The sequence below is a fragment of the Clostridium sp. CM041 genome, from assembly GCF_055081035.1.
The window spans coordinates 1,326,441-1,384,111 of sequence record NZ_CM143648.1; the positions used below are offsets into that span (position 1 = coordinate 1,326,441).

Sequence of the window (57,671 nt, forward strand, 5' to 3'; positions counted from 1 at the left end):
TCTACACTATGATTAATTACATGCATTATAAACTATTTTTAATGTTTCTTCCATAAGCTTAGGTAAATCTCTATAAGCTTGTGAATTTATTTTATTGTACATCTTATGATTGTCCTCATTTGGAATAAATTCATTTTTTTGTTTTACCATATTATTAACTGCTTCATCAAAACCCTTATATAAACCAGTAGCCACAGCAACGCAAATTGCTGATCCTAAGGCTGCTGCACCATTCACTTTATTTCTAACAGTCTTTACACCGTATATATCTGCAAAAATTTGCATATAAAGATCACTATTTGAGCCACCACCAGATATAATAATCTTTTCAGGTTGAATACCTAGTTCACATGTCATAGCATCGTAATGATTCTTTAATGTTAATGCAATTCCCTCTAGTAATGAGCGGTAGATATGTCCTCTTGTATGACGTCCATCAAATCCAAGAATAACCCCTTTTTTATATAATTTGTCTGCTGGTGCAAGCCAATCAGGAATTGTTAACAATCCATCACAACCTGCTGGTACATTTACAGCTTCTTTTTCTAAATAATCTTCCACAGAATATCCTTCATTTTTTGCTTTAGCAGCATATTCTTCACCAATAATGCTCTTATACCAAGAAATTAACCACATTCCACGCCTGACACCAGTACTTTCATACAAATACTCATTTGGAATACATGATAAATTTGTAAAAAAATTAGAAGGAGCAGGTTCATTTTTACTACCACAAACCATAGAAGCTATATATGTGCCCAGAGAAATAAGTCCTACATTAGGCTCTATAAGCCCACAACCAAGAGCCTCCACTGCTTTATCATTTGCAGTAGCAACAACTGGAAGTCCAGCTAGAAGTCCCGTTTCTTTTGCCACTTCCTCAGTTATATATCCAAGTATTGTTCCTGGCATCTTAAGCTCTAATAATTTTTCTTTAGGAATATTAAGACTCTTGAAATGTTCTTCATCTTTAGACCAATCCCATGTATCCATATCTACAGGAAATTGCCATTGGAAAGCGTTTGCAGACGTATCCTTAAATTCTCCTGTCAACCGATGTGTTAAATATCCAGAAGTTGGACATGTATATCCAATTTCTGAATCATCTTCAAATTTTGCATACGAACGCACATCCATCCAACTCATAACTGGTGCTGCTAATGTACCATCTTTCTTCATAAATACTCTGCAACAACGAATAGAACAAAGTCCAAGGCCTACAATATCTTTAATATCGCCTTTAAATTCCTTCATTACTTTTGGGAATACAGTCTTAAGACTATCCCATAAATCATCATCTGGATGTTCAACATAACCAGCTTTTCTTGTAATCATTGGGTTAAGCCCTTGGCTCACACTACAAATAACTTCACCCTTTTGGTTAAAAATAAAAACTTTTGTACTTTGGGAACCACTATCTACTCCAATTACATATTTATCGCTCACTTGTTTTCCCCCTAAAAATTTTTGTAGTAAACTAAGGTTTTTATTAAAACAAAAACCTTAGTTTTGTGTGCATTTGTTATTTTATTATCTCAATAAGTAACCACCATCAACTGCTAAAACATGACCATTTACAAATTGAGAAGCCTTACTTGCTAAGAATACTGTTGATCCCATTAAATCATGAACATCTCCCCATCTTCCCTCTGGTGTATGATCCATAATCCTTTTGTTTCTTTCTGGATCATTCATTGAAAATTCTGCAGCTTTAGTTTTAAAATATCCTGGTGCAATACCATTAACTTGGATATTATATTGTGCTAATTCATCAGCATATGTTCTTGTTAAACCTGCAATACCAGCCTTTGAAGCAGTATAAGCTGGTGACCATTGTCCGCCGAGGAAAGAGAACATTGAACAGATGTTAATAATCTTACCGCTCTTTTGTGGAATCATATATTGTATAGCTTCATGAGTCATTTCAAATGCTGCTGTAAGATTAATAGCTATCATCGGATCCCATTCTTTCCTACCAAACTCTAGTACTGGTTTAATTAAACAGATCCCTGCACAGTTTACTAAAATATCCACTGAGCCTAATGTTTCAACACATTTATCAATTATTGCCTTTGGAACACCTGGTTTTGTTATGTCACCTTCCATATATATCGCTTTTACGCCTTCTTCTTCGATTAATTTATTAAATTCTGCGTCATCTGGCATAAAACTTGGCATAAATATATTTGCTCCTGCTTTTGCCAGTGATAAAGAAAACGCTTGACCCAAGCCAGTGTTACCACCAGTTACAATTGCATTTTTACCTTTCAATGAAAAATAATCCATTTTAAAATCTGTAATATTCATTTTTATTCCCCCTAAATTCTACTTTTATTTATTTTTTCTACTAACTTATCAATAAACTCTATGGCATCTCCTTCAACAACAATATCTGCCAAACTACAAATAGGCGCATCCTTATTTATATTTACAGAAATTATATTTTCAACATTTTTTAATCCTTCAATATGTTGAAGTGATCCATAAATGCCTAATGCAATGTATAATTTGGGACTCACAGTTTTTCCTGATTGCCCTACTTGAATACTTCGAGAAGCAATACCACTATCAACGATGCTTCTACTCGCAGACACCATTCCATTCAATTCATGGGCTAAGAAATATAGATGTGCAAAATCTTCTATTACACCCCCTCCACCAGAAACCAAAACTTCACTTTCTCTTATATCTTTTACATTTTCTTTTTCTATTGTTGTAAGTAGTCTAATTTTGCTTGGTTCCACGGTAGTTGGTTTAAAGTTAATTTTTTCTGTTTTCTTCAAAGTATCTGTGGTATAGACAAATACATTTGGTCTTACACTCATCATAATGGTCTTACAATTCCTGTTAACAATACCAGCCAAAATTTTACCACTAAATGCCGGTCTTACCATCTCTACTTTACCATTATCATGCTCAATGGCTGTAACATCTGCAACCAAGCCAACCTTAAGTCTCATTGATAGTCTTGGAGCAAGCATTCTACCTAAGTAGGTGGCCGGAATTAGTATGCTATCAAAATCATAAATATGATGTAATTCTTCTATGCAATTTGTTATGTTTTGAACATCATAATTCTTTATCTCTTGATTTTGAATGGTAATTAGATAATCAAATTTACCATCAATTACTCCATCATTATGATTAAAACAAATAGCATAAGTTTCATATTCACTATCTTTATAAATCTGATTTACTACTTCTAATAAATCTATGGAATTTTGAAAATCTTCTTCATCGAAGTAAATTAAACTTCTATTCATAATCAAACAAATCCTTTATCTTTTAAAAATTTATACACCATTTCAATTCCTTCATCATCATTATGCACAACCACTTTTTCTTTCTTTTGAAACTTCCTCACAAAGGTTCTATTTACTTTCGTTAATGACCCTTCAATACCAACTTCATCTTGAAGAAACTCCAATTCTTCATTTGTAATCACTGATATCCTATCTCGTACATAAAGCTCTAAATCCTTATATTTTACAAAAGGCAATTTATATTTGCTCTCTTTTCCTATACTTAGAACACTTGGAAGTGCCATCTCATATTTTGAGAAGGTTTTTTCACAATCAACCAGTACTATCACACTATCATTTTCTAAACTCTCCTCATAAACCTTGACAATATTAGATAGCTGACTAATTTGTAACATTTCAGCAATTTGTGAAGGGATATGCGCGGTATCCCCATCCAAGGAATGACTTCCAGTAAGAATGAAATCATATTCCTCTTCCCTTAAATGCTTAGCTATAATTTTACTGGTTACATAGGTATCACTGCCCACATAGTGTTTATCAGATATAAGTGTTGCTTTATCCACATTGAGTCTCAGCAAATCCTCTATGAGAGGAATAGTGCTTTTTGGAGCCATACTAACTATTTCAACAAAAGTCTCTGGATTTTTTTCTTTTATTTTCAAAGCAAAGGCTAAGGCACAGGCATCCTCTGGATTAAGGATTAACTTTACACTTTCTCTAACTAATACATTTTTTTCATAATCATACGTAAAGTTATCCACATCTGGAACGAACTTAACTAGACAAATAATTTTCAACTTTAGCTTTCTCCTTTTTATTAAGAGTAGTAAACACAGTTACTAATACTATACCAACAACGCCCATTGCTGCACTTGCTATGAAGTATGCATTATATCCACCTTTATCTCCGAAGGTCTTAAATAGAGAACTATTAAATATCGGTAATATAATATCTGGCAGGTATCCAAATAAAGATATTAATCCTATTGCTGCTCCCATTATCTTGTCGTCAATCTTTGCGTCACCAAGCAATGACCAATAAGTACCACGAATGGCATATAAGAATATTCCTCCTAATACAATTAACACATAGAACGTGTTCTTACTTAAGCTAGTTGGTAAAAGCGCTATTAGGAGAAGACATACTACCGCACCTAAAAGTGCACAACTAAGAGTTTTTTCTTTCCCAAATTTGTCTGCTAAAAATCCTCCAACTATTCCACCTATAGGTCTCATCCAAAGTACAACTACCATAATAGTTGCTACGCTTACAGCATCTACTCCAGCGTTAGATTGTAAGAACCCTCCAAGGTAATAAACTGTCCAATATACTGCATAGGACATGAATATAATTCCACCCATTATAAACACATATTTATTCTTGAATACCCCCGCAAAATCTGATAACTTAACCTTTTGTTTAGTAGATGCACTAGCGCCATTTTGATATCCAGCCTTCTTATCATCTTCAACGAAGATTGTAACAAGTATACCAACCACAAATACCACTATTGAGTACATATATATAATTGATGCTATAGCTGACTTCTTATCTGCTAAACCTGTACTGCCTCCTATTACCTTAGTGAAAATATAAAGTGCAAGACTTGCCAGTAAAGCTTCTACTACACCACGTCCACCATCAAGTATTCCGAAAAATCGTCCTTCTTCTTCTTTCTTGGCAAGTAATTTAACAATCTTCATATGAGCACTCCAGAATGTAAATACGGAGAATATACCCCATATACCGTAAATAACAACTACATTGTTGTAACTAGGAATTTGAGCAAACCAGAAGCCAGCTGATGCTGTTCCAATAAGTGAAATAGATAATAACCACTTGGCAGAAAATTTATCACTTAATAACCCACTCGGAAAATAACCAACTACCCATACAATTCCCAGTACTGAATAAATAGAATTCAATTGAGGTAATGTCATATTGAAAACCTGTAAAAGAGTTTCCTGATAATTAGTCTTCAAATAAATGATAGGGAATATTGCTCCTGCTGCTAAAACGATTAGCATAAGTTGAAAATACCTTTTGAAATTTTTATTATTCATACATTTCCCCCCCTCAATAATTAATTTTTATTTTAAAGGTTTTTTAGACACACTTTAAGTCTTGTAATCCTTTTCTTGATGTGTATTACATCGGCTTAAGAATTTACTCTTAAGCCGATGTAAGTAGTTTATTTTTGATATTTAATGCCTTCTTCTTGTGGGTAAATAGTTCCAAAGTTCATAATGCCATTTGGATCAAAAGCTTCTTTTAATTTTTCTAACATATAATATGCTGAACCATGTTCTTCTTTTGTCCATTCATTACGGAACTTGCCAATTCCGTGGTGGTGACACATAGATCCTCCAAGTTTTATTGTTTCCTCTACAATAATTGTTTGTATTGGATGGTGGTATATTCTCATTTCATCTTCTGGTGCACAATTGATATTATAATTATAAACAAAGTACATATTAGCTCCGTTTATGTAACTATGAGATGAATGCCCACCGAGCATTGTCAAGTCGTTTGCACGCTTAAATTCATTTTTAATCCTGTTAAGAACAGCATCATATATTTTAGGAAGCATTTCCCAGTTAGCTGAAATTTCAGTTGTATATCCATCATGCTTATCATTATCAATCATTCCTTGGAACTCATCATCAATATCTTGCTGTGACCAGTTCAAATGATTAAACCAATCTTCTATAAGTTTGCTATCAACTTTTTCAATAATGCTATCATTGAATTTTTCAGTTGCATCTTCAATCCCTTCACAAATAGCATTTACCATTCCTTTATTTCCTTCAGCCATAAATATCAATACACATTTACCTTTGTAAAAGTGATAGAAATGTTGTCTTGCATCTTCCTCCGAATATGTTCGAGCAACAGATGGGCGATACCCATTAACCATAACTTCTCTTAATACTTTGATTCCAGATTCAACATCTTTTACAAGGTAACCATAAAACTTATTGTTCTCTGGGAAAAATTTGAATATTTTAACCGTAACTTCTGTAATATAACATAGTGTTCCTTCATTGCCGATAACAATGTGCCTTATATCCGGACCTCCTGCACGACGTGAAACATTCTTAATTCTTGAAATATGTCCATCTGGGAAAACACATTCTAATCCTACTACCATATCTTCAATTCCACCATATAAAGTTGAGAATTGTCCAATACTTCTTGTTGCTACCAGTCCACCATATTGAGCAACTGGTTTAGATTGTGGAGAATGTCCTGTTGTAAATCCTAGCTTTCTAAGTTCATCTTCAATTAATTGTAGAGGAACTCCTGCTTGTACTGTTGCTTGCATGTTATATTCATCAATTTCAATAATCTTATCAAGGTGCTTACCATCAATTACAAGTGTTAGTTCCTTCCAGTTTTCTAGGCCACCTTCTGTTGCAGTCTTACCACTTCTTGGAATTACATTAACATTATTTTTATTGCAATACATTAAAAGGGATTTGACCTCATCCACAGACTTTGGGAACACAATTGCTGTAGGTAATGGAACATCTAGTACTTTTTTAGCTTTTGCATATTTTTTATAGCGATCTGCCGATGCATCATACAAATCATCATAATTCGTATTAATTTGTTCTTCTAATAAAATGCACTTCAAATCTTCTAGTATTTTTTCCTTATTCATATACATTGCCTCCTTAACCTCTAATTCATTCGGTCTACAATGATAGAATACTATAGTCAGAATTGTATGTCAACGTTTTTTAGGAAAATTATTCGCTTTCATCTTTATTGTTCTTTCTAAACGGAAAACTTTCCACGCTTTATTGAATATCCTTATTTAATGACTTTACTAACACTTTCACTAGTGTTACAATCAAAATACAAGTAATTGTTAAATTACTTAATAAAATAAGGAGTAAATTTAGATTGTCTATAGAGATTATCTAATAGTGATTATGATAAATATTGACTTTAACAAATTGAATCCTTTAGAAAAAATGATTAATGAAACTCTTATTACTTTATCAAAAACTGCTACCCATATTACAATAACAAAAGCAGCTGAAACCTGTGATTGTTCTGTGTCTAAGATTTCTAAATTTGCGAAAAAGCTTGGATTCAATAATTATAAACAATATATTGATTTTTTATATGGTAAGAACCTTCCAGAAAACAGATCTTCAATAGAACTTGAACGAATTAAAAATTTTATAGATGATTTTGATATATCTTTAGTTGATGAATTTATTGAATTGTTAAATTCTTATAAAAAAATTATTCTTTTTGGTTATGGCCCTTCGTTTATTGCTACCCAATATTTTGAATACAAACTAAGAATCAACACAAATAAGTTTGTTATTGCTGTCCCTGATGAAATTTCTGTGGAGAGTTTACTTGATGACAAAAGTCTACTTGTTATTTTTTCTACAACAGGTAAATTCAAGTCTTTCGAACGAATTAACAACCTTGCAAAAGAGAAAAATTGTCAAGTTTTATTGATTGTTGAAGAATACAATGAATCCTTACTAACTAATTATAGTAAGATCTTTTGGATGTCAAAATTCCTTCAACCAGATATTTTAAAACCTTATGAAAAATCAAGAATCGTTTTTTTTATTTTCATAGAGGAAGTTATTCAACGTATTATTTTTAATAATCGTCAGGATAATCTTGAACAAAAACAAATAAATACTGAGCAAGAGGATATATAGTATTTACGTAAGTTATATCATAGTTATTATCCTACGATCGGAGGTACTTGCAATGTCCGTTTTTAGTGGCCCTGATCATTATTTGATTAGCCGACCTCTCTCACCACCCTGCATACCGTTCGGTACAAGGCTGTTCTATAATAACTAACAAGTTCTAAGATAATATTTTGTTATACTGATTAGACCTAGACTTTCTAGGTCTTTATCTTTATCTTTATATGCAATTTTCATAATTGGACTCTTGGATATTCTCCAATAACTTCTTCGTGTATTTGCATATTCCCAAGCCTTTTGTTTTGATAGCCCTTTCTTTTTAAGTTCCTTGAATCTCGTTCTGCCCCTTTTCCATTGTTTCCATATACAGAGGCGTATCCTTCTTCGTAATTCTATGTTATCTTGGATTTCCAACCCTACCTCTATACTTAATAACATCTTAGAAGAACAGTTACATGAAGCATTAAAGCAAAGGATCATAATAAATTATGATTTTGAAGGGCTTTCAGAGACTGAGGCTATAGAATACATTCATTCTAGACTCTCATTGGCAGGTGCTTCTTCTGAAATAATTGATCATAATACCATACCATAATTGTACCCTGCTTACTTATTTCCATGTACACCTCTCTAATTTTAGCGAACTTTCGTTCTCTTTCCAACATAAAACTCTTTACTTATATATACGTACGTAATATACTATTTAAGAGTACTTATACGTACGTAGGAGTAATATTATGAGAACGAATTTTTTTTATACATTCCCTGCAATCAAAGGAATTCAAGCAACTAGGGACTTTTTTGTTATAATGTGTCCCCTTTCAATTTTATCTAAGCTATTTATATTTAACGAGAATGAATTGCCACCAGAGCATCGAGCTCAGAGAGTTCTTAATAAGACTAGAATTCCTGAAATGGCATCATATATTGTTAATAATCCAAAGGATTATGTTTTCTCGTCTGTAACGGCTTCAATAGATGGTGATTTTGAATTTTCTCCTCTAAATAAAGACTTTGATGAAAAAATAGGTACCCTTAAGGTTTCTATGGATAGTAGACTTCTTATAAATGACGGTCAGCATAGAAGGGCAGCCATAGAGGAATCTTTAAAAATTGCACCTGAAATTGGTGATGAAACAATATCTGTTGTTTTATTTATTGATGAGGGTTTAAAAAGAAGTCAACAAATATTTGCCGACTTAAATAAACATGCTATTAACGTATCTAAATCGATTGGTATATTGTACGATTCAAAAGATCCAATAGCTATGATTACTAAGTCTCTTCTTGAAGAAAATAAGTATTTAAAGCATTTTACAGATAAAGAAAATCCATCTTTGTCCAAGTTTTCTCCTAAACTTTTTACTCTTAGCAGCATAAATGAGACTAATAAAAAATTGGTGAGCAAACTAAACATAAAAGATTCTAAAACATTTACTTTCGTAAAAGAATTTTGGGATGAATTGTGTGAACATATGAGGGAATGGCAATTTGTATTCAATAAAGATATCAATCCTCATCTTTTTAGGGCTGATTATATTAGTTCTAATGGTGTTGTTCTCGAGGCTTTAGGCTTAGTTGGAAATTATCTATATAAAAACAACCCTAATGATTGGAAAGAAATACTTTATAACATTAAAACCATAGATTGGCACAGATCTAATTTAGATGATTGGAAAGATCGAGTAATTGGTCCTACTGGTAGAATCGTTAAGAGTGCTTCTTATGTAAGACTAACTAACAATCTGATAAAAACTAAGTTAAATCTTCCTCTCACTAAGGAAGAGCGAAAACTAGAAAAAGATTGCAAAAAGGATGATTAATTATGAATATAGAATTACAAAAAACAGTAAATGACATACTCGAAGAGATGAAAAGAGTATACAAAAATGATAAAAGACCTTGGGTTATAGGTTATAGTGGCGGTAAAGATAGTACTGCTGTAGTTCAATTAACGTTTATGATGCTACAAAGTCTATCACCTGAAGACAGATTTAAGGATATATATGTTGTATCCTCCGATACTTTAATTGAAAACCCAATAATTCTTGGCTATTTAAAAGAAAACTCTAAGTTAATAAATAATAGTGCGAAAGATCAAGGACTACCATTATATACGCATATGGTTCATCCAGATTATACTAATACTTATTGGACTAATATAATTGGCAAGGGCTTACCTACCCCTACTTCTGTAAGATTTAGATGGTGCACTGAGCGTCTTAAGATTAAACCCTCTAACAAATTCATTCAAGAAAAGGTTAAAGAAAATGGTGAGGTTGTCGTTCTTCTTGGCGTAAGAAAATCTGAAAGCATAGTAAGAGGTATAAGAATAAGAAATAGAGAAATTAATGGTTACCTTTTAACCCCTCATGTTTCCCTTAAAAATACTTATGTGTATAATCCAATTGTAGAATTAACTACTGATAACGTTTGGGATATTTTACTTAACAATAATGGAGAGACTCCTTGGAGAACAAGCAACAACGACTTATTTAAACTATATAGGGGTGCAGATGCTGGAGAATGCCCATTTACTGTTACTAATGATAATGAAAACCCTTCATGTGGAAATTCCAGGTTTGGATGTTGGCTCTGTACCGTTGTAAGTGAAGATAAATCCCTTACTGGTTTTATTGAAAATGGAGAAGATTGGCTTCAACCACTACTAGATTTCAGGTCTTGGATTTTAAGTATTCGTAACCGACATGAATATAGAATGCAATATAGAAGAGATGGAAATCATTATTATAAAAAAGCTTATTTAGAAAAGCTTCCTTTTTTAGATGATTACACTATAAATGATGACCATATTTTTACTAATGATTATGGTGAACCTTATATTGATTTGAAGATTTCTCATACTTCTATAGAAAAAGGCAAAGATATCATTTCTACTGATAAAGATAAAATTTATTTAGAACTACTACCACTAATAGACAATACAGTGAATGTAATAATAGATAAATCTAAAATACAAACTGATGATAAAGGTGATTTCATTAACGTCGTTGGATACGGTCCTTTTAACTTTAAAGCAAGAAAATTAATATTAAAAAAACTATTAGAAACTCAAGAACTTATAAATGAAGAATTTGAAATTGAACTTATAACAACGGAAGAACTTGAATCAATAGATAGAATATGGGACGAAGAAGAAGATTTAACTTGTAGAACATTAGTGGACTTATATCATGATGTTACAAGAGAAAGACTCCCTTGGGATGATTATAAAAAGGCTATTTTTGATAATCATACATTAGCAGAAATATCTACTCTATGTGAAAAGCATAATATTTCAGATGATTTGATTAATAAGCTTTTAATAGAAACCAATAAATACAAATGCTTTACTAACCGAAATATTTTAGATAAATCAATTAATAAAATCCTTAATCAAAGGTATTTGCACAAAAGTATAGTTGAGGAGATAGAAAATGATAATTAACAGCATTACACTTAAAAATTTCAGATCATATGAAGATGAAACTACATTCTCATTTACTCCTCAAAGTAACAAAAACATTGTTTTAATTGGTGGAGAAAATGGCTCTGGCAAATCAGCATTATTCGAAGCAATAAAATTATGTATATATGGACCTACAACTTATGGTTACTTAGGTCAAAATCATAATTACTTAACTAAGATTAAAAACAATATAAATGACAATGCATTTAAAAATGAAGAGATAGAATGTATAATAGCTCTAAGTATTTCTTTTAATGAAGGAACTGAAATAAAAGAATATTATTTAAAACGTTCATGGGCTTATTCTAATCAAAAGCTATATGAGTCATTTAAAGTGTTTTTAAATGGCAAAGAATTAAATGAAGAAGATAAATTGTATTTTGATAAATATTTAAAATCTGTACTTCCGCCATCATTATTTGATTTTTTCTTCTTTGATGGTGAAGAATTAAGTGATTTCTTTACTGGTAAAAATGCTAGTACCAACCTAAAGGAATCAGTGCTTGAACTATTTAATTATGATACTTTTGAAGTATTAAAGAAACAATTGCTTACTCATCAAAGAACTCAATCAAAATTTAGTGCTCAGTTAGAAGAATCTCAAAATAAATTTGATGAACTATCTACTACTACGAAATCTATAAAAGATGAGATATTAAAATTAAAGAAAACTATAATTTTAAATGAAGAACATCTTGACAACCTAATAATTAACAGATTTAAAATTGAAGATAATTTTAAAAATAGTGGTGGACTTTTAGAGGGTGAAAGAACTGCTTTAAATTCAGAAATTACAAGACTTGAAAATGAACGTAGCGATATACATCAATCTATTAAGGATTTTTGTAACGATACTCTTCCATTTTTATTATTAACTGATCTTTTAAAAGATACAAAGACTCAAATACATAAAGAGGATTCATTAAATTCATATAACAGTATAAAAGATAAGCTGTCTGGTAGAATTATAAAACAATCATTTTTAGAGCATCATATCAATACAAGTAAATCTGATGATATTTACAATGAAATAGCGTCAACTCTCCTTGCTAATATGTATGATTATGAAGAAATAAAAAATGTATCTAATATTTTAGAATTATCAAATGAACAGAAAAATTCAATAAATTTCACTATAGATAATATATTATCAAAAGGATCTCATGTCAGTAAAAATATCAATGATAATTTTGCTAGGACTGCAAAAATAGGTTCTATATTAAAAGATTTAAGGAAAAAGTTAAATCTAACAATTTCTGAAGATATATTGAATAGCTATTTAGAATCAATCCATTCAATAAATGAAGAAATCACAGAAATTCAAAGTATTTTAGCTGTAAAAAAAGCAACTATTGAATCGAAGTACGAAGATTTAAAAAACAAAGAATACCATCTTACTAGAGCAAAGAATGATTACACTACCCTGTTACAAAACATTAATATTCTGGATATTTCTAACAGCCTTATCTCATATTTAGATGAATTACTTACTACTTTAACTAGAGATAAGATTTCTTTAATACAGGATGAGTTTATAGCTATATTTAGCACTATTATTAGAAAAGACAACTATGTAAACAGCATTATTATTGACGATAACTTTAACTCTACTCTTTACATAAACAAGGATTATGTTCCTACCGATATAGTAAATATAATAAAAAATATTGGATTTGATGGTTTATCTAAAAAGTATGGTCCAAACTTCTTAAAAGATTTATTTAAGCACTATAATGCCGAAACTAATAAAGCACTTGAGGATAAAATTTTAAACGACTTTTCAATTAATTATATTAACCTAAGTACAAAAGTCAATATAAATGATTTTTCAAATGGGGAAAAACAGATTTATATACTTTGCTTAATTTGGGCTATTATAAAAAGTTCTGGTGTAGAAATACCATTTATAATTGATACTCCTTATGCTCGTATAGATGAAACTCATAGAAACTCTTTAAGTACTAAGTATCTACCAAAATTAAGTAAACAGGTAATTATTCTTTCTACTAATAAAGAAATTGATTCTGAATTGTATAATGTTATTAAACCCTATGTATGTGACGAGTATTTACTTTTATACAATACTGATTTAAGAAAAACCGAAGTCGAAAATAGATATTTTGAGGTGTAATTATGGGATTTAGGTTAAGAACATCAACAAGAACAAAAGAAATATTTGAAGAATTAAGCAAAAGCTCAAACCTTAAACCATTTACTTTGAGTAAAATGGCCGTTTCTATGTCATTGAATGAATCAACTTCTATAGACGAATACAAAAATGCAGACATTACTGGCCTTGACCTTCAAAGAGCCACCGTTACTGGTGATTTTGATTCAATATATAAAGCACTTATAGAAGTTAAACTTGGAAGACATATAACTGATGATGAATATTACCCACATTATATGAAACTTCATATGGATAGAGGTGCTGAACTTCTATCGAAAATATATAAGTATTCAGGTGGTAATTTAGAAAAACTTTTAACTAACTTACTACAAAAAGGAGATTCTAATATATGATCTATTTAGATAATAGCGCTACTACTCCAATTGATCCTGAAGTACTAGAAGCAATGTTACCATATTTAAAAGAGGAGTATGGTAACCCATCTAGTAGATATTATACATTGGCTATGAATGCAGATAAAGCCGTAGAAAAAGCTCGGCATCAAATCGCAGCTTTAATAAATTCAGAACCAAAAGAAATAATCTTTACAGGAGGCGCTTCTGAAAGTAATAATTTTATAATTAAAGGAGTAGCTGACTATAAAAAATACTATGAAGAAAAAGGAAATCACATAATCACTTCTACCGTTGAACATAAATCAATTCTCCAAACCTGCAAATTCTTAAATGGAGATGTATTTTGGAATAAATCTGAAAGCACAGTCGCTAGCCAATTTCTAAAGAAAAAGAGTTTGGCTAAGAAAATAGATCGTGGTTATGAAGTATCCTTTCTTCCTGTAAATGGATATGCTCAAGTACAAGAAGAACAATTTAAAAATGCAATAAAAGAAACCACCATACTTGCTTCTTTTATGTGGGGAAACAATGAAATTGGGTCACTAAACGATATTGAAAGGTTATGTGCTATAGCAAAAGAAAGAGGTCTACTGTTCCACACAGATGCCACTCAAGTATTAGGTAAAATAAATATAGATGTTAAAAAGGTTCCTGTAGACTTTCTTTCCGCGTCAGCTCATAAAATATATGGACCAAAAGGCGTTGGTGCAGCATTTATAAGACAGAACAGTCTCTCAGATTTTAAAATGACATCACTAATTCATGGTGGATTACAAGAAAGAGGGTATAGAGCTGGAACTTCTGCTGTTCATAACATTGTAGGCTTTGGTAAAGCTTGTGAAATCGCTAAAAGAGATATGAATGAATATATTAAGAAAATTTCTCAATTAGAAATTGAAACTAAGAAAATGCTTGCTGAGAGACATCCTGGTGTTGAATTTTTAGGAGACCCAGAACATCATATCCCTGGAGTTATCGGAGTCTTAATTCCTAGTATTGTTAATGATATTATGATTAAGGATATGGCAGATAAGGTTGCTATTTCCTCTGGGTCTGCTTGTGGAATTGGAGAACCTTCTTATGTTATTAAAGAAATTAATCTTAAAAATAAAAGTAGTAGCTTTATTCGAATTACCCTGGGGAAAAATAGTAACATTGAAAACATAATAAAAGCTAAAATTTAATCTATATTTAATTAAAAAATACAGCCTAGTTGCTTAGGCTGTATTTTTATATATACATTTTATTTTTCTTTCATAAATTCCCAAAATGCCTTATCTCTAAGATAAATAGGTCTATCTGCATTACCAAACTTAACTAAACTATGATGTTTTTCTAGTGATTTTATCTTACCATATACATTGTCTTCTTCCGCTTTATTTTTAGTGTTAAATATAAATTTAACATCCTTATTATTTAAATCAGATACATTGTGAACTATCCAAGATAAAATATAGTTTGCATACTCATTATCCCCTGTAGAGAAATGGCTTAATAACTGAGTAGAAAGTATTGTCCCTACTCCGAACATTCTTCCTTCTTTTAGTATTTTCTTTAAGCTCTCAAAGTTTTTACTTAAGAAATTGTCGGCTTCATCTACTAATATTAAGTTTGTTAACTGCCTGTACTGACCTTCTGTTTTACTTTCACCCAACACAAGCATTTGAATGTAGAATATATCTAGTGTTATTGCTACTATTAAGTTTTGTATACCTGTATCATAACTTGCTAAATTAATTACAGTTACTCCATCTATTAGTTCAAACAAAGATTTGGTTTTTTTCATATCTGGTTCAAAAATTTCAAATTCATATATATCCATAAGTGCCGCATAAAGACTGTCTTCTTTAACATCCTCATTTTCTAGATATAATTTACACACATCGTTTAACGTAGGTGCTGGATTACTCCAAGTGTCTTTATTGGCTTTACTTATCCCTCTTCTCTCGTATGCCTCCATTATTTTATCTCTGAGCAATGTTTCTTGTTTAACACCCAATCCAAATGCTTTAGAAATAGTTTCTTTTAGCGTATTCGCAGTATGAAGTGGCAAAAGCGGCTTTGGATTTCCTGTTAATACTAATGATAAAGGATTATATGGCAAATGAAAAATATTATACACCTTAGCATTAGTGGATTTCACAAAATCACTATCTATATAGTCGCCCTTATAGTCAAATATTAATAGGCCTAGTTTTTTACCACCTACATTATATTTTTCATTAGCATGAAGCTGATATATTAAGGACTTTGTAAACTGAGTTTTTCCCGTACCCATTGTTCCAATTATACCAGTATTAGTATGGAAGGTTTTATTTGTGTCTGTTGGATACCATTTTATTTCTTTATTAGTTAATGCTTCATATCCAAATAAAATTTCCATAGGTATGTCTTTTGGAAAATAAATAGTTTCGTTTTTCCCAGTAACTGTTTTGTCAGTAAGAGATACCCCCTCTGGAACTCCATACATATTGCATAATAGTTCTTCTTTTACAAAATCAGTGTCTCCATTAACGATTCTTTCTCTTAATTCATATATATTAGATATAATATGCCTATACCCTTCTTCTTCAGAAAGATTTATGACTTTAAATCTTTGCTCTTTAAATTGTTCAAATTTTGAGGCTGTGCTGTATATCACCCCTTCTTTAAATGACATTACCGCACCACGACCTATATATTTATCTAATTCATTGCTTATAATATAATCATCATTTAGAAGTTTAGTTCTAACCTCTGATTCAATTATGTCATCCCAATGCTGTTCACCCAAGATGTTGTATAATTTCATTTTCTCTGCACTTACTATAACTAGTTGCATGATGAAGTTTCTATAGATTTTCTTGCTTGCTTTTCTCTTTTCATCTTCTTCATCTATAAGGTTTATTTCAAAAAATTCTCTGGTTTTGTATGCTTGTTCTAATGCTTTTTCTATAACACCTGGTTGATTTTTTCCGATTTTTACTTCTATTGGATAGAAATGAAGCTTTAGTTTTTCACCAGTATTTTCTATTCCTACAAGTAGTAGATCATCTGAGTATTTTCCTTTTCCACCTAGATTTTTGACTGAGAATAATCCATCAGCTTTGTTTAATCCCGCCCCACCAGATACTCTTAGAATTTCTTCTAAAGAAATTGGTACCCATATTATATTAGGGTTGTAGAAATATGCAAGGCTTAATTTTATAGCTGAAATTATACTTAGTTTTTCTCTAGGGAATTGGGAATTACTTGATATTAATCTTAGTAACCAATCTCCATTTACAGCATTAAAGCAATTTATAACATCTATTGCTGCACCGGGTTTACAGTCCATGTTTTTTTCATGTAAGAACTCATTTATTATCGCTTCATACTGTTTAGATTTACGTGTAACAGTAATTGCATCATATCCACTTGCTGAAGTATATTGATCACTATAGTGAATTATTAATAAGTCTTTTGCTTCTTCATCATTCCTAAAGAAATTTAAATCAACTTTAGGATCTATGAATGTTACCCAATGTGAAGAATCATAAATTTTATCTAATAGCTTTTTATTTTCTTCTGATATTGAAGTTGTTCTGCAAGTGTTTTCTTCATAAGGTGAATTTGTTTTTATAACCTTAACTAAAGAATTTAATTTTATAGCCAGTTTTAATAAACTGTTACTCTCATGTTGTTTCATATACTTGATTCCAAACCCAGTTCTATAAGAGCTTCCTAGAAACTTAGAAGGTACCCCTGATATTAACCCTTCGAAGGAGACTCCTGTCTTTATATCATTCATAATACTGTCTTCTTCTTCAGCATATTGATCCATCTCATAAAAAGATACATGACAATATTCATAATTACTACTTTCACTATTCTTCTTATAAAAATGCACCTTGTCTCTATAAATACTTAATACATCCTCCTTTGAGTAATCATTACTACTATCGTTAAATTTAAAGTCTACCCCTAAGTTTTCTTCTGTTTCTGCTGGTGTATTGTAAAATGACATTTCTTCAAATACATTTAAAGTATCTTTATCAGAGTATATATTTATATCTATAGGTAGCAAGTACTCTGGTTTTACTTTCTTCAAAAGCTTAGAAGTGTAAAATTCAATTATACCTTGTAATATTTCCTTACAATCTCCTGTATTTATAAGATTAATTTTAATAGCCGCCTTTGGCGTAAGTTCAAACATATAAGAGAAGTGCTCAATGAATTCATCAATCTTTTCTCTAACTAACTTTGAAACAAAGTTTCTTGAGCCTTTATACCTTGGTAATTTATAATCAACATAATACTTCCATTCTGGTGAATGTTGTTGTTCCACTGGCCTATAAAGGTTACCTTCTCTTGGGCAAAGATATGGAAGTAAATATATTGAATCTAATTTTTTAGTTAGTTCATAAGGAATTTCTTCACTTCCTACTACCTCATTTAATCTAATTTGATAAGCAACATTTAAAGGATGTAGCGGTGTTAATATTATTTCCCGATCTCCGTCTTCTTTGTTTATTGTACCTATCTTTAATAAATTTTTTTCCTCTTCACTTTTTATGTAATCACCGTTTTTAATGTTGTCTGCCACTTCTAAGTACTTGTTTACATAATTTTTACTTAGTTGAATTAATTCCTCATTATAATAAGCTATACTTGGTATTAGTTCATTAACTTTATAATACTCAATTAACTGCATATAAGATACTTTTAATTCTCCATCTAAATCAATATCCTCTAAGGTTAATTCATCGTCTTTTTCAGTGAAATACAATCCGCCACTTATAATTATTTCTTTTTCTTTTATTATGTTTTCCCTAAACTCATCTCTTGCATAATAATCTCTAGTACCCTGTATTAATTTATTATTAATATATTGGAAACTACTTTTCTTTTCTCTTTTTAAACACCATACGCTTTGACCAGTTATCACTACCGCTTTGCTACCCTCATCCTTAATTGCTAATGGTATAATCATCTCATCAATATTCAAATTAAACTTAATAATACCAGTAGTTTCATCAGCTCCTAAGTCATTGTATATCACCACTCTTTCATCTAATGAAGAAATTATAATCTCTCCATTTGTTTCAGATAATGCTACTTTAACAATAGATGCTGCTGTTGGATTTAAAACTATTTCTTTATCTTCTACATTAAGAAGTAAGAGATTTTCCTTTCCCTTCATACAGACATTGTAATTTGTTTTTATAACTTCATTTCCAAAGATGCTGCTATCAAAGTCAAGAACTAATATCTTAAATTCAAATTTAACCTTACTGCTGTCTTTATCTTCATATTTTATGCTATTAAAATGTATTCCATCTATTTCATGTTCTATTTCAACTATTAACTTTTTTCCAGAAGCTTTAGCTGTTGCTTCTTGGTTTTTGCCTAAAGTTATATTTTTTTGTCTCATTGTATCATCAAAAATATACTCTATTTTGATCTTCTTTAATTTGTTCTTATTAAAAATTAATATATTTCTAATTCTCTGTTTGGCCACTCCTGAGCCTTCTTCTTTATCCCAATATTCACTTTCATCAATGTCATATAATTTACATTCTTCATATTCCAATTTCTTCTTATCTTTTTTTGTGTCCATAGAGTGTTTAACATCTTTATACTTAATATCTTCCCAATTAAGATTTTTTAGTTTATCCACACCCTCATCATCAAAACTCTTCTCTAATTGTTGCTCTGGATCACCATATTTATGTATATTATCTACCTTTGTAAATATATCCGCGTTGTCTTTTAATCTGTTAAATGCATCCTTTTCGCTGATAATTTCATCATTTAATTTTCGATCATAAAACAAACCAAAATTTCTATATTCCGCTTCTTTTATTCCATCACTATTTAATACCTTTAATACATCCTCATACTGAAATAAAGATGTGTTGTCCTCATGAACTTGATTTGTTCTTTTATCTAAGTCAAACTTAACTATAAGTTTATCTACCCTTTCAAGATTACTCTCTTTTATTTCTTTTGTTATGTCTTCAACTATAGACTTTATATGAAAAGGCATTCCTTCTCTTTGAAAGCTTACAGTACCACCAACAATACTATCGAGAGTAGAATTATGAATAAATAATATTGCCGTATTTTTAAATAAATATTCTTCGTTACTTCCTGCTTTATTACGTAATAATGTTAAAAAGTCTGGTTTAATATTATTAATAGTTGCCGCAACAATAACTTTGACTCCATTAACATTAAAACTAAACGTTCTGTACTCATCAATACTTGCTGTATATTTAAATTCCTCTGCCGTACAAGCATTTTCTAACTCGTCATATAAGCCTTTTACCTGAGCTTCTTTTTCAAATTGTATATTAAATTTATCACCATTTTTAACGTTTACTTCATTCAAATAACTGATAATTTTTTTTGATAAATAATTATAAAATAGATTTAACATATTGTGCATCCCCACTATCACTCTTTTTTTCTAATATATTTAATTTTTCAAATAATTGAACTATCTTGTTTTGAGAATCTCTATCAAAAAAAATACCACGTCTTTCATACTCTTTAAATAAGTCTTTTAATTTTAATTTCTCCTTGTTTTTTGTACATAACTTAGTTATGAAAATTAAATTGTCTTCTGTTAAATTTAAGGTGTATCCTGATTGTCCTCTTCTTCTTAGAAAGTTTACTTTGCAAAACTCTGTAAACCAAGCGCTATAATCAAGTTGTCTACCTTTTCTTCCAGAATTCACAAATTGATAGTTTATTAATTTATACAACTCATATACCTGTTGAAACGCTTCATCATTCTCATAGTGAACTGCAAGATTACAAGAATCAAAATCAACATCATCTATATGGTCCTTATAAATTTTAATTAACATTTTAATATTTGAATTGAATTCATTTAGTTCTTCACTATCCATGTCCCCTATAATATTCTTTAAATCTAAGTATGTGAAGTTCGATTCCTTATCACTATGATTCAAGAGTTCCAAACAGTTAGCATGCGAAAATAATGTAGTTGTAGAATTTTCAATAATCTTCCAACCATTGGAATAGCTTATCCTAGATTTAGAAATATTCCTCTCCCAATCCAAATTGAAATATATTTCAATAGGTTTAGTTATATCTGCTTCAAACATCCTATTTAAATTGATTGATAATTGTGAAACATAAAAGAAGTAATAATACATCAATAATTTTTCTATACTGTTAGTGTAAAAGGTCGGTTTATCTAACATATATTTAAGGTCTTCCATAAATAAGTCTGATATATATGGCATAAAATTTCTGTATGTAGTTTTACTCGCCTTATTTATTTCTCCTAATTCAGGCAAATATCCTACAACAAGCTTCAAAAGAATATTCTCTGGCTTATCAATATATGCAGTCTTTATGATATCTATAACTTCTTCATCCTTATTTACAAGTACATCGAATAAGAACTGTCCAAGTTTTTTATTTGTTATATCCTCACTAGTTATGTAGTTTAAAACCTTCGGATGAAAAATTTCAATTTTCTCGTATTTGTCGAAGAATAATTCTTTAATTATACCCTTGAATGCACTTTTGTTTTCTTCTTCCATTTTAACTTTATTCATAACATTTTTTATTAAGTCTGCGTTTATGTCTTCCTTATATTCTGATCTGTTAGTGAGCCTTCGTGAGAATTCCCCTATGCATGAAGAAAAATTTATGATTTTTGTTTTAAATATCTCTTTATATTGGGTTGTATAAGGTAAAATAGTTATTTTCTTACCTGCATTGTGTTGTAATGATTTTTTTTCTTCACTAAACTTATAATCGCATTTAATTTCATCAAAATTTATTGTATATCTCATAATTATCTCTCCATAAAACTATATTCGCCATAGTCATCAAATTCTAATTTGTACTTTTTAATTACCCCTGCAATATTATATTCAAATGATAGCTCTTCATTTTGTGAACCTAATGGCATGATTTTATTCATGAACTCAACAAAATTAATGTAGTTATTTTTGTCTTTTTTATTAGGTCTGTATCCATCTTTAATATTCATAAGTAATTTATATAAATGATAATCAATTGCAATTTTTTCAATTTTACTGTTGTTTTTATTTTTAAATTCTAAGATCATTTCTGGTATAAACTTAAATAATTCTTCATCATTCTCTTCAATATAATTTTCAATATCACCTATAACATTTAATTTCTGGCTTACTTTATATTTACCTTGATTTTTACCAATGACTATATTAATTCTTTCTTTTTCATTATTGTCACCGTTCCATTTGTATATTGCGTCTTTTACATCTAAGAGTATCTTTTTGAGTTCCCTTTTGTCTCCATTATTCCAGTAGTATAAATCCTTTATAAAGTCATAATACAAATCATCTCTAAACGAAATATCTTCACCTATGTATTTAAATGAATACAATCTTAAGAAATACTTAATTAGATTTGTTCTTAATGCCTCTTTGTCTTTAATGGTATCAAGTTTTTCTTCTTTTAAAGATTTATTGTTCAAAGCTAATATTAAATAATTGTTATCTTTAATATCAATATTTTCAGTGAATATACTAAATAAATTATTAGAATTGTTGAATTTTATAATAATTGAATCCATTTCTTCATCTCTTAAATTTATAGGGTCAATTTTTTCTAATGCCTCTAATATTTTAGATAAATCTTTATGATCAAAAATAATATTCGGCATCATACATTCTAAATACTCTTTAAAATTTATCTTTTTTAATTTGTTTTTAATTTTTAATAATGTTATATTATCAAAACGATTATCTACAATAATGTCATACATAAAATTTAAAAAGGCTCTTGTAGAAATAATTATTTTTTCTTTAATTATTACTTCTATTAATAGGTCTATAATTTTATTCTTAATTTGTTCATCCATTAATAATTCAAAATTATATTTAATTGGACATCTTTCACTGCACTCACAGCTGTCACAACATTTTTCTTTGTAAGCGGTATAAAACGGATTTTTTTCATCTTTTCCAGTAATTGTATTTATTATATCTTTTATGTATTGAGACCTTCCCCCTTCCTCAGTTAGAGTATACATATGATAATCACTAAAGTTTATAAACTGAAATGATCTATCATCATCAAAACAATTTTCAGCTAAGTTAGTTTCTAATATTTTTTTATCAGCTACATACTGTTTTAATTCATTAAAATTGCATCCATATTTTGAATCGATAAAGTTATTTAATGTTCCTAAATTTATAGCTAATATGCATTTTTTGATTACACCATTATTTAATTTATCATCCGAGAAATTTTGTAATACATCATTTAAAGTATCAATTGAAGTCTTTTCTGGATCTAAACTTTCAGTGCCATCATTATGTAGAACAAATCCATCCATTAAGCTTGTATATTTATTTTTAAAATATGATATCAAGTGAGATTTCCCATCACCAACTCCACCACAAACCAATATTAATTGAGATTTTGGTGATTTTGATGATTTTTCTATTAAGTCATATAATTCATCTTGAACTTTTCTTTTTACATGCATGTACTCTTTAAACTCACTTAAAGAATCTAGGGTTTCTACTGCTTCCTTTGATGACTCTTTCAATTTTTTTAACTCTTCTATTAAGCATTCTTTTACATGGCTCACTATATTCCCTCCTTCTAGGAAGTTTATACCACTATTATCCTGTACTTGACTATTTTGGTTCATACTCACTATCTATAACTTCTAAACTCTTTTCATCATCACATTTAATTTATATATTAATTTACATTCCTATTTTACCATATTTTTAACAAAAGTAGTAATCTCCTCTATAAGTGACAAAAAAAATAATGAATAAGCACTAATTGCCTATCCATCATACAAAGCTAAAATTTCAATGGGAATCCAACTATTTATTTATCATTTTTTTTAGATTTACGAAAGAATGGAACTATAAACGCCGCATTTCATCATCAATAATTATAGAATGATTTAAAAATAAGTCCTCAAAAACATTTTTAAGATGTGTAAAATCTTCTGGGTTTTTATTCTTATTTAATCTATAATTCCATTCAATGCCACTAGTTAATGCAGAACTCGACATATTGGAAGATCCTATAAAAACATCTCCATCCTCTTCATATTCAAATATGTATGATTTAGGATGAAATGATTTATTATGAATATTATAAAACCTTAAATCTACTTTATCACCTAGAGCATCCTTTACTAAATATAAAGCTTGAGGCTGAGTGATATTAAGATAATTTCCTGTTAAGATTCTAATTCTAACTCCTTTATCTGCTACCTGTTTTAAATCGTTAATCAGCAATCTAACACCTGATTCCATTAAAAATCCTACTATAATATCTATGCTCTTTGCCCTTTTTAATGAAGCTTGTAATTTAGGAAGTAAATAATCATTTTCTCCCGTAGAACAGTTTGAATCATAATCTTGAGTTGCCTCTTTAAATGCAATAGAATCACTGGTTATTATACCTTTATTAATTACATCTACTTCAACCATCATACTCAACCAAAGCCTCTTTCAAATTCCTTACTCCACCCCTTGGATTAGCTACATCACCTATATACCTAGGAATCAAGTGAACATGTAAATGGTTTATGGTTTGTCCAGCATAAGTCCCTACATTTATACCTATATTATATCCAGCTGGTTCATATTGAATATCAAACATTTCTTTTACCTCGTGCATTAATTTATATATTGATTTAACCTCTTCCTCAGTTCCCTCAAAGAAGTTTGCAAAATGCCTCTTTGGTATTATTAAACAATGACCATTATTTACTGGGAAATGATCTAATATAGCAAAGGCCAATTTATTCTCTACTATTATTTCTGATTCATCGTAGTCGCAAAATATACATTCTGACATTATTATCGCCGCCTTTATTTTGTATTAAGGTATGAATCTATACTGATTTTTTTAATGTTAAAATCTATTATTAAATTTAGTTAAATTTAACTAAATTAAAAACTATACTTAACTCCATAGAATCAATGGTTTCAGCATGTTATTAGATAATGCAGTTAAGTGTTGAATTAAATTCTTGTTAAATTAACAAGATTCTAATTAAATCATAACAATACAATACCTCTAAAATTATCCGTTGGTCAAGCATATCTAAACTATTTATATATATCTGAAAACTCAACTTTTATTCTGAGTGCAAAATCGTTTATACTATTATCATAACTATAACAACTAAAAATAAAGGCAAGGATTATCCCTGCCTTATCATAATATAATCTTAAGAAAATGGGTGCCTAATTTTCAGTGCTAGCTGAAGCACGTAAAATTTTATTGAACTTCTCAAATCTAGTGCTTAAAATACATAAATATATTTCAATCTCATTGAAAATAGGAGCTATATTATCCATCATAAACCGCTGAAATTTTAAATCTTTTTGATATTGAGGCGTTTTTTCGTATTCTACAATTTTTGCTTTGACCTCATTTTTTACTTCCTCACTGACTTCCACATCTCGCTTTAATATTTTGTTTGTTACACTTTTCGATTTTTCATTTAATTCCATCAGATCTTTGCCGCTATACTTTCCAAACATTTCATCAATTAGTTCTTTTATATTATCTGCATATTGAACCTCTTCCTTAGCATCTAATAAATTTATAAGGTTCATCCAAGCCTTCTCTTTTTCTTTAGTATCTAGCGGTTCGTCCAAAAACTGTCCGTAATGAATCGCAAACATTTTCCCCATATTACCTGGTAGTATCCTATGAAGTTCCTTTTGCATATATCCAGCAATATTTTTAGATTTGGCTTCTAAACATTGAATTGACACCCTTAAATTATCAATATTTGAATCTATTCCTTGTTCAATCAAATTTTCTAACACTCCTTTACTGCTATCGAGCAGTTTAATTTTTTCATTGATGATGTCTAACTGTTTTTTTATAACTTGTGCAACATCCTGTTTTTCTAATAATATAAGTTGAATATCCTTAATAGAGAAATCCAATTTTCTTAAAGCATTAATAGTAATTAGTCTATTAATATCATCCATAGTATAAATTCTATAATTGCTTTCTTCCTCTTTTTGAGGTCTAATAAGTCCCACCTCTTCATAATAATAAATTGCCTTTTTAGTTAGTCCCGTTTCTTTCATCACTTCATTAATTTTCATTATCATCGCCTCCTAAAATTGAGTTTAAACTATACTCTAAGGGAACTGTCAACAGGCAATTGACAAAAAAATAGTGGATAAGCACTAAATGCCTATCCATTATACTCAATTAAAGCTTCTTTTAAATTCCTTACCCCACCCCTTGGATCAGTCACCTCACCTATACATCCGGGAACCAAGTGCACATGATGATGGTTTATAGTTTGTCCAGCATAAGTTCCTACATTTATAATTCTTTAAATTGAATTGTATCGTCATCATCATAATGAGTATTATTATGATGATTAACTGGCAAAACAACACAACATATTATATAAAATAATATACCTATACCATATATTAGCGTTAAAAGTACCCATGCTAATCTGATAACTGTAGCATCTATATCAAAATACTCAGCAATACCACCGCAAACGCCGTCTATTTGTTTATCTGTGGTAGACTTATATAATTTTTTTTGCATAATTATTCCTCCAATTTTTAATTTTTAGAAGGTCCCTATATTAACTTTTTTAATAATTTTATACTATATAAATAATTTAATTATACTACTATCAAAAATATCACCCATACTATAATATGTACCAATTATATCATAAATGTTTGTTATATAATTTTCAAAACTATAAAAACCACCAAAAATGATTTCTAAAGAGAATGTTTAAGCACACAGTACAATATATATAAGCCCTAATCAATGAAATTTATATTGTCCACTGATTAGGACTTTAACTTAAATTACTTTATTAACAGTTGATAATTTAGAGTAAATGCTAGTAAGCTCCTAAAATTGTATGTAACATACTTAATCTCCCTATAATATTATATATAAGTAACCTCTAATGAATTTCTATCAACTAATTTCTTATAACTATATTTAGGATATCCGACCATAACGGCAGCTGTTATCGTCTTTCCTTCTGGAATATTAAATAATTTAAGCATTGGTGAACCCTTAATGGATGCACAATACTCAAAAAATCCAGCCCAACAAGTTCCAAGTCCTAGTGAAGGAGCAAATAATTCTAGATAAGTCAGACAAGAAATAGAATTAGCCCTCCCGTTTGAAAAGCCTTTGTCCGCAGTGGTTATAATTAAGTTTGGAGCACCTCGCAGAATTGAATCAATCCCGTCTTCCCTATAAGTACTGATTAATCCTTTTAATGCATCCTTTAGTGGAGATTTTTCTATCATTCGAATAGTAAGTTCAGCAGCTTTTTTAACTAATTGCTTGTCCTCAACTACAACAAATGATATACCTTGACTATTACTTCCAGTAGGTGCTAGCCTTGCAATATCAACTAATTTTGTTAATTTTTCTCTTGATACAGATTTGTCTTGATAATTTCTTATAGAACGACGTGACCTTAGAAAATGCTCCGCCTGTGCTGCATTTAACTTTGCAAAATCTTTTGCATCAACTTGTTGTGCGAGTGGTGTTTTTTTATTATCTATAGCTTCCCTCGGGCATATAGCAACACAATGTCCACAGGCAATGCAAGTGGTATTTGCTACTTCTTCTGGTCCCTTTTCTCCCATCGTTAGAACATATGCTGGACATTCCACAATGCATTGCTGGCATTTAATACATTTTTTTTCATTTACAGTTATAAAATCCATCTTGTTCATCCCCTTTTTAAAATTTCACATTTTATTATCTAAACCTTCATTCGACCCATTCTACCATATAATCTTTGCTAAATTAGGGTAATACATCACATTACATATTGAAAATGATGTAACCCTATCGATAAAAAAAATAATGGATAGACGCTAAATACCTATCCATTATACTTAATAGAAATTAGATTATTGACACATCATTTATATTATTTATATTATCAATTCTAATTATCCTTATTTTACGTTGATCTTTTTTTGCAAATTGATTTACCTTCATCCATTCACCATCCACATTTATAACTTCACAATCTATTAGTTCCCCTAAACTTCCACTCACTGTAAGCGTACATCTTTTACCTTCAAGTTCTTTTAGTATTTCAGACATTTTGACTTCCCCCTTCATTGAATTCTTCATTTTTTTAACATCTTCTTTTAGTTTTTTAACTTTATCACTTAATCCCATATTTGAAATAGCTAAAAAGAATGCTAACATTCCTATATATTCCATATATTATCCTCTCCCCAATATCTAAATGCTCTCAATCACATTCTTGATGAATATATTATAGTATAAATTTGTCTATTAATCAAAATTGGCTATTAGTAAGTATTGTAATAGTTCTTGATTTTTCTAAACATTTTAGAATATTTTTAGAAATGATATAGTAATTTAATATAATGTTATATTAAACATTGTAGTGTGGGGGGCAATATGAGAAAATCTTTTAATAAAAGGAATCCAGTAAGACTTTGGTTAATAATGTTAATTGTTTTAGTAGTAACAATAGTATATATGATTTTTGTTATTTTTTCGAATTTTGAAACTCCATTAAACAAAGCTAAATATATTAAAAATGGACAACAATATGAATCATTAATAACTGGTAATGATTTAGTGTCATATTCAAATACGTTTTTAGGAATGAAATACTTATTTGGTGGTACAACTCCCGCAATATTAGATGCTACAGGTAAATATGTAAAAGGTGGATTTGATTGTTCTGGGTTTATTCAGTATGCTTATAAACATTTTGGTATAAATTTACCCAGAACAACTATGGACCAAATAAATAAAGGTGTTTCTATTAATATAAATAATCTTGAAAATGGGGATTTAGTCTTTTTTATGACAAACCCAGCTCTTCCATCTCAAGTATCCCATGTAGGAATTTATATCGGAAACAGCAAATTTATACATTCCCCTAAAACTGGTGATGTTATAAAAACATCTGAGTTAACTGGATATTATAAAGAAAAATTTGTAATAGGTAAAAGGATAATAAAATAACTGTACAAATTTAAAACGGAAGTCAAAAATCGACTCCCTTTAATTTGCATTATTAAGATCTAAATATTACACTTTCCTTATTAAACATATGTTTTGCTAGCATAACAGCAACTATCGTATAAACTATGGACCATACTATTGTTATTCCTATATGACCATAATTATAAATTCCACTTGTAAGTTCCTTAACCACTGAGCTTACACTAAGCAATGGTATATTAAAATAAAGAAAAGGTATGTTTTTTGAATCCATAAACATAGTTCCATAAGCGGCAAATATCGGAATTATTGAAAATGGTACCAAATAGGTTTGGGCTTCCTTGAATGAACGAGCATATATACTTACCGCTAGTTCAAGAGCACCAAAAAACATTGTTGTTATTATTGCTATTACTCCAATTAAGGCTATTGCTTTGTAACTTAAACCAACTGCTGAACTTCCATTTCCAAACATTCCATTAGGTATTTTCATTGAAATTAGAAGTCCAAGCATTGAACATACCGATACTATAAATCCCATTATTGTTATTGCAAAGAGTTTCCCTGTTAATATATGATGTCTCCCAGCTTTTGTTGTTAAAAGTGGTTCAAGTGTTCCTCTTTCCTTTTCACCTGCTCCTAGATCTGTGGCTGCTGCAAGTGTCCCTGTTGCACTGTAAAGGAGTATAAACATAGGAATCATTATACCTAATAACATTTGACTTTGTGCATTTTCTTCTTTTTGAAAACTTGTTTCAGCAATTTTTATTGGCGTTAATATCTTTGCATCAATATTTATTTTTTTTAATCTATTTGCAACTATTTGTTTACTTAATTTGTCTACTGTTTCCGTTACCTTGCTAAGTGCAATAGATGATTTTTGATTTGTATTATCATAAAAAATCTTTAAATCAGAAACATTCCCACTTGAAATAGATTCATCAAAATCCTTTGGTATTTCTATAAAAAGTAGTGCTTCTCCATCCTTTACTGCGGCTTTCCCATCAATGCCCGTTTTAAATTTAATAGTTTTATCATTTTTTAATATCTTCCCAATGCTGCTATTTCCCTTATCGACCATCACGATATTTATATTTTTTTCAACAGAATCCTCAGCACTATTCATAGTTTTCCCCATAATAAAGCTAAGTATAGGCATTAATAAAAGAGGAATTAACAAACTTACTATTATTGTCTTTTTATCTCTAAGCATGTCCTTAAGTTCTTTAAACAGTATTACACTAACTAATTTATTCATGATTACCTCCAATAAGATTAACAAAAATATCTTCCATGTCTTCGTTATTATATTTAGCCTTTAGTGAACTTATTGTTCCATGTTCCACAACTTTTCCCTTATGTATTATTACAACTCTATCACAAAGCTTTTCAACCTCTACCATACTGTGACTTGAGAAAACTATAGCCTTACCTTCTGACTTACACTTAATTATAAAATCTTGAATAAGTCTTGTGGCAGAAACATCAAGTCCGGTACTTGGCTCATCAAATAACATAACTGAAGGCCTATGGACAATACTTCTTGCAATTGCTACCTTTTGTTTCATACCTCTTGAAAATTTCCCTACCCTTTTATCTATAAATTCACCCATTTCAAGTTCTCGCGTAAGCTCTTCAATGCTTTTCTTGGCATCGCATGCGTTCATTCCATTTAATTGAGCAAAATACATTATATTTTCTCTTGTTGTAAGCCTGTCATATAGGCCAACCTCTCCACCAAATAAAATTCCAATCTCCTCTCTAATGCTCTCAGGCTCACTTACTAAATCATGGCCTGAAATTTTCCCTTCTCCCTCTGTTACCTTAAGCATGGTTGCAAGCATTCTCATTATAGTTGTTTTCCCAGCTCCATTTTCTCCGATGAGACCTAATATTTCTCCCTTATTAACTTCAAAAGAAACTCCATCCACCGCTGTAAAATCTTTAAACTTTTTAGTAAGGTTTTTTACCTCTAACAATTTAATTCCCCCTTGCGTAAAATCTTATTGGTGTATCTTTAAACTTACCCCTTTCAACTGTATACCTTCGTAAATTTTGACAATTTGCAATAATTTATAAGTAAATTATAACATAGTTTACTATTTTAAGTTAACTCGTACATTCGTTATAATTAAAATTACATGGAATTTTTATGCGAGTATATTACAGTGAACCTATTTATATACATCTGAAAACTCAATTTTTATTCTTTGCTCAAAATCGTTTATGCTATTATCAATAGACTTAATACTTTCTTCTTTGCTATCATGCTTCGATACCTTAACAGGAAGTTTTATAAAAAACTTAGTACCAACTCCATATTTACTCTCAACTGTTATTGTCCCACCTTGTATTTCTACCAGCGATTTAACAAGCGATAATCCGATACCACTTCCTTCATATTTCCTTGTAAACGATTTATCCGCCTGCCGAAATCTATCGAATATTAGATTTACCTTGTCATCCGGTATACCTATGCCTGTGTCTTCAATCGAAATAGTTATGTATTCTTCACCATCAGATATATTAACAAATATGCTTCCACCAGGAGTTGTAAACTTTATAGCATTGGATAGCATGTTGAGCATTATTCTTTCAATTTTTTCTAGATCACAATCCACTATCTTTTCCTCTATATCAGTATCAAATATGAGACTTAAGCCATTATTATTAAAATGCTCTGCTACAGATAACGTAATTTCCTCCACTATATTAACAATGTTACAATTAACCATATTCAGTTCAAAAAAACCTACATCCAATTTAGTTAAATCAATTAAATTGTTTATTAATTTTAGCAATCTAAAGCAATTATGTTTTTCAATATTTATATTATTAATAATCTTTTCTCTATTAATAGGGTTTTTTTCATCATTAATGCCCATTTCAATGATTTTTATTGTACCTAATATTATATTCAACGGAGTCCTTAGCTCATGAGAAATATTAGCAAAAAATTCAGATCTTAACTTCTCTATTTCAGCAGCCTCATTCTGTAATGCTAATTCATTCTTTTTTCTTTCTGTAATATCCCGCACAGTTGCTATAATTATTTCATCTTCATGAATCTTTGTAGCATGAACATTAACTTCTACCCAAAAGTCTTTGTTACTTTTATTTTTAACTATAAACTCTTGTATAAGATGGTCCTTACGGTTTTTCTTATTACTTAATGCATCTATATAAAGCTCAATATTGTCCTGTTTTTTTGAGATAATATCATATACATTCATACTTATTAATTCATTTCGCGAATAACCAAACATAGTGGTAACAGTTTCATTTACATCCGTTATATTTCCATAAACATCATGAATGAATATTGAATCACTTACGGAATTAAAAATTACGCTTAGATATTTTTGGCTTTTTTCAAGTTCATTCTGAGAATTTTCATACGTAAGCTGCCTTAAACCACTTTCAGCAAGCGTCATAATAAGCCCTGAATAATACTCAATTATATGATCAACCTTCTTTTTAGAATAAACAGGCACCTTGCTTAACGCATCTAGATACCCTTTTTCATCAAACCCTAATTCTATTGCTTGTGCTGCAAAATATTCTTTATCTTTTACTTCATCTTCATAAAAAAATTGGCTAAAAAAAATCGTAGCCAAATGTTCTCCTGAAATAACAATAGGTAATGCAATATCTCTCATATTATTTAGACACTTATAAGAGATATATGCACCATCTATAATATGGTCACTAACATATTGATCACTAATGGAACATTGCATGCATGTAACTGGATGAACTCTATGAAACTTAGTGCATATATCCTGCCATCCCGTTGCAATAATAATTGTGCCGTCTATATCAACAATTCCAAAATTAATGCCTACAGCAGCATAAATATTTTCAGCCATCTTTTTTAGTAAATCAATATTTATTAGTTCTGAAAATTTAACTTTCCTCATAAATAATTCCTCCTAAGTAACGTACCCTCTTATAAAAATAATGTGCTCCACTCTACTTTACCTGCGTTAAACCTTCTATTTTATTCTTAACCATATCTACCTTGCTACAAAATTTTACATTTTACTTTTAAAAACTTTATTAAAAACATTCTATCATAGTAACTTTGCTAAATTAGGGGAATATTGTCGTATAGGATATTTAAAATTATAAAAACTCTATAGCTAATATTAAAAGCTGTGAAGTAATTACCTCACAACTTTTTCATTTATTTAATAATTTTTATTTATCAAAATTGGGAAAAGAAAAAATTTCATCTAAATCATTAAATCTACTATATCCTTGTGCGTAGAATATGATTATAAATCGAATTACTGTTTTTTCTAAATTTATACCAACAGTCTTACTGCTGCTATAAATGTCATGATTATAATAATATATCTGAAGTTTTTTTCATTAATTTTTTTAATCATAAGCATCCCTAAAAGGGCTCCTAATGCAATTGCTGGCACCATACCAATGCTAAGTAAAACTGTCTTAAAGGCAATATTATGCCAGAATAAAATTTGCAATGGTAATTTGGCCAAATTAACAAGTAAGAAAAACCAAGCCGTTGTGCCCATAAAATCGTTTTTTTTGAAGTTCATAGTTAACAAATACACACTGAATATAGGTCCTGCAGCATTACCAATCATGGATGTAAAGCCAGTAGCAATTCCAGCCATTGCATAAAACCATTTATTTGTTGGGACTTTTATATTTTCACCTTTTTTTTCAGTATAAATTAAAGCGACTAAGCAAAGTAAAACTGAAATAGATATAACCGCCTTAAATTGTTTATCATTAATAAAGTTTCCAACTATAACACCTAGTAGTAACCCTATGATTGTCCATGGCAAAAGTTTTTTTATATTTTCCCACTTAGCATGTCTATTATAATAGTACACTGCAAAAACATCCCCTATTACTAATATAGGAAGTATAACACCTGTAGATTCCTTCCCTCCAAATACACTGGCAATAATTGGTATAACCGGCATCAAAAACCCGCTTATTCCGGTCTTTGAAACGCCTACTAAGACAGCCGATATTATTAAACATATCCATTGCATCGTTGATAAATTAAACATATGAATGATTCCCATTATTTTACCCCTCTTCTGAAATAATTACTCAGCATTTTTATTTGCTACCTCTATATGATAGGTTACCTGTTTAATATATGGTTTTTTAGAGATAATCAGCCATGCTATAAGGCTTATAATTCCTATTATTAAATGCATTAGTCCCATTACCACTATTTTATTAGAAAAATTCAAAGAAATTATAAACATACCAATACTACCATAAAAGGTCATTGCGCAACTCATTAATGAGGATGCTGCACCAATATCGCCCTGTAACTGTTCAAGCAAAAGGTTAGTTCTTGCAGGTGCCATAATGTTACCAAAGAGAGACGCAGGAATTAATGATAATGTAAAAAATAAAGGACTTAAATTACCTATCGTACAAATGAATACCCCACTTATACTAAACACAATAAATGAGACAGTTATTATTGAATTACTATGATAATTTTTTGATAATTTAATGTATAGTAAAGGCCCTAGTAGGTAAAACACCGCGTTTAAAGCAAAATAATAACTATATACCTTTTCACTTAATCCAAAGCCATTTACATAAATATACGAGGAGGATGATATAAATGACATAGAAGCAGCAGATATCAGTGAAAGTATTATAAGAAGTGACATAAAGCTCTTATTTTTTGCAACTACGCCTAACCTTCCTATGGATTTAAATATACTTCCTGTATATCTTTTTTCTAGTGTCTCTTCCATGGCTATGCTTCCAGCTAAGGCTAAAGCTCCTATTATAGATAGCACCACAAATACTCCACGCCAAGAAAGAACACTTAGTATCATTGCTCCTATAACTGGAGAAATTATAGGTGATATCATTCCCATAGACTGAACTAAAGCTATTATGGTTACTCTCCTCCTACCACTATATACATCTTTTACTATAGCTGTTGCCACCGCTGTTGCAGCCCCACAACCAATTGATTGCAGAATACGATAAAAAATGAGTTGGTAAACATTTACAGAAAATATACATAAAATGCTTCCAATAGTATATACAGATAATCCTATAAGTAATACTCTTTTCCTTCCGTATTTATCACTAAGGGGTCCCCAAAATAGGGTTCCTACAGCGTAAAATATAAAGAAAAATATTAATGTAAGATTTACTAGACCTTCCGTTGTGTTAAAGCTTTCAACCATTTTAGGAAGCGCTGGTAGATAGATATCTGTAGATAATGGGATAAATGCACTTAAAAAAGCTATAAACATTATGAAGCCCCTATCTCCCAAATATTTTTGTTTCTTTTCCTTTTTGTCACATATCTTTTCTTCGTTTTCCATTCTTTGCCTCCAAAAATAATAGCATATTACATCATTCAAGTTATTACATGTCCTTATAAACCTACACAAAAAAAAATACAGGATTTCTCCTGCTCCATTCCTGATAAACTTCAATTAGGATTTTCCTAGATTATCGCCTGTGGTGATAAAGCATTAACTTGACTTGAATTATTTAGGTCATTAATATTAGCACTAGTATTAGTTTGTGTTAATAATTGTGATATTTGATTAATCTCCAAATTACTCCTCCTTTGCTTAACCATAAAGTGCCATATTTTTAATTTTACTCTATATGCCTTCAATTATCTATACTTTTTATAATTAAATTATCCCCTGCAGAGCTGAACAGCTTTGCAGAAGATGAATTGGTAACTTATTTTGAAAATTGTCTAACAATGCCCTCTGCCATAACGTCTGCCATCTTTAGGGCTTGATTTTCAATTTCATCGTATACTGCGATGCTTCTTTCATAATTATTGGTAAGTATATCGATTGCTTCTGCTTTAGTCATTGCCAAGTGTTCATATAACATTGTCTTCCAATTTTCTTGAGACCAATAAGGATTGATTCTAGCAAGGAAAACTGCGATTTCATCTGCATTTGCGTACCATCTTTTCTCAGCATCTGCTGCCTCTTTGCTATAGCCAGCTTTGGCTGCTTTAACAAGCTGTGCGGCGATGACAAGATGACTTTTAAATAACTCACTAAATTGAGAAGCAATTTCATTCCCATAGAAAGGTTTTAATACTAACTTAAAATCTGTTGGATTTCGAAGAAGTCGCTTAGTAACAAAATCTACATCTGGTAAATCTTTTATTATGCTTGTTATGGTCATCCTCGTCCAGACAATATGTTGTTCCCAAAGTATCCGCATAATATTTCTTAAATCTACTTCTGCTTCACTAATTATCCTAGGCTCAGTAATGTGCCGTTGCGCCACCATCCAAGATGCATCATATGGAAATAAATACATTGTTATCACCACTTTCTAATTTTTATACTATAATATGCTTATGTGAGCAATAAGTACCCATAAAAAAAGGAATATAGAAGGGCATAACAAATTGAGGCTAGTATACGATATACTAACCTCTCTATTTTTTCAATTCTTTTCATAATCTACATAAAATTACAAATAGTATATTGTCCCAGTGAAGTTTACTTCTGAATCTTCTTCATAGTCAATATACGCACCTTTAAGATCTACTACATTTTCATGTATATCAAATCCTTCTATGCTTATTGTTTCTATTACATTATTTTCATTAACACATGTTGCCAATGTATCATAATAATCTTCTTCATCATTATATATAATTGCAGTACTTAATATTCTAAATGTTGCCTCCCTTATAATTTTTCTATTTTTATTTATAATTTTCCCAAACTTAATTTCTTGTACCCCATCTTTTTTATCATTGTCTTTAAATAAAAAACTCATTCCGATTACTTCCCTTCATTTTTATTATAATGATTCAATATCAATATTATTATAGTCAATTTTCTTATCAAAAGAAACATTCCCTATTCAGCCAACTAACCAAGATTTAAATAATAATCATATAACTATAATATAAGTTTTAATACTTATTAGCGAAAGGAAGTATATAAATGGTGGATATGCATTATAATCTTGTAAAGACAGGATTAAGAACCATTCAAAAAATACCAGATTAGTTTAGAGATGATGTAATTGCTCTATTTTACAGATACCCAAATATTGTTTTTAATGTAAAATCTCCATAGAAAGTCCTTTGCTTCTTCTGCATAATCAATTCCAATTCTCTTAGCTTCTATAATTTCAATTTTTTCTTTTTCCACTGCGTCTTCAATATATAGTTCACTTATGCACAAATCCTGTTTGTTATTTTCTTTATTTATATTCATAGCTATACAGAGCTTAGATGGGCCTGTGGTTAAATTTTTAATTTGAGCTTTTGTCAATTCATTATAACCTTTTTTAAATCTTAGCTTTGACATTTCGTCTAGACCTTCTATTGGCTGAATAGCTCTAATTAAAACCCCTTCAGCAATTCCTTCTTCTTTTGTTATTACATTAAAGCAATGATACATCCCATAAATAAAATATACGTATGCGATGCCAGGCATACCATATAGAGTCTCAAGTCTTGGTGTATGTTTTCCCCCGTAAGCATGGCAAGCCTTATCTATTGATCCAATATATGCTTCTGTTTCAACTATCTTTCCCCTTAACTTTACTCCATTAACTTCATGTACAAGTGTTTTTCCTAAAAGTTCCTTAGCAACCTGCAAAGCTTCTCTGGCATAAAATTCTCTAATAAGTCTCATTCCAACTTCCTCCTAAAACCTATAATAAATATCTATTTTTAACCATATCTTTATATTATATAGAAGTAACCATTTTTAATCAATGACGAACATAACTGTTTTTTGCAAAACAAATAATTTTCACATCAATAATTGGAATAGTACTTTTTCAACTAAATTTTTAATGTATATCTTTAACACAAAACAAGGCATCTGCATATTATGTATAGAAAGTGTGAACATCTTAAATAAGAGAAAGTACAAGCTCTTTAAATAGAAAAAATATTATTAATAAGGAAGGTATCTATATTGAATAAATACAATGATTTTTCTTCTGAAAAATATCAATCTGACGATGAATATGAACCTTATGACTTTTTAATTCCTAAAAAGCACAATTGTGATGACAAACCACACTGTAATGATAAAGACCACTGTGACGATAGACCACACTGTGATGACAAACACGATCGTTGTCATCCTTGCTGTATAAAATGCATAGTTGGACCAACTGGAGCTACTGGAGCAACCGGACGAACTGGTGCTACCGGAGCTACTGGACGAACTGGAGCAACTGGTGCAACCGGTGCTACTGGACGAACTGGTGCAACCGGTGCAACTGGAGCAACCGGAGCAACTGGTGCAACTGGAGCAACTGGACGAACTGGTGCAACCGGAGCAACTGGAGCAACCGGTGCTACTGGACGAACTGGTGCAACCGGAGCAACCGGAGCAACTGGTGCAACTGGACGAACTGGAGCAACCGGAGCTACTGGACGAACTGGTGCAACTGGTGCAACTGGAGAAACCGGAGCTACTGGACGAACTGGAGCAACTGGTGCAACTGGAGCAACCGGAGCAACTGGAGCAACTGGAGCAACCGGTGCAACTGGAGCAACTGGAGCAACTGGAGCAACCGGTGCTACTGGACGAACTGGAGCAACTGGTGCAACTGGAGCAACCGGAGCTACTGGACGAACTGGTGCAACTGGAGCTACTGGACGAACTGGTGCAACCGGTGCTACTGGAGCAACTGGAGCTACCGGAGCAACCGGTGCTACTGGACGAACCGGAGCAACCGGTGCTACTGGTGCAACTGGACGAACTGGTGCAACTGGAGCAACCGGAGCTACTGGACGAACTGGAGCAACTGGTGCAACTGGACGAACCGGAGCTACTGGAGCAACTGGTCCAAGTTTTAATTCGTATGCAAATGGTGTTATAACAACAAATAAAATATCAATTCCAGTTGGCGGCACTATTATTTATGATACTGTAGATATTGTAGGACCTGATTTAAGTTATGATCCAACAACAGGTATATTTACAATTAATACAACAGGTGTTTATGTAATCGACTGGAAGTTTGCTGTTACTCCAGATCCTTTAACCTTTGCTTTACAACTTGATTTAGAAGAATCCCCTAGTGGCGTTGTTATTGGTGGTATATCTATTTTAGTAACAAATCCAACTGTAAATGGCTCTAACAAGGTTTATGCCGCAACAGCAGGACAATCTTTTAGATTTGCTAACAATTCAAATGGTCCTATTAGTATAGTACTTGCAGGTCTAGCTGGGGCTATTGGAACTATATCTGTCTTCAGAATTGTTTAACATCAACAGATTATAACTAATTTTATTACCTTAACTGGCTGCCTATCGACGGCAGCCTTTTTACATAATTAAAAATATTTTAGGAATGGCATTATACATCTTTTTATTATGACATCAAATGCTAAAAATCCTGTTAACATAATAAGTTAACAGGATTTTTAATCTAATATTATTCTTTGTTCTTATTAATAACAGGCACTATACATCTATATTTTCAGTTTTAGTGTCAGTACTAAATATTTCTTTTTTCTTCCAAATAAAGAATCCCATAAGTGCAGGGATTATCAAACCAACAAGTGATACAGGTTTAAATCCATCACTTACAATTGTATATACGATGTTTGCCACTGTAGCAGTAAAATAGATATATATTCCTAATTCCTTTTTCATTAAAATTAAAATAATACCTATAGTTATTATTGTTATTATTACTAAACTAATAATATAAGCAGAAGTTGATACTTCAGGAACATCCATCCCCATTGTTTTATACTGGGCTGCAAGCTTATCTTTCATTAAAAGGGCTATTATAATCGCTATTAACCCAAACCCACTAATAATCAATTGAATAATCGACATTGTTTTTATACCTGCTCCTACTTTTGGTTTTTTAACGTTTTCCATAATTTTACCTCCGACAAATATATTTTTAAAATAATATGGCTTCCACCAAAATTTAATTGTAAATAGCCTCAATTGGATCCATTTTCGATGCATTAATTGCTGGTATAATTCCAAAAATTATTCCAATAATAACAGAGATTGCAGTTGCTCCTATAACGCTTTCTCCGCTCATAACTGGAGGGAATGGCATAAATATACCAATTATTTTACAAAAAATAAATCCGAATAATATACCAAGTAAACCACCAAGCCCTGTCACCATAATCGCTTCTATAAGAAATTGGAGTAATATACTTTTAGGTTTTGCACCAATAGCCCTACGTATACCAATTTCTCGTTTCCGCTCAGTTACAGAAACATACATTATATTCATTACACCTATTCCCCCAACAAATAAGGAAATACCACTAATCAATGCTATGAAAGCAGTTAAATACCCAATAATTTGTTCAAATATCTTAGTCGCTGCCTGAGGATCCTGAAGCTTATACTCACCTTTTAAATTAGGATGAGCCACTATAAGCTCCTTTTTTATGTTTTCAAAAACCTTATTTTTATCTTCACCAGCTTTAAGATAAACATCTAAGCTTGAAATAGCGGCCTCTGTATTCATATCTTCTTTTGACTCCTTTGAAATTAAACTTGTTTCCCCTGTTAGAGAGAATGCACCCTCTTTTTCTAGAACTCCTACTACCTCGTATATAATTCCATTTACTGTTATTCCACTACCTATTGCCTTTTCTGGAGATTCGAAAAGTTTTTCTGCTGCTTTATAACCCAATATAATTAATTTTTTAGAATTTTCACTTTTTTCGAAAGAACGACCATACTTAATATTTATTTCTTTATCATCATAATCTTCTAGTCCAATGTATTGTTTTTTATCAAAATACGCAGCCTCGCCTGATGTATATCCGCCCATTCCTTGCATATCCTTTGATTCCTCAACCTTTTCTACTCCTGCCACTGTTTTAAGAGAATATGGGTCGGATTTGCTAAAGGGTTCAATCAAGGTTAAATCCGCATCAACGTTTTCTGGTTCAAAATTAACATTTATTTTATTAGCGCTTGTATCCGCCATAGATTCATTCATTTTTACCTTTAACCCATTACCAACTGACATAATGGATATTACAGAGCTTATACCTATGATTATTCCTATCATTGTGAGAAAAACTCTTAATTTATGTGATTTTAGACTGTATACTGAAGTTTTGATTAAATTTATTATAGACATATCTAATCCACCTTTGTTATCACTCCATCTTTTAAATGGATTACTTTGCTAGCATATTTAGTTAAATCGTCATCATGTGTTACCATTATTATTGTTTTATTTTCTTCATTAAGTTTCTTTAGTATATTCATAATTTCCTCTCTGGTTTTACTGTCTAGAGCGCCTGTTGGCTCATCAGCTAAAATCACGTAAGGATTATTAATGAGAGCTCTTGCTATTGCAATACGCTGTTGCTGTCCTCCAGATAATTGTGAAGGTGATTGCTTCTCTTTATGAAGCAATCCTACCGTATCTAAATATTTTTCTACAAGGTGTGCTCTTTCTTTTTTAGGTACATCAGTGCCTTCTTTGTAAAGCAAAGGAAGCTCAACATTCTGACCAATAGTCAATGAATCTATCAAATGAAACTGTTGAAATATAAACCCCAGATAACTATTTCTAAGTTCTGATCTTTCATTTTCACTAAGATGAGTAACATCCTTGCCATTAAACGCATATTTTCCATTATCAAAATGATCAAGAAAACCAAGAAGGTTTAAAAGTGTAGTTTTTCCGCTACCTGATTTCCCCATTATCATAACAAAGTCACCTTGCTCTATAGTTAAATTTATATCCTTCAATACGTGTAATTTAGAATCCTTTAACTTATAATACTTATTAATATTTGTTAACTCAATAAGATTACTCAACAGAAATACCTTCCTTCATTTCTTTAGTAGTTTTCGCTATACGGTCATTTTCATTTAGCCCACTAAGTACAACAACTTCTGATTCCACACCTTTTTTATAAGTAATTGCTTGTTTTTTTAACTTTTTATCCACAACCTTGAACACGTATTGCTTTCCAGCTTCCTCAAGTATTGCACTCTTTGGTATTTTCATATCTTCTTCTTTAAGTTTCACTGTGGCTTGCACATGAAAACCATTGATAACATCTGTTTGTGAATCCAAGGATACATTTGCATCATAATAAGATATAGCAGAAGCTCCACCTGTAGCACCTTGCGCCCCAGCCGCTGCATCTGGCGCTGCTGGACTATTTCCTACACTTTTCACCTTTCCTGTTATGGTTTTATTTATAGCGAATATAAGTATATCCACATTTTGATTTTCCTTTACCTTTGTTTGATCCTTTTCATTAATACTTCCTTTTACATAAACTGTAGTAGACTCTATTACAATATATGGTTTTGTCATATCTTTAGAATCATTTAATATTACTTTTCCATCTATTGGAGCTTTTATATAAGTATATTCTTTCTCTTTTGAATTTTTAAGCATCCCTTTTGAAGTATCAATTTGTGCTTGCACAGCATCTATTTGATCTGAGTAGCCACTAATTTGAGCCTCAGTACCTGCTGCAGCCGATGCACCCATGGCAGCGGGATCGACACCAGCCTGTTCTGCTTGTTGTTTTGCTTCTTCCTTCTGCTTTTCTAGAAGTTTTTTTGCTTCTTCTTGTTTATCGACTAATTTCTTTTTTTGATTGTTAGCATTAGTAATTTCTTGATTTCCCTTATCTATCTCATCTGTAACCAAACTGTTCCTGTATGTAAAAAGAGCATCGCCCTTATTTACTACTTGTCCATTCGTAACCGAAACCTTATTTATTGTTCCTTTTGTTTCATCTCTATATATATTTTCCGTTTTTTCAGGAACAACAACACCGTTTACAAATATTTTCTCTTTAGCCGGTATTGTATATAAAGCTACTTCTTTACCTTTCTTACCTGCTGAATCTTTATTGTTCTTAACTACATAGGCAATAATTCCAGATAGTATTATTACACCAATAATGCTTAAAAAAATAATATGTTTCTTTTTCATAGATTTCCCCCCTATAAATACACTTTAAACAAAAAAAATGTTAAACTAATAACAACTTTCAGAATTATTTTACCACATTCTTCTTTGGTTTACAACATTTGCAGGAAAGACTTCGTTTTATGATTTTTTTCTCATCCATAAATATGGTTTTATTCCTTATTTAAGCATACTTTATTTATATCATATTTCATAAAGATCTATAATTCAATACAAAATGCATTAATCGTCATTATTTAGACATAAACGGATTTTAATCTAATTATCTCCTTCTGAAGTCGATATTAAAATTAAATATATAAAAGTTAAAACGGTGAAATTTTATTTAAAAAATTTCACCGTTTATTTTACTCTAGATTCACTATATACTAATTAATATTATTGAACGCTATACATATCTTTGCTTTTCATATATTGAAATATAGATTCTCCACGCTTTTGTTCTTCTATTTGTTTTAATTGAATATCTTTATTTAATAGTTCTGTTGGTTTCATCCCTTTCATCATTAATCTCATGATGGTAAATTTAATTTCATCATATTTATTAAAAATAATTTCTGCTTTTTCAATATCATGATATACCTTCCAATAACCTACCATTTTACATTTAGCATTTGGATAATCAACAAAGGATACTACATCTTCTAGAGGATAGCCTAAAAAAATCCCAATTTCGTGAGGGCACATATTTTCGAATCTTTTGCCTAAAAGCAATAAACATTCCTTTATATTCATTTTTTCATTGTATCCAAATCTTTTTAAAAATTCCATGTTTTTATTATCGCTTATACTTAACTTGATTTTTTCTTTATTATAAAATAGTACAAACGTATTTGTTATATCCTTTTTTAATTCAAAGTAATCAATATCTAGTTTAGCTTTCACTTCATCTTTATATCTTTCCCATATGTTATTTAAGTTTCTATTACTATTACTAAAATTAATTAAAGATGATGTCTTATGCTTTTTAATAGTTGGTCCTGCATTACGTATTATTACTGAAAATAAATACTCCAAATCATCATAACCATCTACAATTTCTAACAATCCCCTTAACTCTACTATTCCCATAAAACACCCTCCATTAATTTCACAATAGTGTTAACACTATCAACTTCATATTAAGTTTACTTTTATTTTTTTGATAATAACGCACCTATTTCCTTACACCTTTCAATACCTTCTTTATCAGCATCGTTATTAATTATAAGTCCATCTACTATAATGTTAGCACCATATGTTTCCATTCTCTCTTGCCAATCCTCCATCCATTCTCCATTGCCCCATCCATAAGAACCAAATAAAATAGTGTTTTTGCCGCTTATTGCGCTCGCAATTGACTCAATAAATGGTTCCATTTCTGATTCCTCAAGCTGCTCTGAGCCCATAGATGGACATCCCAAAGCTACTCCATCTGCATTTATTACGTCCTCTACTTTTGCATCGTTCACATTAAGTAGTCTAACGTTTGCATCTGCATTTTTTGCCCCTTCCATAATCCCTACTGCCATAGCCTCTGTATTTCCTGTTCCGCTCCAATAAATAATAACTACATTTTTCAAATCAATTTCCTCCTCATATAAATATTTTGTACATTCATGTGGTAATAATTTCAATGCATTTTTAGACTTAATTTATATTATCTTATTGCATTGATATTGATTATCATTCTTGATTATATTATAATATATTTAAGTTAGAGGTTTTTTAAAATTATTACTGTCTTTTTTAAAAATATTAAGGAGATGCGATGAAAAATTTACTCAATCACACTGAACTGGTCTTAAGTATTGGAAATAACAACTTAGAAAATGCCAATGCCATATATATAAAAAAGATAAATATACTTTTATCTTCATCGAGTAGCCCAGATGAATTAAAAAAACTAATATATTCAATTAATATCTTTATATACACCTATTTCTGTATTAACAATTCAATCCCCTTGGAGGACTTATGCTATAAAAATCTTAAGCTAATGGACACTTGTCATTTGAAGGAAGACTTAATTTCTGTAGGAGAAAAAATTATTAAAAGCTACACGGAAGTCATTAATAATGGTAAAAAAGCATCAGAAAATGAAATTGTAAACAATGCTTTGGCTTATATCCACTCAAATATTGAGAAAAAAATAACCCTAGAAAAAGTTGCAACTCACATTCATATAAGTAGTAACTATCTATGTTATCTTTTTAAAGTGAACACCGGTTTTAAATTTTGTGAATATATAAACATATATAGAATAAATGTGGCAAAAGATATCCTAGATAATTCCTCTTATCCTTTAGATGTGATTTCTACTAAATCCGGGTTTAATAGTCAAAGTCATTTTTGTACCACCTTCAAGAAATATGTAAGTGTTTCACCTAATGAATATAGAAAAAGGACATATTAATAGAAACTAGAATATTACATTTTTTATATTAGGAAATAAATTAGGAATTCTCGCTTATGGTATTTCGTCTATATCATTAATTATTTGGGCAATAATTTTTATTAATAAAAAAAAGAAAAGCTTTGAAACAAAGTAAAGTTTTATTAAAAAGCCTTCTTTCCACTTGTTTAAATGAAAAGAAGGCTTTTTATATATTCTTTATTTTGTTTCATATATCTTATCAAAGGAGTATTTTATATATAGGAATTATAAATAGACTTAACAACGTGGATAGAGCAATCATAATAGCAGCATATTGGTAATCTGCATCGTAAGATTTTGACACTATAGCAGTAGTAGTCATTACTGGCATAGCTGCTTGAATAATAAATATATTTTTCATGATTTGAGGTAAAGGAATGAATTTACATATTAACACTACCAGTAGTGGCGATATTATAAATCTTCCCAATAAAACGCCCCACATATCCTTATTAAAACGTATTCCTTTTAAATTTACATAATAAATTGTGTTACCAATAAACAACATAGATAGAGGGGTAGTTAAATTTCCGAAATATTTACAAGTATCCATTAGGAATGCAGGTACAGGAATAGCTAAAAGTATTAATATTATAGCTACTACAAATCCCATTAGAGGAGGTGAAAATATTCTTTTTAAAGTATCCGGTGATGCAAATTTATTAGATCCGCCATTCCCATCTTTACTTATTTCAAAAACACCTATAGTCCAAAAGAATGTAGTATTAACTATATAGTATATCAAAACATAAGGAACACATTTTGAACCAAATAAGGCTAGATTTACTGGCAATCCGATAAATATACTATTAGATACAAAGAACATAGATGCAAAGGAACCACGTCTATTTTTCGTAACATTAAAAACTTTTACAAAGGTCTTGCCAATTAAATAAGTAAGAGCTATTGAAATTATTGGAACTATAATACCCTTCCCTAAACTTAAAAGCTTTGCCCTGTCAAAATCCTTCATAAGATTGCTAATCATCAAAGCCGGCAACGCTACATTGATAACAATTTTTGCGAATAGCTTTGCACCGGACTTATCCATCCATTTTTTTTTCGTTAGCCACCATCCAATAGCTATCATTATAACAATACTAAATATACTACCAAAAGCATTTAAAAGTTCCATAAATACCCCCCCTTTTAATTGTCGTATTAATTATAATGATTTATTTCTTACATATAGACTTTGTAGCAATAATATCTACGCCAAGACCCAACACATTGTTAATAATCACTTGTTCAATTTCTATAGGTGCATCAGCTTCTATATTCTTAATTTCTTTCATAACATCAAATATCCTATTTTTAGGAATAGATGTTGTTGTCCTTACACTAACCAGTGGCATTTCTCCATTATTTACTTTAACTAATGATGAAATAGTTCTCTTAGGATTTTGTATTTCTTGCGTTGCATATGCTATTCCTTTTTTACAGGAAGCTCCAGTTACATTTTTGATAATGTTTTCTTCTAGTTCTAAAGTTAATTCACAACCATTAGGACAAACTATACATGTCATTTCTCTATTCATTGTGATACCACCACCTTAATGTTTTCTTCACTAATAATATCCTCTTTTTTTAATGTTAAGCGTATCATTTCTGCAGGATTCAATTTTTTAAAGTTCCTTGTTTTAATCACTTTTTCGCCCTGCACAATTTCTATAACTCCATCTCTTGAAGGCCTACTAACCCTTAAAGTTACCTCTACATCTTGCTTCCCACTTATTTTTTGTGGAACTACATTATTAATAGTTTTATCTGTTGTTATTAAAATATGACTTTCATTTTGTTTTTCATTTCTTATATATTTTGCTGCTGCCTTAGCAAGATTTTCTCCTTCATCAGATACAAAATCCACTAAATCATGCACATGAAGCACATTGCCAGCTGCATAAATTCCTTCTACGTTAGTTTGTAAATTTTCGTCCACAATAGGTCCTTTAGTTCGTTCATCAATTTTCACTCCAGCTTTAAGAGATAACTCATTTTCAGGAATAAGACCAACAGATAGTATTAATGTATCACATTGATATTCTATTTCTGTGCCTGAAATAATTTGTCCATTCTTATCTAATTCACTCACTGTTACTGCTTGCAATCTTTCTTTTCCTTTGATGTTTGTTACCGTATGACCTAAATATAAGGGAATATTATAGTCATTTAAACATTGTTCTATATTTCTTGGCAATCCACTAGGATAAGGTAATTTTTCTATTACGGCCAATACTTTTGCTCCTTCTAGTGTGAGTCTCCTTGCCATTATAAGTCCGATATCTCCAGAACCTAGTATAACAATTCTTTTTCCAACCATAATATTTTTTAGGTTCATATAGCTTTGAACTACTCCAGCAGTAAATACACCTGCAGGTCTTGTCCCAGGTATGCTTATAGCTCCTCTTGTTCTTTCTCTACACCCCATGGTGAGCACCACTACTTTAGCTTTATATTTTTTTAGCCCTTCCCTTGTAACTGCTGTAACCTCCTTGTTATTTGTAATATTTATTACAGTCGCTCCTGTTTGTAATTCAATATTGTCTTTTTTTACCTGCTTTACAAATCTAGCCGCATATTCAGGACCGCTAAGCGCCTGCTTAAATCTTTGTAAACCAAAACCATCATGAATACATTGTTTTAATATTCCACCAAGCTTTTCTTCTCTTTCTAATATTAAAACATCTTCTATACCTTCTTCTTTTAGTTTTAGAGCTGCTGCAAGTCCAGCTGGGCCACCACCAATTATAACTGCTTGCTTTTGAATTACTTCCATTGTCTTACCTCCCCAGAAAACATTTTTCCATTTTCTCTTAAATAAGTTATTTCATCTACTTTTTTATTTTTTTCTTTCATAATTATTTCTGCAATTCTAGTTTGACAATACCCACCTTGGCATCTTCCCATCATAGATCTTGTTCTATATTTAATGCCTGTTAATGTATCTACTCCTAATGGATTTCTTATTGCTTGTATAATTTCTGCTTTTGTAACGTTCTCACATCTACAAATAATTTCTCCATAATCTGAATTTTCTTTTATAAGTGCATCTTGTTTTTCTTCAGATTGTTCTATAAACTTTACTACTGCATTTCTTATAGGATTGAATTTTTTATTTTCTTTTAAATCTTCCTTGTTCTTAATTTTTTCTACTACATATTCTGCAATTGGGACTGCTGAAGTGAGTCCTGGCGATTCAATTCCAATTAAGTTAATTACATTAGGGATTTCCTTTCTTTCTTCTATTACAAAATCTGCATATCCACCTTTTTCTTTACTAACAAGCTTTGGTCTAATGCCTGTGAAATTTCTAATAAAATGTTCTCTTTTAATTTGAGGCAATATTTTTGTGCCTTCTTTTATAAGCATGTCCATAACATCCTCAGTTGATGAATAGTTATCATTTTCATCTATATACTGAGCACTTGGTCCGATAAATATATTGCCATGAATTGAAGGCGTAAGATGTACACCAAGACCTCCCTCTTTCTTATTAGGAACTGGATAGGCTGGAATTTCAAGAAACTTGCCTATGCTTTGATCAAGAATAAAATATTCTCCTCTACATGGATATATTGTATAATCTGTAACACCAACCATACCTGCTATTTTATCAGAATTTAATCCAGCACTATTAATTATCCATCTACTATAATAAGTTTCTCCATTTTTTGTAGTAATTTTATAACAACTTTCTTTTTTTTCAATGTTAATTACCTCTCTATCTAAATAAAAATCCACACCATTTTGGCAAGCATTTTCTGCTAATGCAATTGTATATATAAATGGATCCAATACACCTGTCATTGGAGAATATAAAGCTGCTGTCCCTTCTACATTAGGTGCTAATTCTTTAATTTTTTCACGACCTACAATTTCAAGACCTGGAACTCCATTTTTTTCTCCTAGTGCTTTTAAATCTTTTAATCCTTCCATATCTTCTTCACTAAAGCCTATTACAAGTTTCCCCGTTCTTTTAAAGGGTATATCTAATTCTTTTGCAACTTTATCAAATCCTAAGCATCCTTGCACACAAAATTTTGCCATAAGTGTGCCAGGTTTGCTGTTAAATCCTGCATGAAGCACTCCACTGTTCCTACCACTTGTCTCACATACTACATCTAGTTCTTTCTCTAATACACCTATATTAATTTCATATTTTGAAAGTTCCCTTGCAATTGCACTACCGACTACTCCTGATCCGATAACGATTACATCATATTGTTGCTTTTTCAATTACATCACCCCTTACTCTATTTTCAATAATATAAATATTTAAGTTGATTGATTATACTAAATTAACTCAATACTATCTTAACTATTTATAAATATATTGTCAATAAACATTTTGAATATTTAACCAATTACGACTATTCAACTTACCTTGTTATTAATAAAAGAAAAACCCTCAAACTAATTAAATAGTCTGAGGGAATGTAATATTAACAATAGTTGATACTATTATATTTTAAGGATCTTTTCAAGTTGTATTTGCATCTCATTTTTTGCACATTTAGTTTTATGAAGCACTGGTCTTGTTTCTAAATCCTTTATCCCTACTGGAATATCGACCTTTGTTATTTTACTAAGTTCCATTATTAATTCAAAGTCATTTAACCCTATGTATTTTGCATCTATTGATTTCATAACATCTGGCGTAAATTTATATGGGCTTGCCGTCGACACAATAACTGTCTTCGCACTATCCTTTGTTGCTTTTAAATATTTTTGATAAACCGCATAGGAAACTGCAGTATGTGTATCAATTACATAATTAGTAGTTTGATAAACCTCAGTTATTGCCTTTTCAGTATCCTCCTCACTTGCATAGCCTCCAAAGAAATCCTTTAGCCCTTTTTTCATATCATCATCAATCTCATATTTACCATCTTTTTTAAGCTTATTCATAAGGTCTTTTATCTTACTTGAATCTTCCCCACTTATAGCATATAGAAGTCTTTCAAGGTTACTTGAAATCAATATATCCATTGAAGGCGACATAGTAATTACAAAATCCCTTACCCTATCATATGTTCCTGTATTTATAAAATCAAATAATACTTTATTTTCATTTGAAGCACAAATTAGCTTTTTAATTGGTAATCCCATTTTCTTTGCATAGTATCCTGCCAATATATCGCCAAAATTACCAGTAGGAACACAGAAATTTATCTCTTCCCCTATTTTTATGTCTCCCATATTACAAAGCTGAGCATATGAATAGAAATAATATACAACCTGTGGTATTAGTCTTCCAATATTTATTGAATTAGCTGATGAGAACATTTTATTGTTTTCTTCTAATCGCTTGAGAAGTCCCTCATCTGTAAGCATCTGCTTAACTCCATTTTGTGCATCATCAAAGTTTCCCTCAATTCCTATTACAAAAGTATTATCCCCAGATTGCGTTAACATCTGTCTTTTTTGAATCTCACTAACACCCTCCTGTGGAAAAAAGACTATTATCTTTGTGCCTTCTACATTTGCAAAACCTTCTAGTGCTGCTTTGCCTGTATCACCAGATGTGGCCGTAAGAATAACCATTTCTTTATCAATGTTTAACTTCTTTACTGCATTTTTTAAAAGATAAGGTAATATTGATAAAGCCATATCCTTAAATGCTAAAGTTGGTCCATGGTATAATTCTAAAAAATATGATTTACCATGCTTTGAAATCGGCGCAATAGCTGACACATCAAACTTTTCATCATAAGCCATATCTATAGACTCTAATAAATCCTTTTCCTCATAATCAGTTAAAAATTCTTTCATTATAGTAAATGCTAATTCTTTATAATTCATATTACATAATTCGGCAAGTCCTATAGTTAACTTTGGTATTGATGTTGGTACAAAAAGTCCCCCATCCTCGCTTAGTCCTCTTGCAATAGCTTCTGCGGATTTTACTTCTTTTTCATTTCCGCGAGTACTCTTATAATATATTTGTTTCATAAATTTTTTTCCCCCTATATACTGCCTTTTATAAAGTAATCCATTAACTTATATCCTTCCGGAAAATATAGTCCTGTCTCTTTAGCCGCGAATTCATTATAAGAGCCATTTAGGTTGTCCTTTTCTTTATTACTTTCATATATTAAAAACGGAACCGGCTCTCCTGTATGAGTCCTAAGTACAAGTGGTGTAAGATGATCTGGGAGTATTATCATTTTATAATCTTCACCAGTTCTATCCATTTCATCTTTTATAACCTTTACTATTTGATTGTCTATATACTCTATGGCTTTATATTTATTTTCTATTTCACATCTATGTCCACATTCATCTGGAGCTTCAACATGAATATAAACAAAATCATTCCCCTTTGCCATTTCGCCTAGAGCGGCCTCTGCTTTACCTTTAAAATTAGTATTAATATTTCCAGTAGCCCCTTCTACATCAATAATGTCCATCCCTGCACACATTCCTATTCCTTTTATTAAATCAACAGCAGAAATTACTGAGCCTTTTAAATTATATTTTTTATAAAAGCTAGATAAGAGCGGTTTCTTTCCTTCACCCCATATCCATATTGAATTAGCTGGCTTTAGTCCCCTTGCTATTCTCTTTTTATTTATATCATGCCCTGATAAAAATTCGAAGCTTTTTTTCATCATTTCTTCAAATATTTCACTACCAATTCCTTTAGGCATATAATCCTTTACATTTTTATCTAAAATGTCGTGTGGTGGTGTAAGTTTCCAAGAGTATGGTCCGTTATCCCATATCATAAGATGCCTATAGCCAATACCTGGATAAAACTTTATCGCCTCAGCGTTTAAATACTCACTTAATTCTTTTATTAATATTCCTGCCTCTTGCGTTGTAATTTCATCAGAACTATGGTCAATCATAGTTTTTTCCTCATAGGGCTGGTCGTCAGATACCGTTACCAAATTACATCTAAATGTTACATCTGTATCTAACATTTGGACTCCCATGCTTGCTGCTTCAAATGGTGAACGTCCACTATAGTACACAATTGGATCATATCCAAAAACAGCCATGTTTGCTGTATCGCTTCCTGCCGGCATACCCTCTGGCACAGTTTTAGCTAATCCTTGAGTGCCGTGCTTTGCCATATAATCTATAGTAGGTGTATTAGCGTATTGAAGAGGTGTTTTGTCGTTAAGCTCTTTCACAGGATAATCTGCCATTCCATCTCCTAGTACTACAATATATTTCATATTAACGCTCCTTTTTATAATTATTTATTATATGAATTCACCATAAGCATCTGACTATTATTCTTTATACTACAATAAGTAAAAAAGAGCTTTATCAAATTATTGTTTTTTATTTTAACTCATATAAGGTCATATGTCAATGCAAACATACATTTCATAAATATTCATAAATTATATTATATTTGCAATTATTGTGTTTATACTCTATTCTAAAAGTAAAACTGATTGGAGCGTACTATGGTAATTGATAAACAAGAAGTATTAAGATATTTAGGCTATAAAAATCAAATTATTAATAAGACTATAATTGATTTAGTTGATGAATGTTGCGATGAGATTATTGACATATGTAAAGAAAATTTTGTATATGAAATTTTTGATATTGAAAGAAAAAACGATCAGATTTTCCTCTTGGGTAGTACGTTAGTTTTAAAAGATACAGATATAATAAATCTTCTAGTAAATTCAAGAAAATGTGTGGTTATGGCCGCAACATTAGGGGTAAATGTGGATAGTAGAATATCTTACTATTCAAGATTTAATATTACAAAGGGTTTAATTATGGATGCCTGTGCAACCACCGCAATAGAAACCTTATGTAATGAGTTGCAAGATGAGATTATGAAAAATGCTTTAATAAATAATTTGCATATTACAACTAGATATAGTCCTGGTTATGGAGACTTCTCTATTGATAATGGGTCAGAAATATTAAATGTTTTAGATGCTTATAAAAAAATAGGACTATCTATTACTGAAAATAGTATCATGATACCAAGAAAATCGGTAACAGCACTTATAGGACTTAGTGAAGTTGCAAGTTTAAAATCAATTGATAAATCACAAAAATGTAAAATTTGTAAAAATAAAAATTGTGAATTCAGAAAGGATGGTAGATATTGTGTGTAGAAAAATAAACTTTAATAACTTTTTATTATTTGATGGAGCTATGGGAACAATGCTGCAAAAATACGGAATTAAGATGGGTGAATTACCAGAAAGCTATAATATATTACACCCAGAAATCATTGAAAAAATACATGGAGAATACTTAGATGCAGGAAGTGACGTTATTACCACAAATACATTTGGTGCAAATAGTTATAAGCTTAAAAATACGCAATATACCGTTGAGGATATTGTTGGAAGTGCCGTGAGAATTGCAAGAAAAGCGGCTGGTGATAATCTTGTTGCACTTGATATTGGCCCTATTGGTCAATTAATGGAGCCACTTGGAACGTTATCATTTAATAATGCATATGAGGCTTTTGCAGAGCAGATTAAAATAGGCTCTAGGGAAGGCGCTGATATAATTCTTATTGAGACAATGTCAGATATTTATGAGGCAAAGGCCGCCATTCTTGCGGCAAAAGAAAATAGTTCTCTTCCAATAGTATGTACAATGTCATATCAAGGTGACGAGCGCACATTAACGGGAACAGACCCAATAACTATGGTGAACGTACTTCAAGGCCTTGGAGTAGATGCAATTGGAGTAAATTGTTCTTTAGGACCAAATGAAATGCTTCCAATAATAACAAAAATACTTAAGTACTCAAGTATTCCTGTTATAGTCCAACCTAATGCAGGGCTTCCTAAACTTGTAAATGGAGACGCAGTTTTCGATGTTCAGGCACATGAATTTGCGCAGTATGCAAAAATTATGGCAGAAATGGGTGTTACGATTTTCGGTGGATGCTGTGGCACCGCTTGCGAGCATATAACAGCTATAAAGACTGAGCTTAAAAAATTAAAGCCTGTACGCCGTGATGTTAAAAGAATAACAGCAGTAAGTTCCCCCTCTTTAACAGTAGTTCTTGGAGGACAAATAAAAATTATCGGTGAGCGTATAAATCCTACAGGCAAAAAGAAACTTAAAGAGGCTTTAAAAAATAATAATATGGACTATATACTCTATGAAGCTATTAATCAAAGAGATGCAGGAGCAGATATACTAGATGTAAATGTGGGACTTCCTGAAATCGACGAGCATGAGGTTATGATACGAACAATAAAAGAATTACAAAGTGTAATAAATCTTCCCCTTCAAATTGATAGTGTTAGATGTGACGTAATTGAGTCAGCAGTGAGAATATATAACGGAAAACCACTAATAAACTCTGTTAATGGTAAAGACGAAGTAATGGCTTCCATATTTCCAATTGTTAAAAAATATGGTGCCTGTGTAATAGGTTTAACTATTGACAAGGATGGCATTCCCAAAACGGCTGAAGGCAGGCTTAAAATAGCCCAAAAAATTGTACAAAAGGCTGAAGAGTATGGAATAGATAAATCAGATATTATAATAGATTGTCTTGTTTTAACTGCATCAGCGCAGCAAAGTGAAATTAAAGAGACAATTCGAGCAGTTGAACTTGTTAAATCTAAGCTAGGAGTTAAAACTACTCTTGGAGTAAGCAATGTATCATTTGGTTTACCACAAAGAGAACTATTAAATAGAACGTTCCTTGCTGCAGCATTAACCGCTGGCCTTGATGCACCAATACTCAATCCTCTATCCCCCGATATGATGGCGACTATTAATGCATTTAATGTTTTATGGAATAAAGATAAAGCTTCAAAAAAATATATAGATGCTTATTCATCCTTTGAAGGAAAACCAGCTGGTAAAGAAGTTGTAAATGCTAAAGATTTAAATCAAATTATTATTGATGGTTTGAAAGAGGAATCTTCGAAAATAACAAAAGAACTTTTGAAAACTATGTCAGAACTTGAAGTTGTAAACAAATATCTAATTCCATCACTTGATATTGTGGGCCAAAAATATGAAAGCGGAGAAATATTCCTTCCTCAATTATTACAATCTGCAGAAGCTGTAAAGAAATCTTTTGAAGTAATCAAAGAAAGAATGATGGCAAGCACCGATAAAAAACTTAGCAAAGGTACAATTGTGCTTGCAACTGTTAAAGGGGATATACACGATATAGGAAAAAACATAGTGAAAATCCTACTCGAAAACTATGGATTTGAGGTAATTGACCTTGGTAAAGATGTACACGAGGATATAGTTGTTAATGCAGTCCGCAGCGGAAACATTAAATTAGTTGGTTTAAGTGCACTTATGACCACAACAGTTAGGAGCATGGGTGAAACAATAAAAGCACTTAGAGACAATAACTTGAATTGCACTGTTCTTGTTGGAGGCGCTGTCTTAAATGATGAGTATGCAAAAATGATAGGAGCAGATTATTATGCAAAAGATGCAACTCAAACTGTAAAATTTGCCAGAAATTTATTCGAATGTGAATAAGAGTGCATCCTATGAACCTTCGACCGCGTGACTCGAAATAAGAGCTTGAAACGTGAAATTCCATTAAGAAATTCTAATCTTTTGCAAATATTAAATTCTCTGACGCTCACATTCAGCATACGGCCGGTTCACTAGCCTGACTTCCTGTCAGGCTCACGAGTATTTAATATTGGCAAAACAAGAATTTCTAAATGGAATTTCAATGTTTCTGCGCTTCTTATTTCGAGTCACTCTGGTCGATAGTTCATACCATTATGCATATCTATATTCAATGTCGGGACCCTTGCTCGACCCTGGAAGGAAATCGAAGGACGAAAAAATCCATTAAATTGTTGATTGTTTTTATTCTATTAATTAAATGATTCTATTCTTATTATACTTTCTATTTTGTTTACATTTTCTAGTTCTTTTATTTTTTCTAATGAATTTCGTATGTTCTTTTCTTCACTCTTATGTGTAATAAATGCCAATATTACGTAATTTTCAAGCATTACATCTTGAGTAACTGATACGATGCTAACATTGTTATTTCCAAAAATTTTTGCTGTGTCTCCTAAAACTCCTGCCTTGTCTTTAACATTAAGTCTGATATAGAATTCTGATTCATTTTCTTCTGATTTTTTCACCCTTTTAAAATCATCTTCGTCACTTAGGGCCCTTGCATCAGAAGGCTTTACATTGTTTCTTAATATGGATATTATATCACCTACAACTGCACTCCCAGTTGGTAAATCTCCAGCACCTTTTCCATATAGCATTAAATCTCCAACTGCATTTCCTTTTATCATAATCGCATTAAATGCATCGGCTACATTTGCCATTGGGTGGCTCGAAGGTATCATGGTTGGATGTACTCTTAGCTCTAATTTGTTATTTTCTTCTTTAGCTATTGCTAAAAGCTTTATTGTATAACCAAATTTTTTAGCATATTCTATATCTATATCACTAATACTTCTTATTCCTTCTCTGTAAATACAATCATGGTCTACCTTAGTTCCAAATGCTAGAGAAGACATTATCGCAAGCTTATATACAGCATCAAAGCTATCAACATCAGAGGTTGGATCTGCTTCAGCATAACCCTTTTCTTGAGCCTCTTTTAGTGCCTCATCAAAACTAATTCCATCCATTGTCATTTTGCTTAATATGTAATTAGTTGTTCCATTTATAATTCCAATTATCTGTTCAATCCTATTAGCTGTAAGACTTTCATTTATTTCGCGTATTATTGGAATTCCACCAGCCACACTTGCTTCATAATAAAATAATACATTTTCTTCCTCTGCTGTTTTAAATAACTCTTCACTCCAGTTCGCGATAACTAATTTATTAGCAGTTACAATATGTTTTTTAGCTTTCATTGCGCGTATCATATACTCCTTAGCTTCTTTTCTTCCACCAATAAGCTCAACCACAATTTTTATACTTTCATCATTTATAATATCATCAATATTATCTGTTAATATTTCCTTAGGTACATCTATATCTCTTTTTTTATTTATATCTTTTACGAGTATTTTAGCAACTTCTATTTCATAATTTGAACGTTTCATTATTTCTTTTCTATTTTCGTGAAGTATTTTCCATACCCCTGTCCCAACATTTCCAAAACCTAAAATCGCTATTTTTACCTTTTCCATATTAATTTCCCCCTTTTAAATCGCCTCTTGCGGCTCTTAAATATTATTTCTTCTCCACAGGTAATTATTAATTTTCAAATGCTTTATAAACTGCCCTAATTGCATTTTCAAGATCCTCGTTTTCTATACCAATAATTATACTTAACTCACTTGACCCTTGATTGATCATTCTAATATTTATATCATATTTTGATAATGCGCTAAGTACTTTAGCAGATATTCCCTTCGTTCTTATAATACCCTCTCCAACCACTGACATTAAAGCCATATTTGGGTGAATTATTAATGAATCTGGACTACAT

General features: G+C 30.9%; 49 protein-coding genes (1 of these 49 only partly in view). 11 read left to right on the plus strand and 38 right to left on the minus strand.

From position 1 onward, the window contains the following. Positions 1–12: 12 nt before the first annotated feature. The 6 genes from ACWJJT_RS06345 to ACWJJT_RS06370 all read right to left on the minus strand — a co-directional run bounded on the left by ACWJJT_RS06345 (position 13) and on the right by ACWJJT_RS06370 (position 6,928). Positions 13–1,446 (minus strand): FGGY-family carbohydrate kinase, encoded by a 1,434-nt coding sequence (locus ACWJJT_RS06345; protein WP_462956383.1) that lies wholly within the window; start codon positions 1,444–1,446, stop codon positions 13–15. A gap of 84 nt (positions 1,447–1,530) precedes the next feature. Then, positions 1,531–2,307 carry an SDR family oxidoreductase gene (locus ACWJJT_RS06350; protein WP_462953091.1) on the minus strand — a complete coding sequence of 259 codons (777 nt, stop codon included), beginning with the start codon at positions 2,305–2,307 and terminating at the stop codon, positions 1,531–1,533. Positions 2,308–2,318: 11 nt separating this feature from the next. Then, a complete protein-coding gene (locus tag ACWJJT_RS06355; RefSeq protein ID WP_462956384.1) occupies positions 2,319–3,263 on the minus strand; it encodes an electron transfer flavoprotein subunit alpha/FixB family protein in 945 nt (314 codons plus the stop codon). 2 nt (positions 3,264–3,265) lie between these two features. Further along, entirely contained in the window at positions 3,266–4,060 is a 795-nt protein-coding gene (locus tag ACWJJT_RS06360) for an electron transfer flavoprotein subunit beta/FixA family protein (protein WP_462956385.1), read from the minus strand. Beyond that, the gene (locus ACWJJT_RS06365; protein WP_462956386.1) at positions 4,038–5,327 is read right to left on the minus strand and encodes an MFS transporter; all 1,290 of its coding nucleotides are present in this window, start codon (positions 5,325–5,327) and stop codon (positions 4,038–4,040) included. Before ACWJJT_RS06365 ends, ACWJJT_RS06360 begins: the two co-directional genes overlap by 23 nt. A 128-nt stretch (positions 5,328–5,455) precedes the next feature. Further along, entirely contained in the window at positions 5,456–6,928 is a 1,473-nt protein-coding gene (locus tag ACWJJT_RS06370; RefSeq protein ID WP_462956387.1) for an FAD-binding oxidoreductase, read from the minus strand. A 274-nt stretch (positions 6,929–7,202) separates the two neighbouring features. Between ACWJJT_RS06370 and ACWJJT_RS06375 the strand changes: the two genes are divergently transcribed. Next, positions 7,203–7,958 (plus strand): MurR/RpiR family transcriptional regulator, encoded by a 756-nt coding sequence (locus ACWJJT_RS06375; protein ID WP_462956751.1) that lies wholly within the window; start codon positions 7,203–7,205, stop codon positions 7,956–7,958. A 144-nt stretch (positions 7,959–8,102) separates the two neighbouring features. Here the strand turns inward: ACWJJT_RS06375 and ACWJJT_RS06380 are convergent, their stop codons facing one another. Then, a complete protein-coding gene (locus ACWJJT_RS06380; protein WP_462956388.1) occupies positions 8,103–8,366 on the minus strand; it encodes a hypothetical protein in 264 nt (87 codons plus the stop codon). Between the two features lie 323 nt (positions 8,367–8,689). Between ACWJJT_RS06380 and dndB the strand changes: the two genes are divergently transcribed. Genes dndB through ACWJJT_RS06405 form a run of 5 tightly spaced genes read left to right on the plus strand, consistent with a single transcriptional unit; the run spans position 8,690 to position 15,131 of the window. Next, positions 8,690–9,775, plus strand: coding sequence for a DNA sulfur modification protein DndB (gene dndB, locus ACWJJT_RS06385; protein WP_462954154.1), 1,086 nt, complete (start codon positions 8,690–8,692; stop codon positions 9,773–9,775). A 2-nt stretch (positions 9,776–9,777) separates the two neighbouring features. After that, positions 9,778–11,400, plus strand: a complete 1,623-nt coding sequence (gene dndC, locus ACWJJT_RS06390) for a DNA phosphorothioation system sulfurtransferase DndC (protein ID WP_462954155.1) — start codon at positions 9,778–9,780, stop codon at positions 11,398–11,400. After that, complete coding sequence (gene dndD, locus ACWJJT_RS06395; protein ID WP_462954156.1) at positions 11,390–13,552, plus strand: DNA sulfur modification protein DndD; 2,163 nt, start codon at positions 11,390–11,392, stop codon at positions 13,550–13,552. Before dndC ends, dndD begins: the two co-directional genes overlap by 11 nt. 2 nt (positions 13,553–13,554) lie before the next feature. Further along, on the plus strand, positions 13,555–13,944 hold the full coding sequence (locus ACWJJT_RS06400) for a DndE family protein (RefSeq protein ID WP_462956389.1): 390 nt from the start codon (positions 13,555–13,557) through the stop codon (positions 13,942–13,944). Beyond that, positions 13,941–15,131, plus strand: coding sequence for a cysteine desulfurase family protein (locus tag ACWJJT_RS06405; protein ID WP_462954158.1), 1,191 nt, complete (start codon positions 13,941–13,943; stop codon positions 15,129–15,131). The genes ACWJJT_RS06400 and ACWJJT_RS06405 overlap by 4 nt, the downstream gene beginning before the upstream one ends. A gap of 59 nt (positions 15,132–15,190) precedes the next feature. On the opposite strand, the gene dptH is transcribed toward ACWJJT_RS06405, so the two are convergent. From dptH to ACWJJT_RS06450, 9 genes are all read right to left on the minus strand, one after another. Beyond that, a complete protein-coding gene (gene dptH, locus ACWJJT_RS06410; RefSeq protein ID WP_462956390.1) occupies positions 15,191–20,347 on the minus strand; it encodes a DNA phosphorothioation-dependent restriction protein DptH in 5,157 nt (1,718 codons plus the stop codon). Next, a complete protein-coding gene (gene dptG / locus ACWJJT_RS06415; RefSeq protein WP_462954160.1) occupies positions 20,328–21,740 on the minus strand; it encodes a DNA phosphorothioation-dependent restriction protein DptG in 1,413 nt (470 codons plus the stop codon). Before dptG ends, dptH begins: the two co-directional genes overlap by 20 nt. 2 nt (positions 21,741–21,742) lie before the next feature. Next, positions 21,743–23,530, minus strand: coding sequence for a DNA phosphorothioation-dependent restriction protein DptF (gene dptF / locus ACWJJT_RS06420; protein ID WP_462954161.1), 1,788 nt, complete (start codon positions 23,528–23,530; stop codon positions 21,743–21,745). Positions 23,531–23,819: 289 nt separating this feature from the next. After that, positions 23,820–24,398, minus strand: coding sequence for a phospholipase D-like domain-containing protein (locus ACWJJT_RS06425; protein ID WP_462956391.1), 579 nt, complete (start codon positions 24,396–24,398; stop codon positions 23,820–23,822). Beyond that, positions 24,388–24,765 carry an HIT family protein gene (locus tag ACWJJT_RS06430; RefSeq protein WP_462956392.1) on the minus strand — a complete coding sequence of 126 codons (378 nt, stop codon included), beginning with the start codon at positions 24,763–24,765 and terminating at the stop codon, positions 24,388–24,390. Before ACWJJT_RS06430 ends, ACWJJT_RS06425 begins: the two co-directional genes overlap by 11 nt. A 392-nt stretch (positions 24,766–25,157) precedes the next feature. Further along, positions 25,158–26,036 (minus strand): MerR family transcriptional regulator, encoded by an 879-nt coding sequence (locus ACWJJT_RS06435; protein WP_462956393.1) that lies wholly within the window; start codon positions 26,034–26,036, stop codon positions 25,158–25,160. Between the two features lie 226 nt (positions 26,037–26,262). Next, a complete protein-coding gene (locus ACWJJT_RS06440) occupies positions 26,263–26,499 on the minus strand; it encodes a PspC domain-containing protein (RefSeq protein WP_462956394.1) in 237 nt (78 codons plus the stop codon). Positions 26,500–26,858: 359 nt separating this feature from the next. After that, entirely contained in the window at positions 26,859–27,656 is a 798-nt protein-coding gene (locus tag ACWJJT_RS06445; protein ID WP_462956395.1) for a nitroreductase family protein, read from the minus strand. A 184-nt stretch (positions 27,657–27,840) separates the two neighbouring features. Beyond that, a complete protein-coding gene (locus tag ACWJJT_RS06450; RefSeq protein ID WP_216302846.1) occupies positions 27,841–28,167 on the minus strand; it encodes a hypothetical protein in 327 nt (108 codons plus the stop codon). A gap of 204 nt (positions 28,168–28,371) precedes the next feature. On the opposite strand from ACWJJT_RS06450, the gene ACWJJT_RS06455 reads away from it, so the two are divergent. Further along, positions 28,372–28,947, plus strand: a complete 576-nt coding sequence (locus ACWJJT_RS06455; protein ID WP_462956396.1) for a C40 family peptidase — start codon at positions 28,372–28,374, stop codon at positions 28,945–28,947. 52 nt (positions 28,948–28,999) lie between these two features. On the opposite strand, the gene ACWJJT_RS06460 is transcribed toward ACWJJT_RS06455, so the two are convergent. The 8 genes from ACWJJT_RS06460 to ACWJJT_RS06495 all read right to left on the minus strand — a co-directional run bounded on the left by ACWJJT_RS06460 (position 29,000) and on the right by ACWJJT_RS06495 (position 37,580). Further along, positions 29,000–30,184, minus strand: coding sequence for an ABC transporter permease (locus ACWJJT_RS06460; RefSeq protein WP_462956397.1), 1,185 nt, complete (start codon positions 30,182–30,184; stop codon positions 29,000–29,002). Beyond that, the gene (locus ACWJJT_RS06465; RefSeq protein ID WP_462956398.1) at positions 30,177–30,905 is read right to left on the minus strand and encodes an ABC transporter ATP-binding protein; all 729 of its coding nucleotides are present in this window, start codon (positions 30,903–30,905) and stop codon (positions 30,177–30,179) included. The genes ACWJJT_RS06460 and ACWJJT_RS06465 overlap by 8 nt, the downstream gene beginning before the upstream one ends. A gap of 195 nt (positions 30,906–31,100) precedes the next feature. Continuing rightward, positions 31,101–32,846 (minus strand): sensor histidine kinase, encoded by a 1,746-nt coding sequence (locus ACWJJT_RS06470; RefSeq protein WP_462956399.1) that lies wholly within the window; start codon positions 32,844–32,846, stop codon positions 31,101–31,103. A gap of 387 nt (positions 32,847–33,233) precedes the next feature. Then, positions 33,234–33,989 (minus strand): sulfite exporter TauE/SafE family protein, encoded by a 756-nt coding sequence (locus tag ACWJJT_RS06475; RefSeq protein WP_216302854.1) that lies wholly within the window; start codon positions 33,987–33,989, stop codon positions 33,234–33,236. Between the two features lie 24 nt (positions 33,990–34,013). Beyond that, positions 34,014–35,270 carry a Bcr/CflA family efflux MFS transporter gene (locus ACWJJT_RS06480; protein WP_462956400.1) on the minus strand — a complete coding sequence of 419 codons (1,257 nt, stop codon included), beginning with the start codon at positions 35,268–35,270 and terminating at the stop codon, positions 34,014–34,016. A 373-nt stretch (positions 35,271–35,643) separates the two neighbouring features. Next, positions 35,644–36,213: an acetylglutamate kinase gene (locus tag ACWJJT_RS06485; protein WP_462956401.1), complete on the minus strand. Its 570-nt coding sequence runs from the start codon at positions 36,211–36,213 to the stop codon at positions 35,644–35,646. Between the two features lie 186 nt (positions 36,214–36,399). Beyond that, positions 36,400–36,711, minus strand: coding sequence for a hypothetical protein (locus ACWJJT_RS06490; RefSeq protein ID WP_165413217.1), 312 nt, complete (start codon positions 36,709–36,711; stop codon positions 36,400–36,402). A gap of 257 nt (positions 36,712–36,968) precedes the next feature. Next, positions 36,969–37,580, minus strand: coding sequence for a DNA-3-methyladenine glycosylase (locus tag ACWJJT_RS06495; protein WP_216302856.1), 612 nt, complete (start codon positions 37,578–37,580; stop codon positions 36,969–36,971). A 288-nt stretch (positions 37,581–37,868) separates the two neighbouring features. Here ACWJJT_RS06495 and ACWJJT_RS06500 point away from each other — a divergent pair, with 288 nt between their 5' ends. Further along, complete coding sequence (locus ACWJJT_RS06500; protein ID WP_462956402.1) at positions 37,869–39,173, plus strand: complement C1q domain-containing protein; 1,305 nt, start codon at positions 37,869–37,871, stop codon at positions 39,171–39,173. A 198-nt stretch (positions 39,174–39,371) separates the two neighbouring features. Here ACWJJT_RS06500 and ACWJJT_RS06505 read toward each other — a convergent pair whose 3' ends face one another. The 6 genes from ACWJJT_RS06505 to ACWJJT_RS06530 all read right to left on the minus strand — a co-directional run bounded on the left by ACWJJT_RS06505 (position 39,372) and on the right by ACWJJT_RS06530 (position 44,420). After that, positions 39,372–39,797: a hypothetical protein gene (locus ACWJJT_RS06505; protein ID WP_462956403.1), complete on the minus strand. Its 426-nt coding sequence runs from the start codon at positions 39,795–39,797 to the stop codon at positions 39,372–39,374. Between the two features lie 52 nt (positions 39,798–39,849). Further along, positions 39,850–41,034, minus strand: a complete 1,185-nt coding sequence (locus tag ACWJJT_RS06510; RefSeq protein ID WP_462956404.1) for an ABC transporter permease — start codon at positions 41,032–41,034, stop codon at positions 39,850–39,852. Positions 41,035–41,036: 2 nt separating this feature from the next. Beyond that, positions 41,037–41,726, minus strand: coding sequence for an ABC transporter ATP-binding protein (locus ACWJJT_RS06515; RefSeq protein ID WP_202881874.1), 690 nt, complete (start codon positions 41,724–41,726; stop codon positions 41,037–41,039). Further along, complete coding sequence (locus tag ACWJJT_RS06520; RefSeq protein ID WP_462956405.1) at positions 41,716–42,861, minus strand: efflux RND transporter periplasmic adaptor subunit; 1,146 nt, start codon at positions 42,859–42,861, stop codon at positions 41,716–41,718. Before ACWJJT_RS06520 ends, ACWJJT_RS06515 begins: the two co-directional genes overlap by 11 nt. Positions 42,862–43,236: 375 nt before the next feature. Beyond that, entirely contained in the window at positions 43,237–43,929 is a 693-nt protein-coding gene (locus tag ACWJJT_RS06525) for a DUF3793 family protein (protein WP_462956406.1), read from the minus strand. Between the two features lie 62 nt (positions 43,930–43,991). Beyond that, positions 43,992–44,420, minus strand: coding sequence for a flavodoxin (locus ACWJJT_RS06530; protein ID WP_462956407.1), 429 nt, complete (start codon positions 44,418–44,420; stop codon positions 43,992–43,994). Between the two features lie 188 nt (positions 44,421–44,608). Between ACWJJT_RS06530 and ACWJJT_RS06535 the strand changes: the two genes are divergently transcribed. Continuing rightward, positions 44,609–45,253 (plus strand): helix-turn-helix transcriptional regulator, encoded by a 645-nt coding sequence (locus ACWJJT_RS06535; protein ID WP_462956408.1) that lies wholly within the window; start codon positions 44,609–44,611, stop codon positions 45,251–45,253. Positions 45,254–45,473: 220 nt separating this feature from the next. Here ACWJJT_RS06535 and ACWJJT_RS06540 read toward each other — a convergent pair whose 3' ends face one another. From ACWJJT_RS06540 to ACWJJT_RS06565, 6 genes are all read right to left on the minus strand, one after another. Beyond that, positions 45,474–46,409 carry an AEC family transporter gene (locus ACWJJT_RS06540; protein WP_462956409.1) on the minus strand — a complete coding sequence of 312 codons (936 nt, stop codon included), beginning with the start codon at positions 46,407–46,409 and terminating at the stop codon, positions 45,474–45,476. A 40-nt stretch (positions 46,410–46,449) separates the two neighbouring features. Beyond that, entirely contained in the window at positions 46,450–46,812 is a 363-nt protein-coding gene (locus ACWJJT_RS06545) for a DUF1667 domain-containing protein (RefSeq protein ID WP_216302869.1), read from the minus strand. Next, positions 46,809–48,050, minus strand: a complete 1,242-nt coding sequence (locus ACWJJT_RS06550; RefSeq protein ID WP_462956410.1) for an NAD(P)/FAD-dependent oxidoreductase — start codon at positions 48,048–48,050, stop codon at positions 46,809–46,811. Before ACWJJT_RS06550 ends, ACWJJT_RS06545 begins: the two co-directional genes overlap by 4 nt. Further along, positions 48,041–49,510 (minus strand): FAD-dependent oxidoreductase, encoded by a 1,470-nt coding sequence (locus ACWJJT_RS06555; RefSeq protein WP_462956411.1) that lies wholly within the window; start codon positions 49,508–49,510, stop codon positions 48,041–48,043. Before ACWJJT_RS06555 ends, ACWJJT_RS06550 begins: the two co-directional genes overlap by 10 nt. A 225-nt stretch (positions 49,511–49,735) precedes the next feature. After that, the gene (thrC, locus tag ACWJJT_RS06560; protein WP_462956412.1) at positions 49,736–51,226 is read right to left on the minus strand and encodes a threonine synthase; all 1,491 of its coding nucleotides are present in this window, start codon (positions 51,224–51,226) and stop codon (positions 49,736–49,738) included. 14 nt (positions 51,227–51,240) lie between these two features. Continuing rightward, positions 51,241–52,458 carry a cofactor-independent phosphoglycerate mutase gene (locus ACWJJT_RS06565; protein WP_462956413.1) on the minus strand — a complete coding sequence of 406 codons (1,218 nt, stop codon included), beginning with the start codon at positions 52,456–52,458 and terminating at the stop codon, positions 51,241–51,243. Positions 52,459–52,695: 237 nt separating this feature from the next. Between ACWJJT_RS06565 and ACWJJT_RS06570 the strand changes: the two genes are divergently transcribed. Then, positions 52,696–53,367, plus strand: a complete 672-nt coding sequence (locus ACWJJT_RS06570) for a vitamin B12 dependent-methionine synthase activation domain-containing protein (RefSeq protein ID WP_462956414.1) — start codon at positions 52,696–52,698, stop codon at positions 53,365–53,367. Beyond that, positions 53,348–55,729, plus strand: coding sequence for a homocysteine S-methyltransferase family protein (locus ACWJJT_RS06575; RefSeq protein ID WP_462956752.1), 2,382 nt, complete (start codon positions 53,348–53,350; stop codon positions 55,727–55,729). The genes ACWJJT_RS06570 and ACWJJT_RS06575 overlap by 20 nt, the downstream gene beginning before the upstream one ends. 350 nt (positions 55,730–56,079) lie before the next feature. Here ACWJJT_RS06575 and ACWJJT_RS06580 read toward each other — a convergent pair whose 3' ends face one another. Together ACWJJT_RS06580 and ACWJJT_RS06585 are read right to left on the minus strand one after the other, a co-directional pair. Continuing rightward, complete coding sequence (locus ACWJJT_RS06580) at positions 56,080–57,369, minus strand: homoserine dehydrogenase (RefSeq protein ID WP_462956415.1); 1,290 nt, start codon at positions 57,367–57,369, stop codon at positions 56,080–56,082. A gap of 67 nt (positions 57,370–57,436) precedes the next feature. Then, on the minus strand, positions 57,437–57,671 hold the 3' end of the coding sequence (locus ACWJJT_RS06585) for an aspartate kinase (RefSeq protein WP_462956416.1). It continues 1,079 nt past the right edge of the window; only the last 235 of its 1,314 coding nucleotides appear in the window; its start codon lies off the right edge, out of view; it ends in the stop codon at positions 57,437–57,439.

Bases quoted from the DNA above. Each gene is read 5' to 3' on its own strand.
- ACWJJT_RS06485 (WP_462956401.1), bottom strand. From the start codon at position 36,213: ATGGTGGCGCAACGGCACATTACTGAGCCTAGGATAATTAGTGAAGCA.
- ACWJJT_RS06460 (WP_462956397.1), bottom strand. From the start codon at position 30,184: ATGAATAAATTAGTTAGTGTAATACTGTTTAAAGAACTTAAGGACATG.
- ACWJJT_RS06355 (WP_462956384.1), bottom strand. From the start codon at position 3,263: ATGAATAGAAGTTTAATTTACTTCGATGAAGAAGATTTTCAAAATTCC.
- ACWJJT_RS06375 (WP_462956751.1), top strand. From the start codon at position 7,203: ATGATAAATATTGACTTTAACAAATTGAATCCTTTAGAAAAAATGATT.
- dndC (WP_462954155.1), top strand. From the start codon at position 9,778: ATGAATATAGAATTACAAAAAACAGTAAATGACATACTCGAAGAGATG.
- dndB (WP_462954154.1), top strand. From the start codon at position 8,690: ATGAGAACGAATTTTTTTTATACATTCCCTGCAATCAAAGGAATTCAA.
- dptH (WP_462956390.1), bottom strand. From the start codon at position 20,347: ATGTTAAATCTATTTTATAATTATTTATCAAAAAAAATTATCAGTTAT.
- ACWJJT_RS06525 (WP_462956406.1), bottom strand. From the start codon at position 43,929: ATGGGAATAGTAGAGTTAAGGGGATTGTTAGAAATTGTAGATGGTTAT.
- ACWJJT_RS06575 (WP_462956752.1), top strand. From the start codon at position 53,348: ATGGTAGATATTGTGTGTAGAAAAATAAACTTTAATAACTTTTTATTA.
- ACWJJT_RS06545 (WP_216302869.1), bottom strand. From the start codon at position 46,812: ATGAATAGAGAAATGACATGTATAGTTTGTCCTAATGGTTGTGAATTA.
- ACWJJT_RS06455 (WP_462956396.1), top strand. From the start codon at position 28,372: ATGAGAAAATCTTTTAATAAAAGGAATCCAGTAAGACTTTGGTTAATA.
- ACWJJT_RS06405 (WP_462954158.1), top strand. From the start codon at position 13,941: ATGATCTATTTAGATAATAGCGCTACTACTCCAATTGATCCTGAAGTA.
- ACWJJT_RS06520 (WP_462956405.1), bottom strand. From the start codon at position 42,861: ATGAAAAAGAAACATATTATTTTTTTAAGCATTATTGGTGTAATAATA.
- ACWJJT_RS06490 (WP_165413217.1), bottom strand. From the start codon at position 36,711: ATGAGTTTTTTATTTAAAGACAATGATAAAAAAGATGGGGTACAAGAA.
- ACWJJT_RS06550 (WP_462956410.1), bottom strand. From the start codon at position 48,050: ATGGAAGTAATTCAAAAGCAAGCAGTTATAATTGGTGGTGGCCCAGCT.
- ACWJJT_RS06440 (WP_462956394.1), bottom strand. From the start codon at position 26,499: ATGCAAAAAAAATTATATAAGTCTACCACAGATAAACAAATAGACGGC.
- ACWJJT_RS06425 (WP_462956391.1), bottom strand. From the start codon at position 24,398: ATGATGGTTGAAGTAGATGTAATTAATAAAGGTATAATAACCAGTGAT.
- ACWJJT_RS06470 (WP_462956399.1), bottom strand. From the start codon at position 32,846: ATGAGGAAAGTTAAATTTTCAGAACTAATAAATATTGATTTACTAAAA.
- ACWJJT_RS06450 (WP_216302846.1), bottom strand. From the start codon at position 28,167: ATGGAATATATAGGAATGTTAGCATTCTTTTTAGCTATTTCAAATATG.
- dndD (WP_462954156.1), top strand. From the start codon at position 11,390: ATGATAATTAACAGCATTACACTTAAAAATTTCAGATCATATGAAGAT.
- ACWJJT_RS06445 (WP_462956395.1), bottom strand. From the start codon at position 27,656: ATGGATTTTATAACTGTAAATGAAAAAAAATGTATTAAATGCCAGCAA.
- ACWJJT_RS06570 (WP_462956414.1), top strand. From the start codon at position 52,696: ATGGTAATTGATAAACAAGAAGTATTAAGATATTTAGGCTATAAAAAT.
- ACWJJT_RS06430 (WP_462956392.1), bottom strand. From the start codon at position 24,765: ATGTCAGAATGTATATTTTGCGACTACGATGAATCAGAAATAATAGTA.
- ACWJJT_RS06370 (WP_462956387.1), bottom strand. From the start codon at position 6,928: ATGAATAAGGAAAAAATACTAGAAGATTTGAAGTGCATTTTATTAGAA.
- ACWJJT_RS06535 (WP_462956408.1), top strand. From the start codon at position 44,609: ATGAAAAATTTACTCAATCACACTGAACTGGTCTTAAGTATTGGAAAT.
- ACWJJT_RS06580 (WP_462956415.1), bottom strand. From the start codon at position 57,369: ATGGAAAAGGTAAAAATAGCGATTTTAGGTTTTGGAAATGTTGGGACA.
- ACWJJT_RS06505 (WP_462956403.1), bottom strand. From the start codon at position 39,797: ATGGAAAACGTTAAAAAACCAAAAGTAGGAGCAGGTATAAAAACAATG.
- ACWJJT_RS06475 (WP_216302854.1), bottom strand. From the start codon at position 33,989: ATGGGAATCATTCATATGTTTAATTTATCAACGATGCAATGGATATGT.
- ACWJJT_RS06480 (WP_462956400.1), bottom strand. From the start codon at position 35,270: ATGGAAAACGAAGAAAAGATATGTGACAAAAAGGAAAAGAAACAAAAA.
- ACWJJT_RS06365 (WP_462956386.1), bottom strand. From the start codon at position 5,327: ATGAATAATAAAAATTTCAAAAGGTATTTTCAACTTATGCTAATCGTT.
- dptG (WP_462954160.1), bottom strand. From the start codon at position 21,740: ATGAGATATACAATAAATTTTGATGAAATTAAATGCGATTATAAGTTT.
- ACWJJT_RS06350 (WP_462953091.1), bottom strand. From the start codon at position 2,307: ATGAATATTACAGATTTTAAAATGGATTATTTTTCATTGAAAGGTAAA.
- ACWJJT_RS06435 (WP_462956393.1), bottom strand. From the start codon at position 26,036: ATGAAAATTAATGAAGTGATGAAAGAAACGGGACTAACTAAAAAGGCA.
- ACWJJT_RS06565 (WP_462956413.1), bottom strand. From the start codon at position 52,458: ATGAAATATATTGTAGTACTAGGAGATGGAATGGCAGATTATCCTGTG.
- ACWJJT_RS06540 (WP_462956409.1), bottom strand. From the start codon at position 46,409: ATGGAACTTTTAAATGCTTTTGGTAGTATATTTAGTATTGTTATAATG.
- ACWJJT_RS06400 (WP_462956389.1), top strand. From the start codon at position 13,555: ATGGGATTTAGGTTAAGAACATCAACAAGAACAAAAGAAATATTTGAA.
- ACWJJT_RS06510 (WP_462956404.1), bottom strand. From the start codon at position 41,034: ATGTCTATAATAAATTTAATCAAAACTTCAGTATACAGTCTAAAATCA.
- thrC (WP_462956412.1), bottom strand. From the start codon at position 51,226: ATGAAACAAATATATTATAAGAGTACTCGCGGAAATGAAAAAGAAGTA.
- ACWJJT_RS06495 (WP_216302856.1), bottom strand. From the start codon at position 37,580: ATGAGACTTATTAGAGAATTTTATGCCAGAGAAGCTTTGCAGGTTGCT.